The 56874-nt window shown below is 60.7% G+C and carries 56 protein-coding genes (2 of these 56 only partly in view); 35 read left to right on the top strand and 21 right to left on the bottom strand.

Annotated features, from left to right (window positions below; genetic code table 11):
• On the bottom strand, positions 1–316 hold the 5' portion of the coding sequence (locus MD273_RS01015; protein ID WP_239035918.1) for a beta-N-acetylglucosaminidase domain-containing protein. It extends 752 nt beyond the left edge of the window; only the first 316 of its 1068 coding nucleotides appear in the window; it begins with the start codon at positions 314–316; the stop codon falls past the left edge of the window.
• Positions 317–470: 154 nt separating this feature from the next.
• Here MD273_RS01015 and MD273_RS01010 point away from each other — a divergent pair, with 154 nt between their 5' ends.
• The 7 genes from MD273_RS01010 to MD273_RS00980 all read left to right on the top strand — a co-directional run bounded on the left by MD273_RS01010 (position 471) and on the right by MD273_RS00980 (position 7813).
• Positions 471–1553, top strand: coding sequence for an acyltransferase family protein (locus tag MD273_RS01010; protein ID WP_239035917.1), 1083 nt, complete (start codon positions 471–473; stop codon positions 1551–1553).
• A 57-nt stretch (positions 1554–1610) separates the two neighbouring features.
• Positions 1611–2069, top strand: a complete 459-nt coding sequence (locus tag MD273_RS01005; protein WP_239035916.1) for an ATPase — start codon at positions 1611–1613, stop codon at positions 2067–2069.
• 143 nt (positions 2070–2212) lie between these two features.
• Positions 2213–3289 carry a TRAP transporter substrate-binding protein gene (locus MD273_RS01000; protein WP_239035915.1) on the top strand — a complete coding sequence of 359 codons (1077 nt, stop codon included), beginning with the start codon at positions 2213–2215 and terminating at the stop codon, positions 3287–3289.
• Between the two features lie 104 nt (positions 3290–3393).
• Positions 3394–3939 carry a TRAP transporter small permease subunit gene (locus MD273_RS00995; protein WP_239035914.1) on the top strand — a complete coding sequence of 182 codons (546 nt, stop codon included), beginning with the start codon at positions 3394–3396 and terminating at the stop codon, positions 3937–3939.
• Positions 3936–5231 (top strand): TRAP transporter large permease, encoded by a 1296-nt coding sequence (locus tag MD273_RS00990; RefSeq protein ID WP_239035913.1) that lies wholly within the window; start codon positions 3936–3938, stop codon positions 5229–5231. The genes MD273_RS00995 and MD273_RS00990 overlap by 4 nt, the downstream gene beginning before the upstream one ends.
• Positions 5232–5372: 141 nt before the next feature.
• Positions 5373–6686: an SAM-dependent methyltransferase gene (locus MD273_RS00985; protein WP_239035912.1), complete on the top strand. Its 1314-nt coding sequence runs from the start codon at positions 5373–5375 to the stop codon at positions 6684–6686.
• On the top strand, positions 6686–7813 hold the full coding sequence (locus tag MD273_RS00980; RefSeq protein WP_239035911.1) for an NAD(P)/FAD-dependent oxidoreductase: 1128 nt from the start codon (positions 6686–6688) through the stop codon (positions 7811–7813). The genes MD273_RS00985 and MD273_RS00980 overlap by 1 nt, the downstream gene beginning before the upstream one ends.
• A gap of 49 nt (positions 7814–7862) precedes the next feature.
• On the opposite strand, the gene MD273_RS00975 is transcribed toward MD273_RS00980, so the two are convergent.
• The gene (locus tag MD273_RS00975; protein WP_239035910.1) at positions 7863–8336 is read right to left on the bottom strand and encodes a Dps family protein; all 474 of its coding nucleotides are present in this window, start codon (positions 8334–8336) and stop codon (positions 7863–7865) included.
• A gap of 221 nt (positions 8337–8557) precedes the next feature.
• Here MD273_RS00975 and MD273_RS00970 point away from each other — a divergent pair, with 221 nt between their 5' ends.
• Positions 8558–8833: a DUF2061 domain-containing protein gene (locus tag MD273_RS00970; RefSeq protein ID WP_239035909.1), complete on the top strand. Its 276-nt coding sequence runs from the start codon at positions 8558–8560 to the stop codon at positions 8831–8833.
• Between the two features lie 17 nt (positions 8834–8850).
• Here the strand turns inward: MD273_RS00970 and MD273_RS00965 are convergent, their stop codons facing one another.
• A complete protein-coding gene (locus MD273_RS00965) occupies positions 8851–10293 on the bottom strand; it encodes a dihydrolipoyl dehydrogenase (RefSeq protein ID WP_239035908.1) in 1443 nt (480 codons plus the stop codon).
• Positions 10294–10479: 186 nt separating this feature from the next.
• Here MD273_RS00965 and MD273_RS00960 point away from each other — a divergent pair, with 186 nt between their 5' ends.
• Complete coding sequence (locus MD273_RS00960) at positions 10480–11151, top strand: LysE family translocator (RefSeq protein WP_239035907.1); 672 nt, start codon at positions 10480–10482, stop codon at positions 11149–11151.
• On the opposite strand, the gene MD273_RS00955 is transcribed toward MD273_RS00960, so the two are convergent.
• Complete coding sequence (locus MD273_RS00955; RefSeq protein WP_239035906.1) at positions 11096–12148, bottom strand: 3-deoxy-7-phosphoheptulonate synthase; 1053 nt, start codon at positions 12146–12148, stop codon at positions 11096–11098. The two genes, MD273_RS00960 and MD273_RS00955, sit on opposite strands and share 56 nt — an antisense overlap.
• Before the next feature lie 353 nt (positions 12149–12501).
• Between MD273_RS00955 and MD273_RS00950 the strand changes: the two genes are divergently transcribed.
• Complete coding sequence (locus MD273_RS00950) at positions 12502–13299, top strand: secretin N-terminal domain-containing protein (protein ID WP_239035905.1); 798 nt, start codon at positions 12502–12504, stop codon at positions 13297–13299.
• A gap of 1 nt (position 13300) precedes the next feature.
• Here the strand turns inward: MD273_RS00950 and MD273_RS00945 are convergent, their stop codons facing one another.
• Positions 13301–13804, bottom strand: a complete 504-nt coding sequence (locus MD273_RS00945) for a DnaJ domain-containing protein (RefSeq protein ID WP_239035904.1) — start codon at positions 13802–13804, stop codon at positions 13301–13303.
• Positions 13805–14076: 272 nt separating this feature from the next.
• Between MD273_RS00945 and MD273_RS00940 the strand changes: the two genes are divergently transcribed.
• Complete coding sequence (locus tag MD273_RS00940; protein WP_239035903.1) at positions 14077–15180, top strand: efflux RND transporter periplasmic adaptor subunit; 1104 nt, start codon at positions 14077–14079, stop codon at positions 15178–15180.
• On the top strand, positions 15180–18266 hold the full coding sequence (locus MD273_RS00935; RefSeq protein ID WP_239035902.1) for an efflux RND transporter permease subunit: 3087 nt from the start codon (positions 15180–15182) through the stop codon (positions 18264–18266). The genes MD273_RS00940 and MD273_RS00935 overlap by 1 nt, the downstream gene beginning before the upstream one ends.
• Positions 18267–18339: 73 nt before the next feature.
• Here MD273_RS00935 and MD273_RS00930 read toward each other — a convergent pair whose 3' ends face one another.
• Complete coding sequence (locus MD273_RS00930; protein WP_239035901.1) at positions 18340–19290, bottom strand: AraC family transcriptional regulator; 951 nt, start codon at positions 19288–19290, stop codon at positions 18340–18342.
• A gap of 81 nt (positions 19291–19371) precedes the next feature.
• Positions 19372–21075, bottom strand: a complete 1704-nt coding sequence (locus tag MD273_RS00925; RefSeq protein WP_239035900.1) for a putative bifunctional diguanylate cyclase/phosphodiesterase — start codon at positions 21073–21075, stop codon at positions 19372–19374.
• 220 nt (positions 21076–21295) lie between these two features.
• Here MD273_RS00925 and MD273_RS00920 point away from each other — a divergent pair, with 220 nt between their 5' ends.
• The 4 genes from MD273_RS00920 to MD273_RS00905 all read left to right on the top strand — a co-directional run bounded on the left by MD273_RS00920 (position 21296) and on the right by MD273_RS00905 (position 25323).
• On the top strand, positions 21296–21607 hold the full coding sequence (locus MD273_RS00920) for a DUF3301 domain-containing protein (RefSeq protein WP_239035899.1): 312 nt from the start codon (positions 21296–21298) through the stop codon (positions 21605–21607).
• Between the two features lie 111 nt (positions 21608–21718).
• The gene (locus tag MD273_RS00915; RefSeq protein WP_239035898.1) at positions 21719–23029 is read left to right on the top strand and encodes a substrate-binding domain-containing protein; all 1311 of its coding nucleotides are present in this window, start codon (positions 21719–21721) and stop codon (positions 23027–23029) included.
• Between the two features lie 122 nt (positions 23030–23151).
• Positions 23152–24447 (top strand): pyridoxal phosphate-dependent aminotransferase, encoded by a 1296-nt coding sequence (locus tag MD273_RS00910; RefSeq protein ID WP_239035897.1) that lies wholly within the window; start codon positions 23152–23154, stop codon positions 24445–24447.
• A gap of 51 nt (positions 24448–24498) precedes the next feature.
• Entirely contained in the window at positions 24499–25323 is an 825-nt protein-coding gene (locus tag MD273_RS00905; RefSeq protein WP_239035896.1) for an inositol monophosphatase family protein, read from the top strand.
• A gap of 400 nt (positions 25324–25723) precedes the next feature.
• Here the strand turns inward: MD273_RS00905 and slmA are convergent, their stop codons facing one another.
• From slmA to MD273_RS00860, 9 genes are all read right to left on the bottom strand, one after another.
• A complete protein-coding gene (slmA, locus tag MD273_RS00900; RefSeq protein WP_239035895.1) occupies positions 25724–26311 on the bottom strand; it encodes a nucleoid occlusion factor SlmA in 588 nt (195 codons plus the stop codon).
• 259 nt (positions 26312–26570) lie between these two features.
• A complete protein-coding gene (locus tag MD273_RS00895) occupies positions 26571–27380 on the bottom strand; it encodes a thiazole synthase (RefSeq protein WP_239035894.1) in 810 nt (269 codons plus the stop codon).
• A 73-nt stretch (positions 27381–27453) separates the two neighbouring features.
• Complete coding sequence (gene thiS, locus MD273_RS00890) at positions 27454–27654, bottom strand: sulfur carrier protein ThiS (protein WP_239035893.1); 201 nt, start codon at positions 27652–27654, stop codon at positions 27454–27456.
• Between the two features lie 24 nt (positions 27655–27678).
• Positions 27679–28053 carry a DUF423 domain-containing protein gene (locus MD273_RS00885; protein ID WP_239037582.1) on the bottom strand — a complete coding sequence of 125 codons (375 nt, stop codon included), beginning with the start codon at positions 28051–28053 and terminating at the stop codon, positions 27679–27681.
• A gap of 25 nt (positions 28054–28078) precedes the next feature.
• Positions 28079–28879 carry a symmetrical bis(5'-nucleosyl)-tetraphosphatase gene (locus MD273_RS00880; protein WP_239035892.1) on the bottom strand — a complete coding sequence of 267 codons (801 nt, stop codon included), beginning with the start codon at positions 28877–28879 and terminating at the stop codon, positions 28079–28081.
• Positions 28872–29696 (bottom strand): 16S rRNA (adenine(1518)-N(6)/adenine(1519)-N(6))-dimethyltransferase RsmA, encoded by an 825-nt coding sequence (gene rsmA / locus MD273_RS00875; RefSeq protein ID WP_239035891.1) that lies wholly within the window; start codon positions 29694–29696, stop codon positions 28872–28874. Before rsmA ends, MD273_RS00880 begins: the two co-directional genes overlap by 8 nt.
• Positions 29693–30703, bottom strand: a complete 1011-nt coding sequence (pdxA, locus tag MD273_RS00870; protein WP_239035890.1) for a 4-hydroxythreonine-4-phosphate dehydrogenase PdxA — start codon at positions 30701–30703, stop codon at positions 29693–29695. Before pdxA ends, rsmA begins: the two co-directional genes overlap by 4 nt.
• The gene (locus tag MD273_RS00865) at positions 30700–32046 is read right to left on the bottom strand and encodes a peptidylprolyl isomerase (RefSeq protein ID WP_239035889.1); all 1347 of its coding nucleotides are present in this window, start codon (positions 32044–32046) and stop codon (positions 30700–30702) included. Before MD273_RS00865 ends, pdxA begins: the two co-directional genes overlap by 4 nt.
• Positions 32047–32106: 60 nt before the next feature.
• Positions 32107–34407, bottom strand: a complete 2301-nt coding sequence (locus MD273_RS00860) for an LPS-assembly protein LptD (RefSeq protein WP_239037581.1) — start codon at positions 34405–34407, stop codon at positions 32107–32109.
• A 285-nt stretch (positions 34408–34692) separates the two neighbouring features.
• Here MD273_RS00860 and MD273_RS00855 point away from each other — a divergent pair, with 285 nt between their 5' ends.
• From MD273_RS00855 to trpC, 9 genes are all read left to right on the top strand, one after another.
• Positions 34693–35739, top strand: a complete 1047-nt coding sequence (locus MD273_RS00855; RefSeq protein ID WP_239035888.1) for an aminoglycoside phosphotransferase family protein — start codon at positions 34693–34695, stop codon at positions 35737–35739.
• Positions 35736–36416, top strand: coding sequence for an N-acetylmuramate alpha-1-phosphate uridylyltransferase MurU (gene murU / locus MD273_RS00850; protein WP_239035887.1), 681 nt, complete (start codon positions 35736–35738; stop codon positions 36414–36416). The genes MD273_RS00855 and murU overlap by 4 nt, the downstream gene beginning before the upstream one ends.
• A 4-nt stretch (positions 36417–36420) precedes the next feature.
• Entirely contained in the window at positions 36421–37179 is a 759-nt protein-coding gene (locus tag MD273_RS00845; RefSeq protein WP_239035886.1) for a DnaJ domain-containing protein, read from the top strand.
• 173 nt (positions 37180–37352) lie between these two features.
• Complete coding sequence (gene rpe, locus MD273_RS00840; protein WP_239035885.1) at positions 37353–38039, top strand: ribulose-phosphate 3-epimerase; 687 nt, start codon at positions 37353–37355, stop codon at positions 38037–38039.
• Complete coding sequence (locus MD273_RS00835) at positions 38036–38725, top strand: phosphoglycolate phosphatase (protein WP_239035884.1); 690 nt, start codon at positions 38036–38038, stop codon at positions 38723–38725. Before rpe ends, MD273_RS00835 begins: the two co-directional genes overlap by 4 nt.
• 236 nt (positions 38726–38961) lie before the next feature.
• Complete coding sequence (trpE, locus tag MD273_RS00830; RefSeq protein ID WP_239035883.1) at positions 38962–40449, top strand: anthranilate synthase component I; 1488 nt, start codon at positions 38962–38964, stop codon at positions 40447–40449.
• A gap of 16 nt (positions 40450–40465) precedes the next feature.
• Complete coding sequence (locus MD273_RS00825) at positions 40466–41050, top strand: anthranilate synthase component II (RefSeq protein WP_239035882.1); 585 nt, start codon at positions 40466–40468, stop codon at positions 41048–41050.
• A gap of 14 nt (positions 41051–41064) precedes the next feature.
• A complete protein-coding gene (gene trpD, locus MD273_RS00820; protein ID WP_239035881.1) occupies positions 41065–42093 on the top strand; it encodes an anthranilate phosphoribosyltransferase in 1029 nt (342 codons plus the stop codon).
• Positions 42094–42105: 12 nt separating this feature from the next.
• Positions 42106–42927: an indole-3-glycerol phosphate synthase TrpC gene (trpC, locus tag MD273_RS00815; protein ID WP_239035880.1), complete on the top strand. Its 822-nt coding sequence runs from the start codon at positions 42106–42108 to the stop codon at positions 42925–42927.
• Positions 42928–42977: 50 nt separating this feature from the next.
• Here the strand turns inward: trpC and MD273_RS00810 are convergent, their stop codons facing one another.
• Complete coding sequence (locus MD273_RS00810; RefSeq protein WP_239035879.1) at positions 42978–43592, bottom strand: DUF4202 domain-containing protein; 615 nt, start codon at positions 43590–43592, stop codon at positions 42978–42980.
• A gap of 141 nt (positions 43593–43733) precedes the next feature.
• Between MD273_RS00810 and MD273_RS19120 the strand changes: the two genes are divergently transcribed.
• Entirely contained in the window at positions 43734–44894 is a 1161-nt protein-coding gene (locus tag MD273_RS19120; RefSeq protein WP_239035878.1) for a GGDEF domain-containing protein, read from the top strand.
• Here the strand turns inward: MD273_RS19120 and MD273_RS00800 are convergent.
• The 3 genes from MD273_RS00800 to MD273_RS00790 all read right to left on the bottom strand — a co-directional run bounded on the left by MD273_RS00800 (position 44880) and on the right by MD273_RS00790 (position 47428).
• A complete protein-coding gene (locus MD273_RS00800; protein WP_239035877.1) occupies positions 44880–45497 on the bottom strand; it encodes a glutathione S-transferase family protein in 618 nt (205 codons plus the stop codon). The two genes, MD273_RS19120 and MD273_RS00800, sit on opposite strands and share 15 nt — an antisense overlap.
• Positions 45498–45588: 91 nt before the next feature.
• Positions 45589–46326 carry an alpha/beta fold hydrolase gene (locus tag MD273_RS00795; protein ID WP_239035876.1) on the bottom strand — a complete coding sequence of 246 codons (738 nt, stop codon included), beginning with the start codon at positions 46324–46326 and terminating at the stop codon, positions 45589–45591.
• Position 46327: 1 nt separating this feature from the next.
• A complete protein-coding gene (locus MD273_RS00790) occupies positions 46328–47428 on the bottom strand; it encodes a M14 family zinc carboxypeptidase (RefSeq protein WP_239035875.1) in 1101 nt (366 codons plus the stop codon).
• A gap of 280 nt (positions 47429–47708) precedes the next feature.
• On the opposite strand from MD273_RS00790, the gene MD273_RS00785 reads away from it, so the two are divergent.
• The 4 genes from MD273_RS00785 to MD273_RS00770 all read left to right on the top strand — a co-directional run bounded on the left by MD273_RS00785 (position 47709) and on the right by MD273_RS00770 (position 51804).
• The gene (locus tag MD273_RS00785; protein WP_239035874.1) at positions 47709–48680 is read left to right on the top strand and encodes an ABC transporter substrate-binding protein; all 972 of its coding nucleotides are present in this window, start codon (positions 47709–47711) and stop codon (positions 48678–48680) included.
• Between the two features lie 101 nt (positions 48681–48781).
• Positions 48782–49819, top strand: a complete 1038-nt coding sequence (locus tag MD273_RS00780; RefSeq protein WP_239035873.1) for an ABC transporter permease — start codon at positions 48782–48784, stop codon at positions 49817–49819.
• Between the two features lie 10 nt (positions 49820–49829).
• Entirely contained in the window at positions 49830–50885 is a 1056-nt protein-coding gene (locus MD273_RS00775) for a quaternary amine ABC transporter ATP-binding protein (protein ID WP_239035872.1), read from the top strand.
• A gap of 82 nt (positions 50886–50967) precedes the next feature.
• Positions 50968–51804, top strand: coding sequence for a substrate-binding periplasmic protein (locus tag MD273_RS00770; protein WP_239035871.1), 837 nt, complete (start codon positions 50968–50970; stop codon positions 51802–51804).
• On the opposite strand, the gene MD273_RS00765 is transcribed toward MD273_RS00770, so the two are convergent.
• Positions 51780–52760: an META domain-containing protein gene (locus tag MD273_RS00765; RefSeq protein ID WP_239035870.1), complete on the bottom strand. Its 981-nt coding sequence runs from the start codon at positions 52758–52760 to the stop codon at positions 51780–51782. The two genes, MD273_RS00770 and MD273_RS00765, sit on opposite strands and share 25 nt — an antisense overlap.
• Before the next feature lie 136 nt (positions 52761–52896).
• Here MD273_RS00765 and MD273_RS00760 point away from each other — a divergent pair, with 136 nt between their 5' ends.
• From MD273_RS00760 to modC, 5 genes are all read left to right on the top strand, one after another.
• Positions 52897–53640: a glutathione S-transferase family protein gene (locus MD273_RS00760; protein ID WP_239035869.1), complete on the top strand. Its 744-nt coding sequence runs from the start codon at positions 52897–52899 to the stop codon at positions 53638–53640.
• 109 nt (positions 53641–53749) lie between these two features.
• Positions 53750–54700: a sterol desaturase family protein gene (locus tag MD273_RS00755; RefSeq protein ID WP_239035868.1), complete on the top strand. Its 951-nt coding sequence runs from the start codon at positions 53750–53752 to the stop codon at positions 54698–54700.
• A gap of 121 nt (positions 54701–54821) precedes the next feature.
• Positions 54822–55631 carry a molybdate ABC transporter substrate-binding protein gene (gene modA, locus MD273_RS00750; RefSeq protein WP_239035867.1) on the top strand — a complete coding sequence of 270 codons (810 nt, stop codon included), beginning with the start codon at positions 54822–54824 and terminating at the stop codon, positions 55629–55631.
• A gap of 29 nt (positions 55632–55660) precedes the next feature.
• Positions 55661–56338 carry a molybdate ABC transporter permease subunit gene (gene modB / locus MD273_RS00745; protein ID WP_239035866.1) on the top strand — a complete coding sequence of 226 codons (678 nt, stop codon included), beginning with the start codon at positions 55661–55663 and terminating at the stop codon, positions 56336–56338.
• Positions 56335–56874, top strand: partial view of a molybdenum ABC transporter ATP-binding protein gene (gene modC / locus MD273_RS00740; protein ID WP_239035865.1) — the 5' end (the start) only. The gene runs 543 nt beyond the window's last position; only the first 540 of its 1083 coding nucleotides appear in the window; its start codon is at positions 56335–56337; the stop codon falls past the right edge of the window. Before modB ends, modC begins: the two co-directional genes overlap by 4 nt.

The raw sequence follows: 56874 nt of genomic DNA, 5'->3' as shown, positions 1-56874 counted from the left end.
TTTCCAGCCCCGCCAACTTCCGCTCCAGCGCCGTGCGGGCAGCATCATCGAAACGATTGAATATTTCATAGGGACTGAGGCCAACTCCGAAGCGTACCCCGTGCTCCCGGCAGAACTTCCCGAACGAGGCCAGCTCAGCGGCTTCTGCCGGTGGGTGTGGTTCCTGCCACCGACGGCGGAGGAAGGGATCGGCCTTGGGGGCGTACAGATAGAATTCGTAACCGTGCGGCACCAGTGACTTCAGAAGACTTCGACGCTCCGCCCAGGTCCACAGGGGACCGTAGAACCCTTCGATAATGCCCAGTGGTGTCGTCATGGTAATCCCTCTCCTGATCAAAAGCCGGATCTGCCGGAATGGCCCGGCATTACGACATGGTATACCCCGGGCAAGCAAATGGTATACGAGTACCGTAGGAGCTGTTCGGTAACGGCGCTATGATGCCCCACACACTTCCCGGGAGCAGGCCGCGATGCCAACCGACCACTCCACACGCCTTCAGAGTCTTGATGCCCTGCGTGGTCTGGCTGCGCTCGGCGTCGTACTGTTTCACTACCTGCCCTATTACAACCAGCTCTACACTCACCAGTTCAGCCTGCCGGCAGGTCTGGAGAGCGCGTTGCAGTTCGGGCGGTATGGCGTGCATCTTTTCTTCATACTGAGCGGCTTCGTGATTTTCATGACTCTCGAGCGCACTCGCAGCGCGGGCTGGTTTGCCCTTGCCCGTGCGTTCCGGCTATTACCCGCCCTGTGGGCCGGCATCATTCTGACCTCCATCAGCGTGCATGCCCTCGGCCCTCAGGATCGCGCAGTCAGCCTTTCCGATGCCCTGCTGAATACGGTGCTCCTGCACGAGTATCTGGGCCTGCCCCATGTCGATGGAGCCTACTGGAGCCTGGTCGTGGAAGTGACGTTCTACGCCTGGATTGCGTCCCTGTTCTTCGGACTGAACCGCTGGCGCAATCTGAGGGCTGCACTCTGGCTCTGGCTGACGATCAGCTACGCAGGTGTTATCTGGTGGAAATCCCTGCCGGGATACCTGGAATTCGCCGTCAAGGACCTGCTGTTCGTCAAATACGCCCCGCTGTTCATCAGCGGCATGATCATGTACCGCTGGCACCGCCATGGAAAGCCGCCGGCGGAGGAGCGGCTCCTGCTCTTACTGGCCATCTCCCACACGCTCCTCGCCTACAAAGCGCCCTACAGCATCTTCGTTCTGGGCTGTTACGGAACCTTTGCCCTCGCGGTCACCGGGCGCCTGAGGTTTCTGGCCTGTCGCCCCCTGCTCTGGCTCGGCAGCCTGTCCTATGCCCTTTACCTGGTCCACCAGAACATCGGTTACGGGATCATCGAGCTGGCCTATACCAACGGTTTACACGGAGCCATCGGCGTGGGCCTGGCACTGGCGACGGCACTTACACTGGCAGCGCTCATCCACTATGGAGTCGAAAAACCCTGCCTCGCCTGGTTCCGGGATTACCGGCTCAGTGCGACAAAACTCCCGGACGCCCCGCCTCCTGACCTGAGTCAAGCGTCGCCGGAACGCGAACGGTGAGAATCTTTACTAGACTCATGCGCATATAAAGAGATTCTGAATACATAGGAGCACCCCATGGAAATCAAAACCTTTGCCGACCTGATTGACTGGACCCGCCAGCTGCACGCTCACCTGGCCCGTTGCCTGAAAGAATCCGCGGGACAACACCCGGACGAGCGGGCCAGTGCGCTGCTGGACTACATAAGCACCCACGAGAGTCTGCTCGAGAAAGCGGTGGGCGAATACGAAAAGCAGGCCGATCCCAAAGCCATGAACACAAGGCTCTATGATTACGGGGTGCACAAGCCGATCGAGTCCAACCGCACCTGTGACCTCCATTACAGGGAGCTGGACTTTGCCGCCATCGAAAAGGAAATCTTCGATTTCCACGATCAGGTCATGGATCTCTACGACGCCCTGATCGGCAAGGCCGAAATCCCCGAAGCCAAAGCTCTGCTGGAAGACCTGAAAGCCCTTGAGGAACACGAGGCCATGCGCATGGCCAGCCAGATCGGTCGCATGGATGACGTCTGACCAGGTTAGACCTAAGTATTAGATTCTGACGATTATCATTTCGTTCAGGTGGAATCGTTGTTAGTTTTACTTAATAAAAGGAGCTACTGTATCCCAACAGGGAAAAAAGTTACTCATAAAAACGACAAGAGGATAGAAGAGCAATGAAGATCCGTTCTGTTCTTTCCGCGGCTGTGTTGGCTGTGGCAACTACCTTTGCCGCCACACAGGCGCACGCACAAGAAAAATTCACCTTGAGGCTGGCAGAAACCTGGGGGCCGAATTTCCCGATTTTCGGTGATACCACCAAGCGCTTTGCCGAGTTGGCCGAGGAAATGTCTGACGGCCGCCTGCGCATCCGGATCGATTCCTCCAACAAGCACAAGGCTCCGTTCGGCGTCTTTGACATGGTCAAGGCTGGCCAGTACGACCTCGGCCACTCCGCTTCCTACTACTGGAAAGGCAAGGTTCCCGAAACGCTGTTTTTCACCAGTATGCCTTTCGGCATGACCGCGATTGAACAGTATGCCTGGTTCTATCACGGGGAAGGCATGGAGCTGATGCAGGAAGTGTATGGGCCCCACAACCTGCTGTCCTTCCCGGGTGGCAATACCGGCGTCCAGATGGGCGGCTGGTTCCGGAAGGAAATCAACTCTCTCGAAGACCTGCAGGGTCTGAAGATGCGTATCCCGGGCTTTGCCGGGGAAGTCTTCGCCGAAGTGGGCGTCAGCCCCACCAACATTCCGCCGGGTGAGCTGTATACCGCTCTGGAGCGCAACACCATTGATGCGGTTGAATGGGTAGGTCCGGCTCTGGACCTGCGTCTGGGCTTCCAGCAAATCGCCGACTACTACTACACCGGTTGGCACGAGCCGGCGACCGAGCTGCAATTCCTGGTCAACAAGAAGACCTGGGAAGAACTGCCCAAGGATCTCCAGGCAATCCTGAAGACCGCGATGCGCGTTTCCGCCTACGACATGCTGGTACAGTCACAGCATGCCAACGCAGAAGCCTGGGCCAACATCAAGCAAGAGCATCCGAACGTCCAGATCAAGCAATTCCCGAAGGACGTTTTCCAGGCCATGGTCGCAGCTAACGAGAAGCTGCTGAAAGAAGCGGCCGCGGAAAATGAGCTTGCGGCTCGTATTGTCGAGTCCCAGGAAGAGTACCTCGAGAAGACCCGGGCCTACACCGACATTTCCACACGGGCCTATCTCAACACCATGGCCGAAGTCGAGTAAGATATCGGCCATTACGGAGCCGGGATCGCTCTCTGAGTGGTCCCGGTTTTCTCGTTTATAGCAACTGAAAACTCGCCAGCCCGCTTGGCGGAGGAACATCACTGATGCGGTGGATTATCAAACTGGATGAGGGCCTGGCCTGGCTCTCCAAGTTCTGCGGATGGATCGCCTGCGTGGCCATGATCCTGATGGCAGCAAACGTTTTCTACGACGTAGTGGCACGCTACGCCTTCAACTCTGTGTCTATCGGTATGCAGGAAATGGAATGGCACCTCTACTCGGTGGTTTTCCTGCTGGGCATTCCCTACGCGCTGCGCACGGATGGCCACGTCCGCGTGGATGTGTTCTACACCAACTGGAGCAACAAGGCCAAGGCCTGGGTCAACCTGGTCGGCGCCACCATTTTCGTTATTCCCTTCGCCTACCTCATCGGCACCTACGGCTACGACTTTGCCCTTGATTCCTACACCATGGGCGAGGGCAGCGGCGATCCCGGCGGCCTTCCCCACCGCTGGATCATCAAGTCGGTGATCCCGGTCACCGCTTTCTTCATAGCGACGGCCGGCCTCAACATGGTCACCTTTGCCATACGGGTACTCTCCGGCGAGAAGCAGTATGAAGTGGAGCACAGCGGGGAGGGTCTCGCATGATCGGTATGATTATGTTCGGTGTCGCCCTCCTCATGCTGATGTTGGGCTTCCCGGTGGCGTTCACTTTCGGCGGCGTCGCCCTGTTCTTCGGCATCTACGCCGAGGGTATGGACCTGTTCGCCTTCATGCCGTTCCGCATCATGAGCGTGATGCAGAACACGGTATTGATGGCGGTGCCCCTGTTCATCTTCATGGGCGTGGTATTGCAGCGCACCCGCCTGGCGGAGCAATTGCTCACCTCCATGGGACGCCTGTTCGGTGGCCTGCCCGGGGGGCTTGCCATATCGACCATCCTGGTGGGCGCCCTGCTGGCGGCCTCTACCGGTGTGGTTGGCGCCAGTGTCGTCGCGATGGGCCTGATCTCCCTGCCGGTGATGCTGGCCCACAAGTACGACAAGCGCCTGAGCACCGGCACCATCTGTGCTTCCGGCACCCTGGGCCAGATTGTCCCGCCCTCCATCATCCTGATCATTCTCGGTGATGTCCTGGGCCTGCCGGTGGGTGACCTGTTCAAGGCCGCTGTCTGGCCCGGCGTGGTCCTGATCGGCCTCTACATCATCTATATCCTGATCCTGACCCGCCTGAAGCCGGAAACGGCGCCGGCGATGCCGGAGGATCCAACCCGCTCCCGCAAGCAGGAAATCGTCTCTGCGCTGATCGCCATCATTCCGCCTCTGGCCCTCATCGTGGTGGTTCTCGGTTCCATCTTCACCGGCATCGCCACCCCGACCGAGTCTTCGGCACTCGGTGGCGTCGGCGCAGTCGTACTGGCCATCATCTATCGCCAGTTCTCGTTCAAGATGGTTTGGGACAGTGCCGCAGATACCGTCAAGGTGACCGCGATGGTCTTTGCCATCCTGATCGGTGCAACAGCCTTTTCGATGGTATTCAGTTACACCGGCGGTGATTACCTGCTTGAAGACTGGCTGCACATGCTGCCGGGCGAGCAGTGGGGCTTCATCATTCTGGCCATGGCGGTCATTCTGGTACTTGGCTTCTTCATCGACTTCGTGGAGATTTCCTTCATCATCGTGCCGATACTGGCACCGGTGGCGGAAGCCATGGGTATCAACATGCTCTGGTTCGCCATCCTGATCGCCATGAACCTGCAGACCAGCTTCCTGACCCCGCCGTTCGGGTTCTCGCTGTTCTACCTCAAGGGGGTGGCACCTCCGGAAGTAAAGACCACGGATATCTACAAGGGCATCATTCCGTTCATTGCCATTCAGATATTCGTGCTCGCCTTGATCGTCATCTTCCCGGAATGGTTCGGGATGAGTTCGACCTACTGAACTGGCGATTCGTTGACAAACCGGGCCCTCGGCCCGGTTTTTTTGTGCCTGATCGGAGCGCAACCTGACATTTTGTGATCATTTTCTATACTGAACGGAAGTCACTCATTTCAGACAGGTAACCGAGGGAAGGGGAACCCCATGACTGAGAGTACTGCCCGGAAAAACGAACGAACGGAAAAAGAGCAAAAAGCACACGTTCTGACCCTGCCACTGGCAGACACCCGGATTGACCGCGAGCCACACAACTACGAACGGTGGCTGGTCACCAAACTGATGCGGATGGCAGGTTCACCCCCGGTGCAATTCCGGCTCTGGAACGGTGACGTAATCGAGCCCGAACAACAGAAAGCCAGCTTCGTCCTTCACCTGAAAGATCCCAAGGCCCTGTATTCACTGGTCGCCAACCCAAACCTCGCCTTTGGCGACCTGTACGCCGCCGGTCGGCTCGATGTGGAAGGCGACCTGCCCGATCTGATGGAAACCCTCTACCGGGCGGTCCATGCGGCGCGCGAGAAGTGGCCCCGATGGCTTGATGCGCTATGGAAAAACCACAACCCCCGATCCACCGGCATTGCCGAAGCCAAGGAGAACATCCATCACCATTACGATCTTGGCAACGAGTTCTACCAGCTCTGGCTGGATCAGGCCCAGATGCAATACACCTGCGCCTACTATGAGGAGCCGGACCTGAGCCTGGAGCAGGCCCAGCTCGCCAAGCTGGAACATGTCTGCCGCAAGCTCCGGCTCAAACCCGGCATGACCGTGGTGGAAGCCGGCTGCGGTTGGGGCGGTCTTGCCCGGTACATGGCCCGTAACTATGGGGTGAAGGTGCACTCCTACAACATTTCCAGGGAACAGCTGGCGTACGCCCGGCAGGAGTCCGAACGGCAGGGGCTGGATGGGCTGATCACCTATGTGGAGGATGACTACCGCAACATCAAGGGGCAGTACGATGCTTTCGTGTCCATCGGCATGCTTGAACATGTGGGCAAGGAGAATTATCCGGCGCTGTCCGAGCTGATCAAGCGCAGCCTCAAGCCGGATGGCATTGCCCTGCTCCACAGCATCGGCCGCAACCGGCCCATGCTGATGAACGCCTGGATCGAAAAGCGGATCTTCCCGGGCGCCTATCCGCCCAGCATCGGCGAGTTCATGGAGATCTGCGAACACAGCGATTTCTCGGTCCTGGACGTCGAAAACCTCCGCTTACACTACGCCCAGACCCTGAGCCACTGGCTTGAGCGCTTCGACGCCAGTGAGAACAAGGTCTCCAACATGTACGACGAGCACTTCACCCGCGCCTGGCGGCTTTACCTGGCCGGCTCCATTGCGGCCTTCCGGGCCGGATCGCTGCAACTGTTCCAGGTGGTGTTTACCCATGGCGGCAATAATCAGCTACCCAGGAACCGCCGTCACCTCTACACCTTCCCGGCTGCGCCTGAGGAGGCCTGATGGACTACTATGACCTGATCATCGTCGGCGCCGGCCCTGCCGGCTCGACCCTGGCCAAGGCCCTGGAAAACACGGAAAAAAGAATCCTGATCCTCGACAAGCAGGACTTTCCCCGGGACAAGACCTGTGCGGGCTGGGTCACACCCGCAGTCATGAAAGAACTGGACATCGACCTGGACGCCTACGGTAACGGCAGGACTCTTCAGCCCATCCGCCGGTTCCGTATCGGGATGATGGGCCAACCACCGGTAGAGAACGATCACGGCGAGGTCGTCAGCTACGGTATCCGGCGATGCGAGTTCGATGCCTACCTGCTGGACCGGGTCACAACGGCGACCAGACAGCTGGCCACCCCGGTAAAATCCATAGAACGCCGGGGCGGCAACTGGGTTGTCAACGAGACCTGGGAGGCACCGCTGATCGTCGGTGCCGGAGGCCATTTCTGCCCGGTCGCCCGCCTGTTGGGTGAAGGTCCCGGCAGCCACGAAACGGTGGTGGCCGCCAAGGAAGTGGAGTTTGAAATGACCGACGCTCAGGCCAGCCTCTGCCAGGCCCGGGGTGACACACCCGAGCTCTGGTTTTGCAGGGACCTCAAGGGGTATGCCTGGGTATTCCGAAAAGGCAACTACCTCAACATCGGCCTCGGCCGGGAAGACAACCATAAGCTCACCGAGCACCTTCAGGCGTTTGTCGAGGAGATGAAAGCCGCGGGCCGGATTCCCACCGACCTGCCCGGGCGCTTCAAGGGCCATGCCTATCTGCTTTACGCCCACGCCGAGCGTCCATTGGTCGATGACGGCGTGATCCTGATTGGCGATTCCGCCGGGCTGGCCTACACCCAGAGCGGCGAGGGTATTCGACCGGCTGTGGAATCCGCCCTGCTTGCCGCCGAGGTGATACGCAAGGCCACCGACTACTCAGCCTCGTCCCTTCAGGTGTATGGCGATGCCATCGCCGAACGCTTTGGTAACCGGGCGGCGGAGTCAGAACAGGGCTGGCAGGTACCGGCCTGGCTCAAGACCCCCTTGGCCAGCACCCTGATGCGTTCCCACTGGTTTACCCGCAAGGTGGTGACCGAGAAGTGGTTCCTGCACCGGGAGGTTCCGCCGCTGGAAGTTGCAGTATGAGGCAAAAAAATGGCGGCCCGGAGGCCGCCATTTTCAGTGCATTTTACGCTTACTTCCCGAGATAACTCCGGTACATCCACACCGTCTTTTCCTGCTGGGAGATGTAGTCGCTCATCAGCGCAACGGTGCCTTCATCCTCGGCGTCGCCCGCCAGACTCAGCAGGTTGCGCTGCTTGCCGATGAGCTTGCCGAAGCTTTCCACAATGTTCTCGACTGCCTCACGCCCGTCGGAAACATCCTTCCGCTCCGGGATTTCCGAGCGTTCCATGTAGGTACTGTACGCATGCGCCGGACGGTGGCCCAGGGTGAGCACCCGCTCGGCGATCTCGTCAATCTTCAGGAGCAGGTCGTCGTACAGTTCTTCGAACTTGGCATGCAGCTCGAAGAAGTTCTCGCCTTTGATGTTCCAGTGGTAGCCGCGAACATTCATGTAAAAGATCTGGTAATTGGACAACAGATCGTTGAGGGCGTCCGACAGTTCGACGGTTTTTCCGTTATCAAGACCAATGAAGTTCTTACTCATTACGTGCCTCCTTGACGCTGATTCAAGTGTGATGTCGCCCACTTTAAGTGGGACGACAGAATTCGTGAAGTTGTATCAGGCAATCTCTTCCATAGCTAAGACTTATGCACCTTCTAGAAAGCCCATAGCCAGGCACTATTGATTTGCTTCGGACGTTCTATTTAACAATCAGCCTCAATCGCTCTTTAATGGATTTCACAACCACGTTGGCGGACCTGATCATGAGTGCCTTGAAATTGTTCATACACGACCATGGCTCAAAGGGCGACCAGTCCTTGCTAAAGACAATCACCTTTGCCATCACCCACTTTACTGTTGCCTTCACGGTAGCTTACCTGCTGACCGGAGACATCATTGTGGGCTGCCTGATTGCCATGGTCGAACCGGCAATCAACACCGTGGCCTACTTCTTCCATGAGAAGATGTGGGCTCGTCACCTTGGCAATGCAAGGGGGGCGCGCAACAGCCTGCCCGACAACCACCCGAGCACCTGCTGACCGGGATCAAGGGCCGGTCACACTCCCGGCCCGCACTCCAGACACTCATCGGCCAGCTCCGGGCCAATCTGGAGGTTCCGGTTCAAGTCCTTGAGCGCGGAACGCAGGCCCTCCTCGATCACCGGATGGTAATAGGGCATCGACAGCATCTCGCTGACGGTCATCCGTTTCTGGGCACACCAGGCCAGCAGGTGGGCAATGTGTTCCGCCGCCGGCCCGAACATTTCCGCCCCCATGAACAGGCCACTGCCATGTTCGCCATACACCCGGAGAACCCCCCGGTTCTTGCCAATGACCCGGCTGCGCCCCTGGTCTGCAAAGGAAACCTCGCCCACCGCGAAACAGCCATGGCACTGTTTTTCGACCTGATCAATGGTCAGCCCCACGGCGGCAATCTGGGGGTCGGTAAACACCACTCCCAGGGGAACATGGCGCAGACCGGTACGCACATCCGGCCAGGCTGCAGCGTTGTCTCCCGCGATACGTCCCTCATCCGCAGCCTCGTGCAGCAGGGGACGGTCATTGTTGGCGTCCCCGGCGATGAAGATATGACTGTCGCCACAGCGCAGGGTGTACTCATCGAACACCGGTGAACCCCGGTCATCCAGTTCGATATCGGCATTCTGGATATCCAGGTTGTCCACGTTCGGGCGACGGCCGGTGGCTGCCAGCAGATAATCGAAGGTTTCGGTCACCGGTTCGCCCGAGCCGTTTTTGAAGGTCACGGCCACCCCTTCATCGGTCCGTTCGACATGGGTAACATCGGCATCCGGATCCAGCGGAAACTCCTGGTTGAAGATCTCGAGGGCACAGGCGCGGATGGCATCGTCCTGGATCGAGCCGATCGCACCGCCCACGCCAAACATCCGAACCCGCACACCGAGACGGCTCAGGGCCTGCCCCAGTTCGAGGCCGATCACCCCCGGCCCGAAGACTGCTACCGAATCTGGCAGGTCATCCCAGTCGAAAAGGTCATCGTTGACGATGAGGCGATCCTTCGCTTCCTTCAGAAAGCCCGGAATGTTTGGCCGGGACCCGGTGGCGATGATGATGCGTTCGGCCTGAACCTCCACGTCATCTCCCACAATCAGGCGATTGGGGCCGGCAAACCGGGCATGGCCCATCAACCTGTGGGGGTCGGGGAAACCCTGGACGGAATCCACCACCGACGAGACAAAACGATCACGCTCCTGGCGCACCCGCTCCATGACCCGGCGACCGTCAATTGCGACCTCTCCCAGCGAGATACCGAATTCCTCCGCCTCCACCATGGCATGGGCATGTTCTGCAGCTGCAATCAGCAACTTGCTGGGCATGCAGCCAACGCGGGCGCAGGTCGTGCCATACTGCTCCCCCTCGATCAGGACGACGCTGTCTGTTGCCTTGCGCACTCGTTGATAGGCCACCATGCCTGCGGTCCCTGCCCCGATGACTGCCACATCCACTTCGCGTTTTTTCACAACATGCCTCCTCAGCCGGCGCAGATCAGGCCGGGTCCTGTGAGTTCTCGGGTGGTCTGTCTGTGTTTTCAGTATAGAAGCCGACGGGATGCTGGCGTAAAGCAAGATGGGCATCCCGCAGGACACCTGCCTTAAAATGACCTACCCTTGGCGTTTCCTACCAACAGGTTCGACGGGAGATACCGGATGGTTCAGTACTGGCCAGAGTTTCTGACCATTGTTGTGGCTCATCTGCTGGCCGTGGTCAGCCCCGGGCCGGATTTTGCGGTGATGCTCAGGCAGGCCCTGTGCCAGAGCCGAAGAAATGCCCTGCTGAGTGCCGCCGGCGTGGGCGTCGGTATTCTGGTGCATGTAACCTATTCCCTGCTGGGTATCGGCCTGCTGATCAAGCAGTCAGTCATGCTGTTCAGCGTGCTGAAAGTGATCGGAGCCCTGTATCTGGCATGGATTGCCCTGCAGTGCCTCAGATCCAGGGCCGGTAGCATTCATGTGGAGACCGGATCTGCGCCTGCACAATCTGCCCTGGCCGCCTTTCGACTCGGTTTTCTCACCAATGCCCTGAATCCAAAGGCAACGCTGTTCTTCGTGGCCCTGTTTTCGGTCGTGATCAGCCCCGGCACGCCACTTGTGGTACAGGCGGGATACGGCATCTATATGGCGGCGGCCACCGGTGTCTGGTTTGCCCTGGTGGCAGTATTTTTCACCCTGCCCCGGGTCCGCCGGGCCTTCAGCCGTTTCGGCCACTGGCTGGACCGCGTCATGGGCGGGGTGCTGCTGGCCCTCGCGGCGCAACTGCTGCTGTCTACAGTGACCGGATCAGAGCCTCCGTCTGCTCCCAGCCCAGGCACGGATCAGTAATGGAACAACCGTAGACCAGCTCGTCGCCCTCGTCCTGGCGGCCCGGTTCGAGGAAGCTTTCCAGCATCAATCCACAGATATGGCTGTTACCGGCCCGTTTCTGAGCCATCACTTCCCGGGCAATGTCGACCTGTCGGTCGGCCTGTTTGCAGGCATTGTCGTGACTACAGTCCACCATAACGGCAGTGGCCAGACCCGCCCTGGCCAGCCCCTCCACGGCCGCGGCGATACTGTCGGCGTCGTAATTGGTCACGCCCCGGCCACCCCGGAGTACCAGGTGGGTATCCGGGTTACCCCGGGTCGAAATCATCACCGGCGCCCCGGTGACGGACACCCCCAGATGATGGTGTGGATGGGCGGCGGACTTCATGGCATTGGTGGCCACCGCAATCCCGCCGTCCGTGCCGTTCTTGAAGCCGACCGGCATGGGCAGGCCACTCACCATTTCCCGGTGGATCTGGGATTCCGTGGTGCGGGCCCCGATAGCACTCCAGCTGACCAGGTCTCCCAGATAATCCATGGCGAAAGGACTCAGGGCCTCGGTCGCCAGGGGCAAACCGAGCCCGGCCAGATCAAGCAGAAGCCGGCGGGAACGTACCAGTCCCTTGTGCAGATCTCCCTGCCCGTTGCGCTCCGGATCGTACAGCAGGCCTTTCCAGCCCACGGTCGTCCTCGGCTTCTCGAGGTAGGCTCGCATCACGATCAGGAACCGGTCACTGACTTCGTCGGCAAGTGCCTTGAGCCGGCGGCCATAATCCAGTGCTGCCTGCTCATCATGGATGGAGCACGGCCCCATCACGATCAGGGTACGGTCATCCTTGCCCTGCAGGATATCCCGGATTGCCTGACGATACCCCTGCACCTGCGCCAACAGATCCGGCCCCGCCGGAAACTCCTTGCGCAGCTGGCCCGGTGATGGCAGAGCGGTTTCCTGACGATGGCTGTCTCCTGCGGCAACGGCACAGTTCAGCGTATCGGCGTTCAGTGGCATGTTCATATCGGTGTTCCCGTTTCCCTTGGTCAGAATCAAAAAAGCCCCGGCTGGGCTACCAGTCGGGGCTTTTCGAGTCCGGTGGCAGCCTGGGTCACTGCCGGGCTGCCTTCCTCGTAATTCGTCGGATCAAAATCCTATGGGCGGCCCGGGTTCTGGCTAAAATAAAAGCCATAACCAAACCACCAAAAGAACACAGCAGCGACCGCAGCCATCGGTTTCTTCCCGAAAGCTTGCAGAACATTCAATTGACAGGTCGCGTTTGTGGTCTTCATGCTTTTCAATATATACCTCCGGTTTCCGCCTTGGCAACCCGGAGGCCGAAGTTTTTCCGTTTGTCGTCCATTTGCGGAGTGCCAATGCGCCCATTCCACGTTGCCCCCTGCCGCTTGCTGGCCCTGGTGGTCATGATCCTGCCCTTCTGGCTGACCACCCTGGCCGCCCACGCCCAGACCGAGACCCGCAGTTACCAGCTGCATGCCCGCCCGGCAGAAGATGTGGCCACCCAGATACGGGATCTGTATGCCGGCGCTCCGGTCACGGTGACTGCCCGCGGGCAACAACTGATGGTGCGGGGCGAGCCCCGCCTGCTCGATGAAATCGGCACCCTGGTGGAATCACTGGACGTGGCCCCCGCCCAACTTCGGATCACGGTGAGGACCCGGGAGGAGATCAGTGGGGATCGCTCAGGTGGCGGCGTTTCGGCGCGGGACGGAAACGTCGGCGTCACCGTGGAGCGCAAGACCATCAGCACCGGCAACAACCAGCAACGGACCCTGATGGTCCAGGATGGCCAGACCGCTCACATCAGTTCCGGTCAGGTACGCACCCTGCCCTTTGCCATTCGTGGCGGCAGGAACCCGGCGGCGATTCTGCAGCAGGTGGAGACCCGCAGTGGCTTCCTGGTCAGCCCACAGGTCATTTCCAGCCAGGCCGTGGAACTGAACATCGTCTCTTTCGAGGAGGACCCGGCTCAGATCCAGGGCTATGAGACCGAAGCGCTGCTGACGATCCGACGGGTGGAGCCCGGGCAGTGGGTTTCCCTTGGCAGCATTGCCAGGAGCAGCAGGCATAGTGGCAGCGGCATCGCCTACCAGATGGAGAGCAACCGCTCGGGCATTCGCAGCGTGGAGGTCAAAGTGGAGATCATTCCCTGACTCAGGCCCGGGCGTTCTTCAGCAGCACCTGCTTGGCTTCGTTGATCTTGGCGGCGAGGTAATCGTTACCGCCGCGGTCCGGGTGCAGTTTCTGGATCAACCGGCGGTGGGCGGCGATAACATCCTCTTTCGGACAGCCAGGCTCCACTCCAAGAACCTCACACGCCTCTCGCTCCGACATCTCACTGCCTGAGGGCGGAGTCCGGGCCGACTGCTGCCCGGAATACTCCCGGGGGTCGGGAATCTCCCTGCCCATCATCCGCGCCAGCGCCGGGGCATACTTCAGCAGGGACGGCACCTTGCGCAGCAAAGGGATGACTGCCGCAATGGCCGCGGTAATGACGTGGACCCTCCCGGTCAGTACCATGAACAGCAAAAGGGCGCCACCGACCACCAGGACGGTTTTCCAGGCGGCGTCTTTCTTTTTTTCCGGAGTCAGCGCGCCCCAGCGTTTCAGAATGATGAAAACGGCCGCGGCCAGCGCCAGACCGAGAATCCACTGCATCGGCTAATCCCCTTTTGGCATGCGGTCGTAATTGTGTCACCTGCGATATGGAAAATACCAGTGTCGGACAAACGGGGGACCGGTTCCCGTTCCGGCCCCACAGCTTTTCTCTCTTTCTCTGAAATCAGCCTTAAAGGCTGTCAAAACGGTGACAAGCCCTTCCGTTTTTTTATAGGATGCTATGTTTTACGGAAAAAACCACTGCCTCCAATATCACCTGTGTTGATCAGAGGCATCAACACTCAATGGACACAGATTCCAGGGTCTGAACTATGCGCACTGCTTCCCGCTTCATCATTGTCATTATTTTTCTTGGCGTCGTCCTCGGTGGCATCTTCGGCTACAAGTTCTACCAGTTCGGGCAAATGCAGGAGCAGATGTCCCAGCCGCAACCACCGGCCAGGATATCCGCCACCGAGGCCCGCGTCGAACAATGGACACCGCAGATCAAGGCCGTCGGCAGCATCGAGGCTGTTAACGGTATCGAGATCGCCAACGAGGTGCCCGGGGTCATTGAAAGCATCGAGTTCGAATCCGGCGATACCGTCCAACAGGGCGATATCCTGATCCGCCTGAACGCGGAAATCGACGAGGCGGCACTGCGAACGCGTCGGGCGGAAGCCCAGCTGGCGGAACAGGAATTCAAGCGGGTCTCCGATCTCCTGCCCAAGCGCGCAGTGTCACAGTCCCAGTACGACCAGGCCAAGGCCAACTACGATGCTGCCCGGGCAAGGGTGAACGAGGCAGAAGCACAGCTCAACAAGAAGATCATCCGGGCACCGTTCGACGGTACCGTCGGCATCCGGATGGTCGATCAGGGTGAGTACATTGCCACCGGCACCCCGATTGTCGAGATCAACATGCTCAACCCCATCTACGTTGACTACACCCTGTCCGAGAAGAACCTGGCGGACATTGCTCCGGGCTACCCGGTGGTTGCCAGCGTGGCAGCGGTCCCCGACGCCCGGTTCGAGGGCGAGATCAGCGCCATCAACACCTCCGTGAATCCGGAGACCCGGACCGTTCGGGTTCGTGGCACCCTGAAAAACGAGGATCAGCTGCTGCGCCCGGGCATGTTTGCCACGGTAATGACCCTGCAGCCAAGGGACGATGAAGTGGTGACAGTGCCCAGAACCGCGATTTCCTACAACACCTACGGTGATTTTGTCTTCGTGGTCGAAGAAAACGACGCGGGTGAGCTGGTGGTGAATCGGCGCACGGTAACCACTGGCCAGACCCGGGAAGGTCGGGTGGCCATCCTGTCCGGTCTGGACGCCGGGGAAACCGTGGTTTCCAAGGCCCTGCTGAGACTGCGGGCCGGCCAGCGAGTCGAGGTTCAGGACGGCTCCGGGCAAACGCAGGAGGCGTCTGAATAATGCGATTCACCGACATTTTCATCCACCGTCCGGTTCTGGCGACGGTGGTCAGTCTGCTGATCCTGCTGATCGGTGCCCGAGCTGCCATGGAGATGGAAATCCGGCAGTATCCGGAACTCGAGAGCACCACGGTAACCGTTACCACCGCTTACCCGGGCGCCAGTTCCGATCTGATCAAGGGTTTTATCACCACGCCTTTGCAGCAGGCTATTGCCGAGGCGAGTGGCATCGACTACCTGACCTCTACCAGCTCACAGGGCGTGTCCACCATCGAAGCCAAGATGGAGCTGAACTACGACGCCAACGCCGCCCTGGCCGAGATCCAGGCCAAGGTGGCCAGTCAGCGTAACGTCCTGCCCGCCGAGGCCCAGGATCCGGTCATCACCTCCACCACCGGTGACTCCACCGCACTGATGTACATCGCCTTCTACAGCACCGAACTGGCGGTACCCCAGATTACCGATTACCTGACCCGGGTGGTTCAGCCCAAGTTGCAAGCGCTTGCCGGCGTCGGAAAAGCTCAGCTGCTGGGCAGAAAGTTCGCACTTCGGGTCTGGCTGGACCCCGAACGCCTGGCTGCGGTCGACATGACGCCGCCGGAGGTGGTCGCCAAACTCCGGGCCAACAACTACCAGGCTGCGGTGGGCAACACCAAGGGCCAGTACGTTGAAATCGCCATGACCAGCGATACCGATGTGGCGGATCCGGACCAGTTCCGCAACTTGGTGGTGAAAACCCACGACGGTACCCAGATCCGACTCCAGGACATCGCCCGCGTGGAACTGGGTTCAGAGACCTACGACGAGCTGGCGCTGTACAAGGGGCAGCCGGCCACCTACGTCGCCATCGAACTGGCGCCCGGCGCCAACCCCCTGACCGTGGCGGGCCTGGTCAAGGGTGCGCTTCCGGATATCGAGAGCCAGCTGCCCTCCGGTCTGGAAGTCCGGCTTGCCTATGACGCATCGGACTTTATCGAGGACTCCATCAACGAGGTCATCAAGACCTTGCTGGAAGCACTGGTCATTGTTTTGGTGGTGGTATTCCTGTGCCTCGGCTCGATCCGTGCGTCGGTGGTGCCGTCGGTCGCCGTACCGCTGTCGCTGATTGGCGGTGCCTTCATCATGCTGATGTTCGGCTTTTCCCTGAACCTGCTGACGTTGCTGTCCATGGTGCTGGCCATCGGTCTGGTGGTGGACGACGCCATCATCATGGTGGAAAACGTGCACCGGCACATTGAACAGGGTGAGTCCCGATTCGATGCCGCCATCAACGGCGCCCGTGAAATGGCCGTGCCCATTATCGCCATGACCACCACCCTGGTGGCGGTCTACGCGCCGATCGGTTTCATGGGTGGACTGGTCGGCTCGCTGTTTACCGAGTTCGCCTTCACCCTCGCCGGCACCGTGGTGATCTCCGGCATTGTGGCACTGACACTGTCCCCCATGCTGTCGGGCAAGGTCCTGAAGCCGCACGGCAACCCCGGCCGATTCGAAGAGCTGGTGGAAAAGACCTTCAATGGCCTGTCGAATGTGTACAAGTCCACCCTGGCGTCACTCATGCAGACCAAGTCGGTGGTGGTTTTCTTTGCCGTGGTCGTTCTGGGTTCCATCTACTTCATGGTGATGATGAGCCAGAACGAACTGGCCCCGACGGAAGATCAAGGCATTCTTTTCTATCAGGGCCTCGGCCCCCAGACCGCCACCCTGGACTACCTGCAAGAGCATGGTGACGAGATTCAGAACCGGATGTCCGGGGTGCCCGGTTACAACGAGGATTTCATGATCATCGGTATCACTGGCCCGAACGCGGTTTTCGGTGGTTTCAAGATGAAACCCTGGAGCGAACGGGAGGTCAGCCAGTTTGAAGTCCAGCCGATGCTCGATGCCGAACTGAAAAACGTGACCGGGTTGCAGACAGCAGTCTTCCCCCGCCCCTCCCTGCCGGGCTCTGGCGGGGGCCTGCCGTTCCAGTTCGTGATCACGACCGGCAGCAGCTACGAGCAGCTGGACCAGGTGGCCGACGAGCTGCTGGGCAAGGCCATGGGCAGCGGCAACTTCATGTTCCTGCAGAAATCGATCAACTTTGACCGGCCGATCACCCGCATCAACGTTGATCGTGACCGGGTCGCCGATCTGGGCCTATCGATGCAGGACATTGGCCAGTCGCTGTCGAGCATGCTGGGGGGCGGCTACATCAACCGCTTCAGCATGGAGGGCCGCTCCTATCAGGTCATTCCCCAGGTCGACCAGCAATTCCGGCTCGACGAGCAGGCCCTCAACGACTACTACATCCGGACCGACACCGGCGAACTGGTCCCGCTGGCCAGTGTGGTGAGTTTCAGCCACGACGTCGAACCGTCCAACCGGACCCAGTTCAACCAGCTGAACTCCCTGACCCTTCAGGGCGTGGTGATGCCCGGCGTCGCGGCCGGCACCGCCATGGACTACATGGAAGCGACGGCAGAGGAGGTATTCCCACAGGGCTTCAGCTTCGACTACACCGGTCAGAGTCGTCAGCTGGCGACCCAGGGCAGCGCGCTGATGGTGACCTTTTTCCTGTCATTGCTGGTGATCTATCTGGTGCTCGCGGCACAGTTCGAGAGTTGGCGTGACCCGTTCATCATCCTGGTGTCGGTGCCGATGTCCGTGGCAGGTGCCATGGCGTTCATCGTCCTCGGCTTCGCGTCCATGAACATCTACACCCAGGTGGGCCTGATCACCCTGATCGGCGTGGTGTCCAAGAACGGCATCCTCATCGTGGAATTTGCCAATCAACTGCAGAAAGAACGCGGCCTCGACAAGGTGCAGGCGGTGATCGAAGCTGCAGCCATACGACTGAGGCCGATCATCATGACGTCTCTGGCCCTTATCTTCGCCATGGTGCCACTGCTGATTGCCATTGGCCCGGGTGCCGAGAGCCGCTTCGCCATCGGCCTGACCATCAGCGCCGGCCTTGGCATAGGCACGCTGTTCACGATCTTCGTGCTGCCGGCCTTCTATATCCTGCTGGCACGCGATCACCACGGTTCAGCAGCCGATGAATACGGTGACGAGGCCGAGCCCGACAAGCCGGTAACAAGTCACTGATAACCGCAACAGAAAAGAGCCCGGTCACCAAACGGTCACCGGGCTCTTTCGCGTCGGTGGTCCAGCCTCCGTCTCAACCGGCCCGTTTGCCGGTCGCCTTGTCCAGGAGCATCCGCCGCCACTGAACAGTCTCGCTCGGCAACTCGCCGAAATGCTCCCGGTACAGCGCCGCAAAGCGTCCCAGATGACTGAAGCCCTCGTCCGCCGCATAGTGGGAGATGTGAGGCACCTCACACTGGCAGTCCACCAGCCGGCGCCGAACACGGACCAGTCTGCAGTGCTGGTAGAACCGATAAGGCGTTACGCCGGTCTCCCGCTTCATCAGGTAATAGAGGTTTCGTTCGCTGGCCCCCGCATGGCTTGCCAGTTCCGACAGATCAAACTGCCAATCCTGCTGACTGCAAATCAGTTCGATGGCGCGTTTTACCCGGCGATCGAGCGTGGGCCGCACCTGCCCGGGGAGAACCTGTCCCGTCGACTCCAGGTTGAGCAGGCGTGAGATCAGTTGTCTGGCGCCCGTCTCAGCTTGTCGGCTGTCCAGGAAAAACCTCGCCTGCAACAGGAACTGATCAATCAGGCAGCCGACCCTACTGGCGGAGACGGATCGGGGGGGAGGTTCCGGACGCATTGGCGTGGGTTCCGAGGGAATAATCATGATCAGCCGGGCGCCCTCGGCCAGGTGAAAGGTCAGGGAACCCGGCGCCGTGCGACATGCTCCGCCACGCACCTCTCGCGACCCGCAACACTGTTCAACCCGCACATGCCCCGCGAGAGTACGCAGCCACACGGGCACCCGGGAGTCCCACCCCCGGATCGATAACGCCCGTTCAACCGCCAGACAAACCACGCTGCCAAGGTCAGAGGGTACGACATAGAGGGCGCCCGCGGCCGCATCACTCGCGTCTGTTGGAAGGCACTGGAGGGACGGCGATGCTGCCAACAATCGCAGCGCCGCCTGAAACTCGGTCACGGCGGCACGGTTCAGCCGGAGGAACCCATCCAGTTCAAAGGAGTCGCAGGACATAAAACCACAATATTCAAAGGGACTTTGTCCTTTTTATTGGAAAACGTCCCGAATCCCTAGCCATATTTTGCAATCACCGGCTCAGGAAGCCGCATAATCCAACCGGAATTGATGTCCATCAACCAGAACGTCAACAAGCTGGTCCCAGCCATGGGGCTTTCCGAGCAGATAGCCCTGCCCCCTGTGGCAGCGCAACTGGCGTAATTTCTCCAGTTGCTCCCGACTCTCGATCCCCTCGGCCACCACCTCCAGCCCCAGGGCCTCGGCAATTCCGAGAATGGCCGAGACAATCCGGGCGTCCCGGGCATCGGTTCCCAACTGGCGGGTAAACTGGCGATCAATCTTCAGTACCTGCACCGGCAAGGTGTGCAGGTAGGCCAGGGAGGAATAGCCGGTTCCAAAATCGTCGATGGCCACCCCGACGCCCTGCTCGCCAAATCTTCGCAGCCGCTGGAGACAACGGGAGGAGAGGCTCATCAGGTGGGTTTCCGTAATTTCCAGTTCCGGGCGCCAGCCCAGGGCTGCAAGACGGTCGAAGAAGGGGCCCAGTACCTGATCCAGGCGCGAATCGGTAATTTGCCGGGCAGATATGTTGATGGCCAGTCGCAACCCTTCAGGTAAGTGCCTCTCCGGCACTCCATCAAGATCCGACTGGACACAGCGAAGCAGGTGTTCGGTCAGATCGTGGATGTGCCCCCGGTGTTCCGCGATGGGGACGAAATCTGCCGGCGATATTTCGCCAAATTCCGGGTGCTGCCAGCGGAACAGCGCTTCCACTCCGACGATACAACCGGTGGCCAGGTCGAACTGGGGCTGGTAAACCACCCGGAACTGCTCCGGCGCGGTCTTGAGAGAGGCAATCAGGGCCTCTGACAACCGTTGTTCCCGCCGCCCCTGTTCACTCTCCACCGCGCTGTAAAGACGAAAACAGGCTCGGCCGGCAACCTTGGCGGTGTACATGGCCCGGTCCGCATTCTGAAGCAGGTCGGCACTGGCTCGCCCGTGGTCAGGGAACATGGCGCCGCCCACGGAGGCCGACAGGAAGTACTCCCGACCGTCCACCCGGACCGGATCCTGAAAGGCCTGATTCAGGCGCTCGCCAATATTTTCCAGCTCCAGGTCGCTTTCAACTTCGACGATGGCGGCAAACTCATCCCCGGACAGGCGGGCCAGGACATTATTGCGACCGAGGGCACTCTGGACACAGCGGGCGGCCTCCCGGAGAACCCGATCACCACAGTCATGGCCATGAAGATCGTTGATCGACTTGAAGAAATCCAGGTCGATAAACAACACCCCGAAACATCCGGCAGCCGCCTGCCGCCGGCTGACCCGTGCACGCAGGAACTCCTGGAACAGCGAACGGTTCGGCAGTTCGGTCAACGGATCGTAGTACGCCAGCGATGCCAGTCGCTCGTCCCCCGCGGCCGGATCCCCCACGTCCATGAAAACCCCGGCATAAAACTTCCGGGAGCCCTGAACAACGGGGTAAATCGACAACCATTGCGGATAGGTCTCACCGTTTTTGCGTCGATTCCAGATCAGCCCCTCCCAGCGCCCGCTGTTGTGGATACTCTCCCACATAGCCCGATAGAACTCGGGAGAATGCAGGCCGGAACTGAGAACGGAGGGCGGCTCGCCAATCACATCCTCCTGCCGGTAACCGGTGACCGACTGGAAGCTGCGATTGACGTAGGCAATGCGTGGCTCGGTGGTGGACAACATGATCGCGCGGGGATGGTGCTCCACCAGCGCCCTGAAGTCCTGCTGTTCTACTGCTTGCATAGCGGGCTCTCTTTTTTGTTATACCCGGGAAAAGACCCCACTGGATGGGGATTCAAGCATATCGTTCCCGTGTCGCAATCCAAGCCAAATTTTGCAGAACACCCGGTATTTACGACCAAAGCCTAATGAGGACCGTCACCGGGCCGGCCGATTTCAACCGGAACCACAATCCTGTACCCTGAGGCTCCCACCGACCTGCTTTCAGGGAATATAACTGGCTGTGACTCTGGGAAATCTGTTCTGGCTTTTTCTGGCCGGTTTTGCGGCCTGGTATTGGTGGCGAGCGAAAGCCATCAAGGATTTCGTTCTTCAGGCGGCCCGCCGTTACTGCAAAACCATGGATGTCGAACTGCTCGACGACGCGGTCTATCTTCGTGGCCTCTGGTTCAAACGGGACAACCAAGGCAGGCTGAGAGTCTGGCGGCGTTTCCTGTTCGACTTCACCTCCACCGGTGAGGAACGTTATACCGGACGCGTGATCATGCTGGGGTCAAAGATACTTCACATGGAGCTGGAACCTCACCGGTTCTGAGACCTGGATCCCAGTCGGCAACAATTGGTTACCTGCCTGAAACCTGCCTGTCATATTTCTGCAGCATTCTGCCGGATGTTTCCGAACCTCCATTGCGACAAGGATCCACGAATGCGCAGACTGCACTCCTTCAAGATCGTGACACTGCTGGCCATGATGACCCATGGTATCCATACACTGGCCGCGGATCTGCAGATCCACGGCTCCAATACTGTCGGCGCCACCCTGGCTCCGATGCTCGTCTCCGGCTATCTCGAACAGCTCACCGGCACCGCCCCCGCGTTGAAACCCACCGGGCGGGAAAACGAGCAACTCATTACCGTCGCTGACAACGGCAAACAGGTGAAGGTTATGGTTGCCGCCCACGGCTCCAGCACCGGCTACAAGGCGCTGGTCGAGGGCAAGGCCGATATCTGGGCGTCGTCCCGGCCCGCAAAGCCCACGGAAGCCGAGCAGTTCCGCAATCGCGCCGACCTGACCACCCTCGACAGCGAACACGTGATTGCGATCGACGGCCTGGCCATCCTTGTCCACCCTGCCAACCCCGTCAGCCGGCTCACGATCGACACCCTGGGCAGGATCTACGCGGGTCAGATCCGCAACTGGTCCGAGGTCGGCGGCCCGGACCGGCCGATCAGGCTTTATGCCCGGGACGACCGTTCGGGCACCTGGGATACCTTCAAGTCACTGGTGCTGGGCAAGCAATATACGCTGGCCCCCTCAGCTGTCCGGTATGAATCCAACGATCAACTGTCCGATGATGTCAGCCGGGATCCTGCCGGTATCGGCTTTGCCGGTCTGGCGTCGGTGCGCAACAGCAAGGTGCTGGCGATCTCCGAGGGCGACGCGCCTGCACTCAAGCCGAACCAGCTGACGGTGGCCAGTGAGGACTATCCTCTGTCCCGTAGACTGTTCATGTATACCCCTGGCAAGCCGGACGGGAAACTGGCAGCCGGACTGATTGACTTCGCCCTGTCGAGCGAGGGCCAGAAACTGGTGGCCGAATCCGGGTTCATTTCCCAGAATCCGATTGCCGTCAAACCGGAGTTCGACAACTCCGTGCCCCAGTCCTTCCACCGCCTGACCGCCCAGTACCGGCGCCTGACCGTCAACTTCCGGTTTGCCGAGGGTCGCACCAAACTCGACAACAAGGCATTGCGGGACCTGCGCCGGGTCGGACACTACCTCGAGCAGACCGGAAAGACCGCGGACGACCTGATGCTGATCGGATTCGCCGACCAGCAGAGCAACGAACTGCGCGCCCAGATGATCTCCGAGTTGCGGGCACTGTCGGTCCGCAAGGCACTGGGGGCAGAGGGAATCCCCGATGTGGCCTACACCGGATACGGGCATTACATGCCGGTCGGCGGTCGGGGCAGTCAGCGCAACGGCCGGGTCGAGGTCTGGGTCTTGTCGCGCTAGGCGGGACAACATCGACCAAAGTAGGCCCCGGTTCTTCGGCAATCACCTATCCGCGTGGACATCACAGATATGTTTGCGTTTCCTATACTGTGACGGTCATTTCCAAACCACAGACCGGAACAATGGACATCAAAAACGACCACCGATACGCGATCAACCTGAACGTCCGGGGCATCCAGCCCTCTGCCACCCTCCGCATCAACGAACTGAGCAACCAACTCCGTTCCGAAGGAAAAGACATCATCAAGCTGGGTCTGGGCCAGTCCCCGTTCCCGGTACCTGATCGCGTAGTGGACGCGCTCAAGGAGCACGCCCACGAAAAGGACTATCTCCCGGTGAAAGGCCTCAGGGGCCTGCGCGAAGCCATTGCCGGCTATATCAACCGCAACGAACGCATGCGGTGCACCTGGGAGGACGTGCTGATCGGGCCGGGCTCCAAGGAGCTCTTGTTCATGCTTCAGCTGGCCTACTACGGTGACCTGCTGATCCCGCGCCCGAGCTGGGTGTCCTACGCGCCCCAGGCCCGCATCATTGGCCGCTCCGTCCACTGGCTGCCGACTCATGCCGAGAACAACTGGCAGCTGACCGCCGAGGAACTGGACATCATCTGCCGGGACGACCCGTCGCGGCCGCGCATCCTGATTTTGAACTATCCGTCCAACCCGACCGGCTGCACCTACACCGACGACCAGCTGCTGGCGATTGCCAACGTGGCGCGAAAGTACAAGCTGATCCTGCTTTCTGACGAGATTTACGGCGAGGTCCACTTCGAAGGCAAGCACAAGTCCATTGCCCGCTATTATCCGGAAGGCACCATCATCAGCACGGGCCTGTCCAAGTGGGCCGGCGCCGGTGGCTGGCGCCTGGGCACGTTCATCTTCCCCCCCGAGCTGCGTCCGCTGCTGGATGCCATGGCGATCATCGCCAGTGAGACCTACACCGCCACCAGTGCACCGATCCAGCACGCTGCCATTTCCGCCTTCCAGGGTGGCGACGATATCGACGAGTACCTGAAGCAATCCCGTCGTGTGCTGAAGGTCGTCGGTGAGTATATGCACCGCCGCCTGAGCGATATGGGCGCGGTGGTACAGAAGCCTGAGGGGGCGTTCTACCTGTTTCCGGACTTCTCCAACTTCCGGGAGCAGTTGGCGCGCAAGGATATCAAGACCTCCCAGGCCTTCTGCACGGCCCTGCTGGAGAATACCGGCGTGGCCATCCTGCCCTCCAGCGATTTCGGCTTCGTACCGGATCACCTGGGAGCACGCCTGGCCTTCGTCGACTTCGATGGTGCCGAGGCCCTGAAACTTGCCGGTGGTGATTATGCCGGGCAGGAGCTGGACGATGCCTTCGTCGACCAGGCCTGCCCGCGCCTGGTCCTGGCCATGGACAAGATGGAACGCTGGCTGCAAAGCCTGTAGGCCCATCGTGTTAGACTGGCGCCCTCACTCCATGCGATCAATGAGGGCGCCATGTCTGATCCTGTTTCCCTTCGCGACATCACCGATTTTGCCGAAACCCTGGCCCGCGAAGCCGGGGAACTGATCCGCCGCGAGCGCGAAGACAACACCCTCCGCACCGACTACAAGCATCAAACCGAACTGGTCACCCACGCCGATGTAATGGCCGACGAGTTCATCACCGGCGCGATTCGCAAACGGTTCCCCGACCACCGCATCCTGTCCGAAGAAACCATGCCGGACCTGTCCCAGGCGGAAGAACTGGACACGCCCCTGTGGATCGTGGACCCGATCGACGGCACGGTGAACTACGCCTACGGCCACCCCCAGGTGGCGGTCTCCATTGCCTATGCCGAAAAAGGCGAAGTCCAGGCCGGCGTGGTCCACGCGCCCTTTCCCGGCGAGACTTTCCGGGCCACCAAAGGCGAAGGCGCCACCCTCAACGGCAAACCGATCAAACACAGCGGCGTCACCGAGCCCCGCCAGTCGCTGTTCGCTACCGGTTTCCCCTACACCAAGGACAACCTTGAGCCCCTGGTCCGCCGCCTGGATGCCATGATCCACCAGTGCCGGGACCTGCGCCGCATCGGCTCGGCAGCCCTGGATATCTGCTGGGTGGCCTGTGGCCGGCTGGATATCTACTACGAGAACGTCAGTCCCTGGGACTTCGCGGCGGCCCGCCTGATTGCAAAGGAAGCCGGTGCCACGGCCGGTCACTTCGGCGAGGTACCGGTGGGTTATCCGGCCGATCTCTGGGGGCGTGACATCCTGATTTCGGCACCCGCGGTCTGGGAGCCGGTGCGCTCCATTCTCCGGTCTGCCTCGGGGTATGACTGAGTTTCTGATTCCACCTCTACCTGGTTCCCCAGCCTGCCGGTCTGGGTGTTCGGCCCGGCTGGGGCTTCCCTTCACAGAACCGCTACGAGCACGTCCATGTGCGCTTGTTTCAGGCCATCCTTGGCCTTCAACATTCTGTGAAGGGAAGCCCCACCCGGACCGGTCGTGCACCAGGAGGTATCGCAAGAAAAGATGAGCGGCTAGCTTTAATCGGTTAACGAAGTACCAATATCTCGGAAGTTCTGAGTGTGAAGGTGGGAAGGGCTTTCCCGGAATGTCGGAGGCCATGGATGGCCGGAGTCAAGCGCACAGGGACGTGCTTGTAGCGGTTCCGGGAAAGCCCTTCCCGCCTTCGCCCCCCACCGAAACAATCAGGCTAGGGGGCATGGATACACCAGGCTCAACCCCAGACGCCCTCGGAAACCAGCCCCCAGCTCTCTTCGAAATCGGTGGACGGCAACCGGGAGAACGAAGAGCGGACAAACCGCTGAATCCGGCCTTCCAGGAACACCATGACAAAGTCGGCGCCCCGGGAAGCACTGGTTCTCGGCCTGAGCCCCTGGCGGATTTCGCCTTCCTTCAGGGCCTGACGAACCTGGGTCTCCAGGCGCTCGAAGAACTGGGAGGCACGCTTGCGCAGCGACTCGTTCTCCCCCATCAGGGCGTCGCCCGTCAGTACACAGCACAGGCCCGGGTTGCGCTCGGCAAATACCAGCACCAGATGGGCCAACTGCTGCAGGCGGCCGCGCACATCATCCTGCTCCTGCAGGATCACCTGGCAGCGCGAGAACACCGCTTCCTCGGCAAACTCGATGAGGGCCTCGAACATTTTCCGCTTGCTGGGAAAGTGGCGATAGAGGGCGGCCTCGGTGACGCCCACCGTGCGGGCGAGGCCGGCGGTAGTGATACGGGCGCCCGGGTCGGTTTCCAGCAGTTCCACCAGGGCGTGGAGAATCGCCTCGCGGCGACTGGGTTTCTGATCGGTCATGACAGGACTACAGCGCTCTGAATTTTGGTTTTTATGATCGATGTTTTGATTGAACATGGGGTCAGATGACAGATTTCATCTGACCCCCTTTTTATTTATCTGACTTCGAGGATGGGGTCAGAAGAACGCTTTCTTCTGACCCCGTTTTAAACTGTCGGACTTCGGATGTGACACGAACCTGGGGCCAGATGAAAGCCTTCATCCGCCCCCTTTTTCACATTCTGGGCTAGGGGTCACATTCGCCCCCCACCTTTCACCCTCAGAAAAAGGTTCCATCAATCGGCGAGGACGCACTGGCATACATCTTCTTGGGCATCCGGCCCGCCAGATAGGCTTCGCGGCCGGCTTCGATGGCCAGGCGCATGGCGTTGGCCATCTTGATGGGGTCCCGCGCCTGGGCAATGGCGGTGTTCATGAGCACGCCGTCACAGCCCAGTTCCATGGCAATGGTCGCGTCCGAAGCGGTGCCGACTCCGGCATCCACCAGTACGGGTACGCTGGCGTTCTCGACAATGAGCCTGATGTTGTAGCGGTTCTGGATGCCCAGACCGGAGCCGATGGGCGCACCGAGAGGCATGATGGCCACGCAGCCCATTTCTTCCAGACGCTTGGCCAGCAGCGGATCGTCGGAGCAGTAGACCATAACCTTGAAGCCGTCCCTGATCAGCTCCTCGGCAGCCACCAGGGTTTCGGTCATGTTCGGATAAAGGGTCTTTTCTTCACCGAGCACCTCCAGCTTGACCAGGTCATGGCCATCCAGCAGCTCCCGGGCCAGCTTGCAGGTACGCACCGCATCTTTCGCGGTGTAACAGCCAGCGGTGTTGGGAAGAATGGTGTAGCTCTCCGGGGAGATGACATCCAGCAGGTTGGGCTCGTCCGGGTTCTGGCCCAGGTTGGTGCGGCGTACAGCGACGGTGACGATCTCGGCGCCGCTGGCCTCGATGGCGTGGCCGGTTTCCATCATGTCACGGTATTTGCCGGTGCCTACCAGCAGTCGGGACTGGTAGACACGGCCGGCAATTTCCAGGGGCTTGTCTTCGGGGAGCTGAACTTCGGGAGTATCGGTCATAGCCTTTCCGGGTAGTCTGAATATTTGATCTGGATACGGCGATTGCCGCCAATAATACTTGCGGGACGTCGGGTCAGCCGCCGCCGATGGCATGAACCACTTCAACGCGGTCGCCGGGGTTCAGGGTAAATTCCGGGTGCTGGCTGCGGGGCACGATATCCTCGTTGACTTCCACCGCCAGCCGCTTGCCGGTCAGAGCCAGGCATTCAATCAGGACCGAGACGGTGGCACCGTCCGGGAGCTCCATCGCATCGCCGTTTACTTCTACCTGCATGTTGCTGTCACACCTCGCATTGATTCAGCCTTCGCGCCGGAGGCCTGCAGTAACCAGCAGCCCCCAGCCAATCATGAAGCATACACCACCCAGCGGGGTCAGCGGACCCAGCCAGTGATAACCGGTGAATACCAGCAGATACAGGCTGCCGCTGAACAGCAGCACACCCGCCAGGTAAAACCCGGCCGCAATCCCGAGCAAACGCCGCGACATGCCGACACCCGCCAGCACGGCAACCAGTATCAGCGCCAGGGCATGGTACATCTGATAGGTAACCGCGGTCTGGAATACCTCGAGGGTCCGCTCACTCACCATCCGGCGCAAGCCGTGGGCGCCAAAAGCGCCGGCCATGACCGCCAGCAAGGCCAACAGGGCCCCGGCAACCAGCGGCCAGCGCATGACCGGTCCTGTCGATCGGGAGGCTTCAGCAGTCACAGTGGATCTTTTCTCCGGTATCCAGGTTCATCACGGTCAGCACACCGCCCCAGACACAACCGGTGTCCAGACCGATAAACCGGTCACTGCCGGTATTGCCCTCGAGCGCCGCCCAGTGACCAAAGATGACACGGACATCGTCCTGTCTCGGGAAGCGGAACCAGGGCGCATAGCCCTCGGGGGCATTGCCTGCGGATTCCTTGGTCGCCAGCTCCAGGGTGCCGTCTTCGGCGATAAAGCGCATCCGGGTGAAGTAGTTGGTGATCACCCGCCAGCGGTCCATCCCGGTCAGACCCGGCTCCCAGCGCTCGGGTTGATTGCCGTACATGTGGGTAAAGTAATACTCCGCCTGGTCGCTCCGGATCACTGCCTCGACCTCCCGGCCATAGCGGACGGCCTCTTCCACAGCCCAGATGTGGGGAAGTCCGGCATGGGCCATAACGAAGTTTCGCTTCCGGTCATAGACACAGAAGTTCTGCTGGCGCAGCCACTGAAGCAACCGGTCACAGTCCGGGGCATCCAGGATATCGTGGAGGGTGTCCTTGCGTTTCGGCGCGTGACCGCCCAGTGCCACCGCCAGCAGATGCAGGTCATGGTTACCCAGAACCACCACCGCGCTGTCACCCAGACTCTCGATATACCTGAGAGTCTGGAGAGAGGACGGTCCACGATTGATCAGGTCTCCGGCCACCCACAGGCGATCGCGGGAGGGGGAAAAATCCACCTTGGCCAGGACATCCCGCAGCCGCTCATAGCAGCCCTGGATATCGCCGATGGCGTAGTCAGTCATTACTTACCTCATCGCCGGTTCCGGATTTCTGGTCGAAAAGATAGTCGGCAATGTGTACGTAGTCCGCCAGGCTGAGGTTTTCCGGGCGCAGTCCGTCGTTGATGCCCAGGCCCTGCAGTTGCTCGGCGCTGATCATTCCACCCAGCGCCTTGCGCAGGGTCTTGCGCCGCGCGTTGAACGCGGTGCGGACCACCGCCTGCAGGGTCGCCAGGTCCCTGGCCGGATGCGGCAGCGTTTCGTGGGGCACCAGGCGGACAATGGCGGAATCGACTTTCGGGGCCGGCTTGAATGCTCCCGGGCCCACCTCGAACAACGGCTGCACCTTGCAGAAGTACTGGGCCATGATGCCCAATCGGCCGTAGTTGTTGTCTCCCGGAACCGCCGCCAGACGTTGCACCACTTCCTTCTGCAGCATGAAATGCATGTCCTGCACCACCCCGGCCTGGCCAAGCAGATGGAAGATCAGCGGAGTGGAAATATTGTACGGCAGGTTGCCAATGATTCGCAGCGGCCGGTCCTGCACCAGCTGACTGAAATCAAACTTCAGCGCGTCGGCCTCGTGGATACGGAATTCCGGATAATTGAAGAACTTGGTGCGCAACACGGGAATCAGATCCCGGTCCAGCTCCACCACCTGCAGCCTGGGATTGATCGCCAGGATTTCCTCCGTCAGGGCGCCCAGCCCGGGGCCGATCTCGACGATGGCATCCTCCGGCTTGGGATTGATGGCGCGCACAATGCGCTCGATCACGCCCGGATCATGCAGGAAATTCTGTCCAAAACGTTTTCTGGCCTGATGGCCGGATTTCTGACTCACGACTCGCTCTCTTGTTTGGCCGCCTTCCGACACCGCGCCATATGTTCACCGACACGGAGGGCCGTTTTCAGGCTGCCGGCATCGGCTTTTCCGCTTCCCGCCAGGTCCAGTGCGGTGCCATGGTCCACCGACGTGCGAACGATGGGCAGGCCCAGGGTAATGTTCACGGCCCGGCCGAAGCCCTGGAACTTGAGTACCGGCAAGCCCTGGTCATGGTACATGGCCAGCACGGCATCGGCGTCATCCAGCCAGTGCGGCGTGAACAGGGTATCCGCCGGCAAGGGTCCCGTCAGTTTGATGCCCTCGCCCCGCAATGTCTCGAGGGTGGGTTCAATCACCTCGATTTCCTCCCGGCCCAGGTGGCCACCTTCGCCGGCGTGGGGATTAAGCCCCGCCACCAGGATCCGGGGTTCGGCGATGCCGAAGAAGGTTTTGAGATCGGCGTTGAGGATTCGGGTTACCTGGGTCAGCCGTTCGGGGGTGATGGCATCGGCCACGTCCCGGAGCGGCAGGTGGGTGGTGACCAGCGCGACCCGCAACTCGTCGGTGGCAAGCATCATCACCACCCGCTCGGCGCCGCACAGTTCCTGCAGAAATTCGGTATGGCCACTGAAGGCGATGCCGGCTTCATTGATCACCCCCTTGTGCACCGGTGCGGTAACCATTCCGTCCACCTGTCCGGCCAAACAGGCGCGGGCAGCAACTTCCAGCGTGTTCAGGACATAGCGACTGTTGGCAGGATCGGTCTTGCCGGCGGCCAGGTTCTCGCAGCCTTCCACCGGCCACACCGACAGGTGACCGGGCTCCATCCGGGGCAGTGTACCCGGCTGCCAGGCGTGAAGTTTCACCTCAAGACCCAGCATCCGCGCACGTTCGGCCAACAGTGCCTTGCTCGCCACCACCACGACACCTGCCTGGCGGGGCTCCAGAGCCAGCTGAAGGCACAGCTCGGGACCGATGCCGGCAGGCTCGCCGGCGGTCAGCGCCAGGATCACCGGCTTGCTCATGACGATGCGCCCGCCTCCTCGTCACTCCCGTTTTCAGTGGCATAGGCGCCCTTGAACTCCACGAAAGCCTCGTCCCGGATTTCCCGTAGCCAGTTCTGCAATTCGGCTTCGAACTTGCGGCGATAGATCGCCTGACGGGCATCGGATTCCCGGGCTTCACCGGTCACGTCCTTCTCCCGGCGTTCCTGTACCTGCAGGATGTGCCAGCCGAAGCGGGAACGGAACGGGCCCTTGAGTTCTCCAGGGTCGGCCTCGAGCATGGCCTGTTCGAAAGCCGGCACCATCTGGCCGCGACTCACCCAGCCCAGATTACCGCCGTCGGAGCCGGATACCGGATCGTCCGAGTATTCTCGGGCCAGTTCGGCGAAATCGGCGCCGTCCTGAAGTTGCTGGTACAGATCTCGAACCCTGGCCTCCGCTTCGGCATCGGTACGAGCCTCGGACGGGCGCACAAGGATATGGCGGACTTTGTGCTGGCGAACCAGCTGTTTCTGATCGCCACCGCTCTTGTCCATGACCATGACCAGATGGAATCCGCTGTTGTTCTCCAGAACCGGGGACGGTTTGCCGGGCTCCAGCCCCGGCACCACAGGTGCCACCAGGGACGGCAGCTGGTTTTCGGTGCGCCACCCCATATCTCCGCCTTCCAGGGCATTGCTGGCGTCAGACTCGGCGACAGCCACCTCCCGGAAATCGCGGCCATCGAGGATTTGCTGGCGCAGGTTCTGTGCCTTGTCCCGCGCGGCTTCGACCGAAGCCTCACTGGCCGGGTCATCGACTTCGATGAAGATGTAGGCAAGACGATACTCGGCGGAGTTGCCGCCACGGGCCTCCAGGGCCTGCAGATAGTTCTCCACTTCGCGGTCGGTCACGCGTACCCGGTTACCCACTTGTCGCTGCTGAACCCGGCTGGTCAGCATCTCGTTGCGGATCTGCTCACGGGCCTGGCGGTAACTCACCCCCTCGGCGGCCAGCTGCTGCTCGAACTCTGCGCGGGTCAGGCCGTTCTGCCGGGCGATGTTATCCATGGTCTCGTTCAGCTCGTTGTCACTGATCCGCATCCCCATCTTCTCCGCCATTTGCAGCTGGATGGACTCGGTAATCAGCTGATCGAGCACCCGCTGTTCCAGTACATCCCTGGGCGGCAGCCCGGTGCCCTGGGCCTGCAGCCGTCCAATGATGGTATTGATCCGGGCTTCCAGCTCGGTCTGCAGGATCACATCGTCATCGACAATGGCGACGACCTGGTCCAGCAGCTTGCGCTCTGCCTGTGCCGAAACAGAGAGCGCCAGCATCAGTAACATCAGAAAGGTTGTAAACCCCTGGCGAAAGGTCGCCTTCATAATCACCTCGTATCAAAAATGGTGTCCACCGTTGGCCTGCGGTCTTGGTCCGGCCAAGGCTCAGGGAGTTCCGAAACGCCGGCGCTCCCTTTCATCAAACCCGTAAATGGCCTCGGAAATCCGGGCCGAGGCGCCGCCACTGCCCCCCAGCCCCTTGAGCTGAACCTGGAACAGGAGACGGGTATCCAGTTGCTGGTCGTCAGTCAGGTAGTTCTGATGCACCACCTGGACGCTCCAGCAACAGTTGTTGTATTCAAGCCCGGCGAGAGATCCCACCGTGCGATCCAGATCGGAATCGTAAACCCACCGGCCGATCAGGCTAACACGGTCTGAGACCGGAACAACCGCCGCAATATCCGACTGTTCCAGTTCATCCCTGCTGTAGGTGTGCCCGAGACTGGCCAGGTACCGGTAATCTTCCGAGTGAAAGGTCAGCTGGCTGCGACCCTCCTCGGTCTCCCCGGTGTCCGGATCCCACAAACCGGAGGAACGGATTTCCAGGGTATCCATCGGACTGAGCACCAACTCCCCTGCCAGCGGAGACCGGCTCCGGGTGCCGCCACCGGCACCGAACAGCGTCACGTCCCGGTCCTCGAAATACTGCACTTGGCCGATGCTGACGCGGGCCCTTTCTGCCCCGGTGACCAGGTCATTGAAACGGCTGGTCAACGCCACGGTCAACTGGTTGGTGTCGCCCACCCGGTCGCCGCCGCTGAAACGGTCGGGTTCAAACAATTGGTCGAACCGGAAGCTCTTGATCGCCGTATCAAAGTCCGGGATGTCGTTCTGATCAGCGTCGGCATCCACCCAGGCGTAGTAGAGCCGGGGTTCAAGACTCTGGTTGTAAGGCACGCCAAACAGCTCCGAGCGGCGGTCAAAATACAGACCATTATCCCATTCGACCACCGGGACAGTCCGGTCAATACTGCCATCGCCGAGGCTGTAATCCTCGAGCTCGTACCGGGTGTAGTCGACGCTCACAGAGGGGCGACTGAACCCCCAGAGTGACCGGAGGGGCACAGCCAGTTCGGGAATAGCCCGGAAGCGCTGCCCGTTGGCCCGGTCGAGACCGGTCAGGTTGTCGTTGTCCCGGTAGAACCGGGTGTACTGGCTCTCCAGCCCGGCCTCCAGCCAACCGGCTTCGGTGGTCCCGCCATACAGCACTTCCGGCAGCTGGGCATAGGGTTTGTCGGCATCCGCGATAAAGTCGCTGATGGTCTGGTAGTCGTTCAGATAGGTCTCGAAGTACTGGTTGGCACTGCGATAACGCACGCCGCCCCGGCGCCGGAGATGGGTCGCCTGGTTGATTTCCAGACTGCGGTTGAGATCCGTAAGGTAGTCATTGTCACTCACCACCGAATAATCCCCGTAGCCGGTCCAGCCCTGCCCAAACCTGGCCCGTGTCATGGCATCCAGTGCCCAGCGCTCACCGGTCTCACCGGGGTTCTCTTCCTCGAAGGCCGAGTCGTTGTCGATGTAACCCACCTGCAGCACGCTCTCGCCAAAACGGCTCAGATACCGACCCTCTGCCTCGTTGAAAAGGCCCCGGCCATGAATGTACTGGGGCGTCAGCGTGGCATCGTAGTGAGGTGCCAGGTTCAGGTAATAGGGCACGGCCAGGAAGGCACCACTGCCGGCGCTGGACGATCCGAACTGTGGATAGAGGAAACCGGTCTTGCGTCGGTCATCGATGGGAAAACTGGCCCAGGGCCAATAGAACACGGGGACATCCAGTACTTCCAGGCGGACATGCCTGGCAGTACCGAACCCCTCAGCCCGATCCAGCCTGATATCCGAGGCCACGATCGCCCAATCATTCTGCCGGGGGCCACAGGTGGTCAGCATGCCATCACGGATCTGCACCTGGTTTTCGGAGATTCGGGACAGGCTGCCGGCCCTGCCACGCATTTCCGGACCGTGCAGCAGGAAGGTGGCGGTGTTGATATCGAAACGACCACTGTCCAGATTGTAATCGGCGGACTGGCCGGTCAACAGAAAGCCGTTGCCCCGACTCACCAACGGGCCGACGACCGAAACAGCCCCCGCCTGCTGATCGTAGCGGGCCTCGGAACCAGTAACTTCGAAGCCTCCCTGGCGAATACGGACATCACCCTGCAGATAGAGCTCCCGGTCAATCTCGTAGCGAGCGTTCAGACCACTGGCTTCGAGCGGCTCGCCGGCGTCCGCGCCCACCCCCGCAAAGGCGGAACCCACGCTTTCCGTGCCCGAGGGCAGGTAACCGCCCTCACAGAATACCGGCAACCGGTCGCGAACCGCGGCAGGCAATTCGGCCCGCGGACGCCAGTCGATGTCCGCTGCCGACTGCGCTGCGCCGTCCTGAGCTGCGACCGGTGTCACCAGAAGGTATCCCGACAGGGTAGCCAGGGCTGCGCCGGAAATCCGACGGTTCCGGCCAGACAGCCGGCGGGCCGGTCGCTTCGGACAGCTGATGGCGGATTGCACGGTGGCAGGATTCCTGTTCCGGGTAGTGGATTTCGAGGTCTGGATTCGAGCCGCCTAGTTTACACGGGCCCTTGCAGCTTGTTAACGGAAACTCCGCTGTAAAACCGTTTTACCCCCTTTATACTCCTCTGCTAACTTTCGCAATCAATGCCAATAAATATTTCGGGACAGCCAACCAGCCCTATGGACACGCGCCTGCAGTCACTGACTCTCTGGGTCAGGCAGTTTTCCGGTTTCGAAGATGCCGAGGCGGAACCCGTCTCCGGAGATGCCAGTTTCCGACGCTATTTCCGTGTGTGGCGCCAGCCACAGAGCGGCCAGCCGATCCCTTTTATCGTCATGGATGCGCCGCCGGAGCATGAAGACTGCGGCCCGTTCCTCGCCATTGCCCGGCACTGGCACGATCACGGTGTCGCAGTGCCGGGCATTGAAGCCGAGGATCTGGAGCAGGGATTTCTGCTCCTGGAGGATTTCGGCGACCGCCTGATGTTATCGGACCTGACCGGGAACAACGCAGACACACTGTACCGGGAAGCCCTTGAGGAACTGGTGGCCATCCAGCAGCTGCCGTCACCACCGGACTATGCCCTGCCGCCATACGATGCCGCGCTCCTCGACCGGGAGATGTCCCTGTTCCCGGACTGGCTTCTGGAGCAGCACCTGGGCATGGAGCTGGACAATGGAACCCGATGCCTGCTGGATACGACGTTTGCCTTTCTGCGGGAAAGCGCCCTGGCCCAACCGGAAGTCACCGTGCACCGGGACTACCATTCCCGGAATCTGCTGATCCGGGCCGGCACCGGACGGCCGGGCGTGATCGACTTCCAGGATGCCGTCACCGGCCCGATCACCTACGATGCGGTCTCTCTGCTCAAGGACTGTTACATCGCCTGGCCGGAAGAGCGCCTGAGCCGGTGGCTGGAGTCCTTCCGGAAGGCCACCCTGGAGAAAGGCCTGCACCATGCTGATCCGGACACCTTCCGGCAATGGTTCGAGCTCATGGGTATGCAGCGACACCTGAAGGCGGCCGGCATATTTGCCCGGCTGGCCATCCGTGACGGCAAACCCGGCTACCTGGGCGATATCCCCCGCACCGTCAACTATCTGATCCGGGCCAGCTCCCGCCAGCCGGCCCTGCGTCATTTCCACGAATGGCTGGCGGGCACCGTCATGCCGCTTATTGAGGAGAAGATTGGCCCGGCACCGGCGTTGGAGGACACCCCGCTGTGAAAGCGATGATCCTGGCCGCCGGCAAGGGCGAGCGTATGCGCCCGCTGACGCTCACCACGCCCAAGCCACTGCTGAATGTGGGCGGCAAACCGCTGATCGTGCATCACCTTGAGCACCTGAAGCAGGCCGGATTCCGGGAAGTGGTGATCAACCATGCCTGGCTGGGCGACCAGATCGAGTACACGCTGGGGAATGGTGAGCGCTTCGGCCTGTCGCTGGAATACTCCCGGGAAGGCACGCCTCTGGAAACCGCCGGAGGCATCGTCCGCGCCTTGCCTCTGCTGACCGCCCGGGGTTCCGACTGGTTCCTGGTCATCAACGGCGATATCTGGACGGACTTTCCGCTGGCCGAACTTGTGCCGGCCCCCGATAAGGATGCGGTTCTGGTGCTCACAGACAACCCCCCTCACCACCCTGAAGGCGATTTTCAATTACTGGAGTCCGGCGAACTGGTCAGTGATGGCCCCGGAAAGCTGACGTTCACCGGCATCAGCCTGCTGCATCGCCGTCTGTTCGCCGGCCTGGATGACAGCGCCGGCAAACTGGGGCCGGTGCTGCGCCGCGCCATGGGCCAGGGCCGGGTTGCCGGACGCTACCACGGGGGTGGCTGGGTCGACGTAGGAACCCCGGAACGCCTCCGGGAACTGGACCGCCGACTGTCCGCGCAAGAGGCCTGATACCATGCCCCATAGCAGTGGCAGCCCGACTCTCCCCTCCCACCTTCAGGCCGAGTTCAGCAGCCTGCTCCGGGAACTGTCTGCCTGCGGGCACCAGGCTGTCACTTTTCTGGAACGGGTACGGCTTCCGGGGTGGTGCCGCCGCCCCCTGTTCTACTTCCTCGGTTACATCGCCCGGTCTGACGGCAGAGTCACCGAGGCTGACATTACTTACGCCGAAGGACTGATCCGGGCCCTGAACCTGTCCGGGCGCCAGCGGCAGCGGGCGATCCAGTGGTTCCAGAGTGGCAAGAAAGCCGAAGAGCTGCCGCCGCTCAAGGGGTTGTCGCTACGCCTGACCCGCAGGCTCTGGCCTGCCCCGTCACTGACGGTCGCCATCTGCCTTTGCCACGCGGCGCAAATCCAGGGTCCGCCTGGCAAACCCCGCCGATACCGGTGCGAAGACGCCATCGACCAGATGGGACTGCCCGTTAGTGTCAGCGACCACATCCTGGAAAGCTACGCCAGCAAGGTCTGGGTCCGGGCAGCAGACACCCCCTCCCGCCCGGAAACCTATGACCAGGCGTGCCAGTTGCTGGGCGTGACCCGCCGGGAATCCCTGGCCCAGATCAAACGCGCCTATCGCCGAAAGGTCTCCGAATGCCACCCGGACAAGCTCTCCCAGCAAACCCTGTCACCCAGGGAGCTGGCCATTGCCAAGGAACAGTTGCTGCGCTATCAGCAGGCCTGGGAGCTCATCAAACAGCGAAACCAAACGATCTGACGAGCCACCCCGACCAGGGGCCTTTCTGTCCGGCCGGGGCGAGCAATGGTGCGGATCCTTTTGCCGGCGAAAACCCCGGCTCAAACTGGTAAACTGACCGGCGCGGCCGGAAACGGACCTTCTGGGTTCCGTATTACCCTGAACTGCTACTGAACACCACTGAGAGAGACATCATGAATCCGTACCTGATTGCCCCATCCATCCTCTCCGCCGATTTTGCCCGCCTGGGCGAGGAAGTCGACAATGTCCTGGCCGCAGGCGCCGATGTCGTCCACTTCGATGTGATGGACAATCACTACGTGCCCAACCTCACTATCGGCCCCATGGTGTGCGAAGCACTGCGCAAGCATGGCGTCACCGCGCCTATCGATGTCCACCTGATGGTATCTCCGGTAGACGACCTGATTCGCATGTTCATCGATGCCGGCGCCAGCTACATCACGTTCCACCCGGAGGCGTCCAACCACATTGATCGCTCGCTGCAACTGATCCGGGACGGTGGCTGCAAGGCGGGCCTGGTGTTCAACCCCGCCACGCCACTGAGCCACATGGATTACGTAATGGACAAGCTGGACATGGTGCTGCTGATGTCCGTCAACCCGGGCTTCGGTGGCCAGAAGTTCATCCCGGGCACCCTCGACAAACTGCGGGAAGCCCGCAAGAAAATCGACGCCAGTAACTTCAACATCCGGCTGGAGATCGATGGTGGCGTGAAAACGGAGAATATCCGTGAAATCGCCGAGGCCGGGGCCGACACCTTCGTCGCCGGCTCCGCCATCTTCAACACCGACGACTACAAGGCCACCATCGACGCCATGCGGGCGGAACTGGAGCAGGCCCGCAAGGTGACCGGAGGATGAGCCTCAAAGGCCTGTTCAACACCCGCTGGCCGGGCGTAGCCCTGTTCGACCTCGACGGCACCCTGGTAGACAGTGCGCCGGATCTTGCCGCGGCGGTCGACCAGATGCTCGAGCATCTGGGCCGAACACCCGCGGGCATCGACAAGGTCCGGAACTGGGTGGGTAACGGTGCCGCAGTCCTGGTCCGCCGCGCGCTGGCCGGCAAGACCGACTGGGAACCGGCGTTACCGAAGGACGATGCCCTGTTCAAGGACGCCCTGGCGATCTTTTACCACCACTACGGCAGGCTCAACGGCCAGCATGCCCGGATCTACCCGGGCGTGGAAGCCTGCCTTGCCCACTTGAAAACCAATGGTTGCCGGCTGGCGGTGGTGACCAACAAACCGGAGCAGTTCGTGGCGCCGCTGCTCGAGCAGCTGGGTCTGGACCACTGGTTTGACCTGAGCATTGGCGGCGATACTCTGCCGGTCAGGAAACCGGATCCGGGCCCACTGCTGCATGCCATGGAGCAGCTGGGCGGCACACGCGGCACGACGGTCATGGTCGGAGACTCCGCCGCCGACGTGGACGCTGCCATTGCCGCCGGCATTCCCTGTGTGGCTGTCCGCTACGGCTACAACTTTGGCGGCTCGGTGGAAAGCCTCGGGGCCGACGCGATTGTTGATTCACTGGCTGAGCTTTTGTAATCTCACATGGATGTTTCAATGAACACTTGTTATCGGGAGATTCCTGCCGTGCAGGGACTGAATCTGACTGCAGCGCGAGGCGTCCTCACAACCCGCGCAACACGATGGTGGCGATGGCGCACTGGCTGAACAGGCCCGGCGGCTGATGGGCATGCGCCTGTCCGGACCGTACCACCCGGCGGAATGGCATCCGGCTGTTCCGTACCAATGCAGATCAGAATTCAGGAAACCGACACATGACACCCGAGCAATTCTCCGAGCTCGCCCAAGCCGGCTTTAACCGCATCCCTGTGTACCGAGAGGTGCTGGCCGACCTGGACACGCCTCTGAGCACCTACCTGAAGCTGGCCAGTGGCCCCTACTCCTACCTGTTTGAATCCGTTCAGGGTGGCGAAAAATGGGGCCGCTATTCCATCATTGGCCTGCCCAGCCGCGAAATCCTCAAGGTATTCGATCACCGCATCGAGGTGAGCCAGAACGGCAAGCTCGTCGAACAGGCCGAGGTGGAAGATCCGCTGGAGTTCGTTGACGAATACCAGAAACGCTTCAACGCCCCGGACCTGCCCGAACTGCCCAGGTTCAATGGCGGCCTGGTTGGCTACTTCGGCTACGATACCGTGCGCTACATCGAGAAGCGCCTGCGCAACTCCTGCCCGCCCGACAGGATCGGCACTCCCGACATCCTGCTGATGGTCTCGGATGAGATCGTGGTATTCGACAACCTGCGCGGCAAGCTGCACCTGATCGTACACGTCGACCCGGCCATCGAAGGCGCCTATGAGCAAGCCCAGACCCGGATCGACGAACTCGAAGCGCGCTTGCACCGGCAAACCGCCAACGCTCCCCGAACCCCCGAGCACCTGCGCGGCAAAGTGGTGGACGAAGGCGATTTCATTTCCGGCTTCACCCAGGACCGCTTTGAATCCGCGGTCGACCGGATCAAGGAATACGTGCTCGACGGCGACGTCATGCAGACGGTCATTTCCCAGCGCATGTCCATTCCGTTCGAGGCGCCTCCCCTGAACCTCTATCGGTCGCTGAGGGTTCTCAATCCGTCGCCGTACATGTACTTCCTGGATCTGGACGATTTCCACATCGTCGGCTCGTCCCCGGAGATCCTGGCCCGGGTCGAAGACGAGGAAGTCACGGTGCGGCCCATCGCCGGGACCCGCAAGCGCGGCGCCACCGATGCCGAGGACAAGGCTCTGGAAAGTGAACTGCTGGCCGATCCGAAGGAAATCGCCGAACACCTGATGCTGATCGACCTGGGCCGCAATGACGCCGGACGCGTGTCCGAAACCGGCACCGTCAAAGTCACCGACAAGATGATCGTGGAACGCTATTCCCACGTCATGCACATCGTTTCCAACGTGACCGGCCGCCTGAAGGAAGGCACCAGCTGCCTGGATGTTCTGCGGGCCACCCTGCCCGCGGGCACCCTCAGCGGCGCCCCCAAGATCCGGGCCATGGAGATCATCGACGAACTTGAGCCGGTCAAGCGCGGCGTCTACGGCGGCGCGGTGGGCTATCTCTCGTTCAACGGCAACATGGATACCGCCATCGCCATCCGTACCGCGGTGATCAAGGATAACACCCTGCACATCCAGGCTGGTGCCGGGGTGGTGGCGGATTCGGTTCCGCGCCTCGAGTGGAAGGAAACCATGAACAAGGGCCGCGCGATTTTCCGCGCCGTGGCCATGACCTACAACGATTACGACCACTGAGGCGGAGGAACGGATTATGTTGCTGATGATCGATAACTACGACTCCTTCACCTACAACGTGGTGCAGTACCTGGCGGAGCTGGGTGCCGATGTGCGGGTATATCGTAACGACGAAATCACCATCGAGCAGATCGAGGCGCTCAAGCCGGAGCGGCTGGTGATCTCCCCGGGCCCGTGTACGCCGAACGAAGCCGGCATTTCGATGGAAGCCATCCGGCACTTCGCCGGTAAACTGCCGATCCTCGGCATCTGCCTTGGCCACCAGGCCATCGGTCAGGTGTACGGCGCCGACATCGTTCGGGCCGGCCGGGTCATGCATGGCAAGGTCTCGCCCGTCTATCACAAGGACATCGGCGTGTTCCGGGGACTGAGCAATCCGCTACAGGCGACCCGCTACCACAGCCTGGTCATTGACCAGGCCACCTTGCCGGATTGCCTGGAAGTCACCGCCTGGACCCGGAATGACGACGGCTCCATCGAGGAAATCATGGGCGTGCGCCACACGACCCTGCCCATCGAAGGCGTGCAATTCCACCCGGAGTCGATCATGACCGAACAGGGTCACGAACTGCTGCGCAATTTCCTGAGAACAACTATTTAAGAGGCCAACTCTCCATGGACATGAAACAAGCTCTGAACCGGATCGCTTCCAACCTGGATCTCTCCCGGGAGGAAATGAAAGAGGTCATGCGCATCGTCATGAACGGAGAGGCCACCGATGCCCAGATCGGGGCGTTCCTGATGGGGCTGCGCCTCAAGAGTGAAACCATCGACGAGATCACCGGTGCCACCGAAGTCATGCGCGAGCTGGCTACCGGAGTCACCGTGAACGCCGAACCGCTGGTGGACATCGTCGGCACCGGCGGTGACGGCGCCAATCTCTTCAACGTATCCTCGGCTGCGTCCTTTGTCGTGGCAGCGGCCGGAGGCTATGTTGCCAAGCACGGCAATCGCGGCGTGTCCTCCAAGAGCGGCAGTGCCGATCTCATCGAGAAAGCCGGGATCAATCTGAACATGACCCCCGAGCAGGTAGCCCGTTGTGTGGAGCAGATCGGCGTGGGTTTCATGTTCGCCCCGGCCCACCACGGTGCCATGAAGCATGCCATCGGCCCACGCAAGGAGCTGGGCTGCCGGACCATCTTCAATATCCTTGGCCCGATGACCAACCCGGCCGGCGTCAAGCGACAGCTGTTGGGCGTGTTTACCCGGGAGCTGTGCCGCCCCATGGCGGAAGTGATGAAGCGGCTGGGTGCGGAGCACATCATGGTGGTGCATTCCAAGGACGGCCTGGACGAGATCAGTCTGGCCACCCTCACCCACGTGGCGGAGCTCAAGGATGGTGAGATCACCGAATATGACATCACTCCGGAAGATCTCGGCATCAAGAGTCAGTCGCTGGTGGGGCTGGATGTGGATTCCTCGGAGGAATCCCTGAAACTGATCCGGGCCGCGTTTGGCCGGGACCATGATGAGATCACGGAAAAGGCCCGGGACCTGATCGCCCTGAACGCCGGTGCCGCCATCTACATTGCCGGCCTGGCGGACACCCCGAAAGCCGGCGTCGAGATGGCGCTGGATGCCATGGGATCGGGACTGGCTGCGGGCAAGATGTCCGAGCTGGCTGATTTTTCCCAGTGTTTTTGATGCGGGCCTGACATGACTGACAGACATCTTGATAAGACTCCCACCATTCTTCGGAAGATCGTTGACCGGAAATGGCAGGAAATCGACGAGCGTAAACGCCGCGTCACGATTGACGACCTGAAGGCCATGGCGGGCGACCAGGCACCTGCCCGGGGGTTTGCCGACGCCATGCGAACCCGGATTGAACAGCAGACCCCTGCGGTGATTGCCGAAATCAAGAAGGCTTCCCCCAGCAAGGGCATCCTGCGCGATCCGTTCGTACCGGCCGAGATCGCCGAAAGTTATGAGAAGGGCGGCGCGGCCTGCCTGTCCGTGCTGACCGACCGTGACTTCTTCCAGGGCCACGAGGACTACCTGAAAGCCGCCCGTGCTGCCTGCAGCCTGCCGGTCATCCGGAAGGATTTCATGGTGGCGCCCTACCAGGTCTACGAAAGCCGTGCCATCGGTGCCGACTGCATCCTGCTGATTGCTGCCTGCCTGACCCGGAATCAGATGCAGGAACTGGAAGGAATTGCCCACGAAATCGGGCTGGATGTGCTGGTGGAGGTACACGATCCGGAAGAGATGGACGACGCCCTGACCCTGGAAACGCCCCTGGTCGGCATCAACAACCGCAACCTGCACACCTTCGAGGTGTCCCTGGACACCACGTTCGAGCTGCACGAGCGGATCGGCCAGGACCGGCTGACGGTGACCGAGAGCGGCATCATGACCCGGGACGATGTGGACGCCATGACCAGCCGGGGCATTTACGGCTTCCTGGTGGGTGAATCGTTTATGCGGGCGGAAGAGCCCGGTCAAAAACTCAAAGAGCTGTTTTTTCCGGAAGGCTAACTGAAAAGATAGATACAGGCCGGTGGGCAGGGCCGGCCTGTGCACCAGAGTCAGCCTTCAGCACCTTCTAGAGCTTCCTGCAAAAGCTCCAACAAATGTGCGGGCATCCCGCCGGCCAGCTTCAGCGCCGCCTCATGCCCCCGGGGCGACATCTTGCCCCAGGTCCGACGCACAATCCGGAGCCACTTTTCCCGGTCATACTCCGGCTTTTCCTCATAGAACGGCGCAAAATAGCGCTCCAGGAACACCATGCAGGCCACGTCCTCCAGCAGCTGCGTGTCCGGATCCTGGCGTAGCTCCCGCTTGGTGAGGATGGTCTCCACCCGCTGGCACTCTGCCTCGGGATAGCCGCATTCGGCCATGATTTCCGCTGCCCGGCGGCCGTGCATGCGACCACAGGCCTGGCGCCACAGGTAGTAATTCTTCCGACCCTCGCCGAACTCACTGCGGGGCATAGTCCAGCGCTCGATGTGTTGGGCCCTGCAGGCTATCTGCATGCGGTCGCTCGGTTCCGGTTCCAGCTCAAACAACCAGCGGGTCATGTGCTGGCTATAGGCAAACTCCCGAGGCAGAACCTCGCCGCCCACTTCCTCCCGGTTCGGGTCGGCCTGGTTGGCTTCATCAATTTTGCTCAGGGTACACCCGAGTTTCTCGGACACAGACATCTGGAACTCCGGACTGGATCAAACAAGCTCTTGTAGGTAAATCCACCAAGATGTGAACTACTTATCAAAACTTGATTTTGTTGTAGGGTATGGACAGAATTTAATATGCATTTTGAAACTTTCGGGGAGTGACTTCCAGCCGTGCGTCTTTCCGACCTCAATATTCCCCGTAAGTGGCAAACGGCTTACCTGTGTTATCAGGAACGCACGGAGCGAATTTTCGCTTTCTACAGCGCCTGGCTGATACTGACCACGCTTCTGGCCTATCTCTTCAGCCGCGAATTACGAGGCGCCCCCTCTCCGGAACTCTGGTCGATGGCCTCTCTCATCAGGGCGCCGGCCTATTTCAGCGTGATCATCACGTTGCTGGCGCATTATACCGGAGTACCCAACTGGCGTCCGAAGGTGTTCCTCAGGATGATGTCGCTGTCACTGATGTTCTCGATCCTGGGCCTGTTCCTGATTTACGCAAAGTATTGGCCCGAGGCTCTCAGCCAGGTCAGTGAAGGCCTGATGATCAGTTTTTTCGGGGTCACCCTGCTCGCCACCAGGGGAACCCGGGACTGGGTAATCCAGTTCCTCACTCCGCTGATACTCTTTGTTTTCGTAGCCGTTCTGGTTGAGGTTCCGCTGATCAGTCTCACCCCGTTCCTGTTCGGGCCCTCGGTCATGCTGCTCATCGGTTTGGTCGTCTCGGAAATCATGCGCCGACTCGGCAAGCATCAGTTCCTGAGCGAACAGGAAATGAAGGAGCTGGCGACCACCGATCAACTGACCGGCCTGCTCAACCGGCACGCCTTCCTGCCTATGGTCAGACATGCCATCAGCCGTGCCCGACGCGAAAAACGGGAACGCTTTTGCCTGATCATCGGCGATCTGGATCACTTCAAGACCGTCAACGACACCTATGGGCACGACTTCGGCGATCTCGTGCTGAGGGAGACGGCCGTGCGCCTTGGTGCCAGCTTGCGTCAGCAGGATGCGGTATGCCGTTGGGGGGGCGAGGAATTCCTGATACTGCTCCCTGCCACGGACTTGGATGGGGCCATGGAGGTGGCTCGCAAAATTCTCGCGGCCATGTCTGATACCCCGGTGCAATGCAAGGATGCCGAGCGGTGCCAGGAGATTTCAGTGCAGCAAACCATCAGCCTCGGACTGGCCTGTTTCACGGAAGAGGATTCCCCGGAAAGCCTCATTGCACGAGCGGATCAGGGGCTTTATGAGGCAAAAGCGGCTGGCCGGAACCGGGTAAGGTCGATTCCGGCCAGCCGGGGACTGGAGGCAGGATCAAGCCTGGGCTGACGGCCGGGCCTTGATCCGGTCATACCAGGCCTGAAGGTTGGTCTGCTCCGGCTTGATCCGGATATTCACCACCCGGGCAAAGGCCACCGTGGTGAAGGCGTTGATGTCGGCCGCGGTGAACCGGTCGCAACAGATGTACTCCTTGCCTTCGAGGTGTTTGTCCAGGAAGTGCATGAACTTTTCCACGCCCTGGCCACACTCCTCGCCCCATTCCTTGATGGGATTCATCCGGTCCTTGAAGTAGCCGGTCGTGTGCTGAAAGCACATGCCGGTGGGCAGGAAGAAATAGAAATCGATCCAGCGCAGCCATTGCTCCAGGTGAGCCTTCTCCAGAGGGTTTTCCCCGAGCAGCTTCGGCGCGTCCGGGTAGGCCTCCTCGAAATAGCGGCAGATGGCCATGGTCTCTGCGATACAGGTACCGTCATCCAGCTCCATCACCGGCACTTTCTTCATGGGATTACGGGCAACAAATTCCGGCGTCAGGTTCTCGCCTTTTTGCAGGTCAATCTCGACGAATTCGGCCTGATCAAGCAGGCCCTTCTCGGCCATGAACATGCGCACGCGGCGGGGATTCGGGGCAGTTTTTGTTTCGAATATTTTCATTTTGGTCAGCTCCGTTCCGGGTGTTGGATGGATAAACTTGGTTCCTGGATAGCAAGAGACTGACCGCAAAAAAGAGTTGCGTCAAGCAACCTCAGGCACGGGGCAACCAGGCCCGGATCTGCTCCAGAACCCATGCTGGCTCATCGAGGGGCAGATCGTGACCGGCATCCGGATGGAGTCTGAGAGTCCACTGCCAGCGGGACTCCAGGGCTTCGCTGCACTTGAAGTGCACAATACGATCACTCCGGCTGGCCAGCAGCAGGGCATCAGGGAGGGGGCGCTCGGGCGCAGGTGTGAAACTGGCCGCCGCTTTCAGCTGATTGAACGCTGTGGCGAGGCTGACCGGACGCTGACGCTGGATGCTGTACCAGCGCTTGGCCAAGGCCAGAGGCACCGGCCGATTGGAGGTCAGTTCCAGCAGGTCCCGTTCCCGATCAAACAGTTCCCGGCGCGACAGCAGTCGCAGAACCCGGGGCCAGGCCGCTGGCCGCATTCGCTGCCAGGGCGGACTGAAGCCGCAACTGGTATTGATCATCACCAGCTGCTGGATTTCGCCTATTTCGGCATGCTGGGCCCAGTCGAGCGCCACCATGCCGCCCATGGACAGGGCAATGATCCCGAAAGGACGTGGGATATGGCTTACCTGCTGGCAAACCCGCTGACGAATGCGTTCGATGGTGGCCGGACTGGCCTCCCTGAAATGGACACCGGTGCCGGGAAGGTCAACGGCGTGAAACCGGTGCCCGGGAAAGGCGGACTGAAGCGCAGCGGGGAACTCGCCCCAGTGGGCCTGCTCCCGAATCAGCCCCCGCAACAATATCCAGTGCATGTCAGATTGTATCCCGGTACCAGTGCGAAATCGCAGCTTCCCTCAGCATGGACTCCTGCTCGGCATCGGGCAACCAGTTCCGGTGGCTTGCCGCCGCATTGAGCAGAAAATCAATCCAGGTCAGATGGGTACGCAGCACCCGTTTGTGGCGGTGGGGAACCAGCGGATTGAACAGGCCGTCCAGCCGGAACAGCTGCCTTGGGCGCTTTCGGATCCATCGCCAGGACCCCATTTCAAGGGTCAGGGGCAGGAACACCCCGGCATTGTCCCGGTTGATCTGTTTGTAGAAGTAATCCCACAGGTCCCCGTGCGTCAGGTAATGGCGCGACTGGGGTTCGAATCGGTAGTCATGATTGGGATAGGTCTGTTCCCAGATCAGCTTGAGGGCCATCACCGCTGCGATCCGCCGCATGGGGCGCCGACGGTAGGCATACGGAAACCAGATCTGGTCCTGCCAGCCGAAGCCACTGTGGCAATCAAGCGCAACACTGAATGGCCGCCCTGGCAAGAGCTCCCGAATCACGGCTTCCAGCGCCCGGTTCTCCACTTCCATCCCCTGCCCGGGATCACCAGTGTACCAGGGCAACCTGCGGGACAGTCGCTGGCCGCCCAACAGGAAGGCGCTGCGATCCTGGGCGGTGATGGGGGCATTGCGCATAAGGTCGACCCCACCGGGATTACTGCGCTGGTTCAGATACATGCCACCGGGATTGAGTATTGGCAGCACGGTCAGATGAACCTTCTCAAGCAATGCTGTCAGCTGTTCATCCCAGGCCAGCCTTTTCAGCAAGGCACCCAGCCAGGCCATCACCACCTGCGTGCCGATCCGTTCCAGGCCATGCACGCCGCCAACCAGCAGTACGGCGGGGGCCTCCGGCTTTCCAGTGCCAATATCCACCCGATAGATCGGCAGCTTCAGATCGCCAAGCGCCACGCGATCGACGACACTGCTCGTGACCGCCACCGGTGCTTCCGCCAGCGTCCGCTCCAGCGTCACCATCTCCGGCAGGAATGTCCGCAACTGCCTCCGCTGCCGCCGACCGCGCCGCGATTGCTCATGGGAAATGACCGTATGCGGGGTCAGATCACGTAATTCAGTCATGCACACACCTCCAGCCATCAACCTTCCAAGCTAACATCCGGAAGCTACAGAACGTTGACAGCCAAAAGAAATACGCCCGGAAAGACGACACTTTTTTGGCCATTTTCTTGAATCTCGATTCAATTTCCTTATCCTAGAACACGAATTCTGTCGAGAAATCTTGTTTTGAAGAACGCAGTAGCAGTTCCAGAAACAACCCCTCCTTCCGATCTCTCACGATCGCGATCTGGTCATACCCATAAGCGCTCTACTGCGTCACCAATCCCAGAGGAGAAGTGACATGAAAAAGCTTACTTCTGCCGCACTCCTGTGTGCGGCGGCAATCCCCGGAATGGCACAGGCCAACCAGTGCGGTGAGGTATCCATCACCGAGATGAACTGGGCCTCCGCCTCGGTCGTCACCAACGTGGCCAAATTCATCATGGAACAGGGATACGGCTGCGAGGTCTCTGTCGTACCCTCTGACACCGTCCCGGCGGTCACCTCCGTCGCCGAAAACGGCGAGCCGGACATCGTCACCGAGCTGTGGCTGAACTCCACGGGTGAGGTTTACGAGCGCCTGGAAGAGGAAGGCAAGATCGAGCGCGCCGGCAAGGTCCTTGATCCGGGCGGTGTCGAAGGCTGGTGGATCCCGACTTACCTGGTCGAGGAACACCCGGAACTGAAAACCATTGAAGGCATCATGGCCAACCCGGAGCTGGTCGATGCCCGCTTCAACAACTGCCCGGATGGCTGGGGCTGCCGGGTGGTCAACGACAACCTGATCCGTGCCCTGGATCTGGAAGCGTCCGGCATTGAGGTATTCAACCATGGCTCCGGTGAGACCCTCGCGTCATCCATGGCGTCCGCTGTCCAGGATCAGGAGCCCTGGTTCGGTTATTACTGGGGCCCGACCGTACCCCTGGGCAAGTTCGACATGACCCGGGTAGACCTTGGCGAATACAACAAGGCCGCGCACGAGGCCAACCAGAACCCGGACACCCCGGATCCTCAGGTATCCGACTTCCCGGCGGCACCGGTGCTGACATCCGTCACCACCGACTTCAAGCAGCGTGCGCCTGAAGTTGCCGACATGCTCTCCAAGATGACCTTCAAGACCGACACCATGAGTGCGGTCCTGGCCTGGAAGAGCGAAAACAACGCCTCTGCTGAGGAAGCCGCTGTCTACTTCCTGAGCTCCTACCCCAAAGTGTGGTCCGGCTGGCTCAACGAGTCTGCCGAGAGCAAGCTCGCAGCTCTGCTCGAGAAGTAACACACCTGAACCGTGGCGGAGCCCCTGGCTTCGCCATGGTCTCCTACCCGAACCGTCTGTCGCTCCACCTGGCGGAAATTCGCACAGGAAACTGACAAGTCATGGCTACCTACGATTTTGTTTTTTCTTCCCTTGGACTGAATGACTGGTGTTCCGAGGGCGAAAGCAGTGCGCCTATGTCCATGGCCCAGCTGCTCTCAAAAACCAAGGGCGAAGAATCCTCGGACACCACCTCGCTGTGGGAGTTGCCCTTTCCCTCCATGGATGCACTGAACGAGGCGTGCCCGGCATTTCCACAGTCAAGGGAGCTGACCAAGGGACTGGAGGAGGGATTTCTCGACATCAAGGACAGCCTCAGCGTGGTGCTCGATCCCATTACCCAACCACTGAGCTGGTTTCTCGATGGCACCCTCTACGGAATGCTGAACACGCCCTGGTGGATCATCATTCCGGCACTGCTGGGCGTGGTGTTCCTGGTAAGCCGCTCCTGGAAACTGGTCTCGTTCGTGGCCGGTAGCATCTTCCTGCTCGCCTTCATCGACCATTACGAATACGCGATGCAGACACTCTCGATCATCTTCGTCTGCGCGTTTCTGTGCGTGTTACTGGGTGTGCCGATCGGTATTGCCATGTCCCGCAGCGATGTCATGCAGCGCATGACCATCCCGGTGCTCGACATGTTGCAGACGCTGCCACCCTTTGTTTATCTGATCCCGCTGATCTTCCTGTTCAGCGTGACCGAATCCAAGCTTTACGGCATCGCCATCATCCTCTACGCCATAGTTCCGGTCATCCGCCTGACCAACCTGGGGATCCGGCTGGTGGACAAGGATGTGATCGAGGCTGCCGATGCCTTCGGCATGACTCCCCGGCAAAAGCTGTACAAGGTCCAGATCCCGCTGGCACTGCCTAACATCATGGCCGGTGTGAACCAGACCATCATGATGAGCCTCGCGATGGTTGTTATCGCCTCCCTGGTGTCGGCACCCGGGCTTGGCGTACTGGTCCTGAGAGGTATCCGGAACCTGGAACTGGGTGTTGGCCTGGTGTCCGGCCTGGGCATCGTCATCCTGGCGGTGATTCTCGACCGGGTTACCAAAGCATCGCTCGCACGCATCAACGCATCCCAGAAGCAGTGAGGAAACTCTCGTGGCAAACGACATCAAGATTTCGATCAGAAACCTGTTCAAGATCTTCGGCCCGGTTCCCGATGTAGCCCTGGAGCATGTGCGTCGCGGCATGAACAAGGCTGATCTGCTGGAACAGCAGAGCCATGTTCTCGGTCTCCGGGATATCAACGTGGATATGCGCAATGGTGAGATCACTGTGATCATGGGCTTGTCCGGTTCCGGGAAATCGACCCTGATCCGTCACCTCAACCGTCTTATCGAGCCGACTGCCGGGGAGATCCGGATCGACGGCGAAGACGTGCTCAGCTACAGCGAGGAACAGCTGCGCAAGCTCAGACGGGAACGCATGTCGATGGTATTCCAGAAATTCGCCCTGCTCCCGCACAAGACCGTGCTGGAGAATGCCGGCATGGCCAAGGCCATCCGCGGGTATACCACCTCGGATTTCGAGGCCGACGCCCGCAAATGGCTGGCCCGGGTTGGCCTGGAAGGCAATGAAAACCAGTACCCCCACCAGTTGTCCGGCGGCATGCAGCAACGGGTCGGGATTGCCCGGGCACTGGTATCGGATGCCCCGATCATGCTGATGGACGAGGCGTTTTCAGCGCTGGACCCGCTGATCCGGTCGGACATGCAGGACCTTTTGCTGGAACTGCAGGAAGAGTTGCATAAAACCATCGTGTTCATCACCCATGATCTGGATGAGGCACTCAAGCTGGCCGATCATCTGGTCATTCTCAAGGACGGCGAAGTGGTGCAGCAGGGAGATCCCCAGGAGATCCTGCTGAATCCGGGCGACCCTTATATCGTCGACTTCATCTCGGACATCAACCGGGCCCGGGTACTGCGGGTACGCTCGGTCATGAAGCCGGGCTCCGAGGCCGAAGAGAACTATGCGGGAGACATCTCCGAACGGGACAACCTTGAAACGGTGCTGGAACGCTCCGGTGGCGATACCGAACTGGCATTCCGCGTTGTCCGCGATGGCCGACAGGTAGGCTCCCTGCACATGAAAGATCTGACCAGGGCCCTGGTACCTACCGCGGCCGCAACGGAGTCACGACAACGGGCCTAGAACCAGAGGAAGGTTACAAACCGCAGTCGAGGGGTTATGATGAAAAGGATCGCCGCTCGACTGCGGCACACTGGCCCCGAAGATGATGCCCAAGGCTTTCCTGCTATTACTGACACTGTTTCTGTCGGCCTGCTCGCCCGAAGAGCCGCCCCGTTCGCCCGCAGAGCAGATGCAGCCAGCAGCCTCGCCAGCCACCGATACCCCGACACCCCCCAAGCGGATTGTGATACTGGCCGCCGACCCATGGTGCCCCTATAACTGCGTCGCCGGGGCGAAGCCCGAAGGCTATATGGTGGACCTTGCCCGTGAAGCCCTCGAACGGGAAGGATTCGGAGTAAGCTACATAAACATGAGCTGGGCCCGGGCACTGGAACAGGCCGAGGCCGGCTACATTGACGGCATCGTCGGCGCGTTCACCTCAGACGCCCCCGGCTTCGTTTTCCCGGAAGAACACCTGGGCATTTCCCACATCGAGCTGTACACGCAACCCGGGCAGGACTGGCACTATCAGGGCGTCGATTCGTTGCGGGACCAGACACTGATCGCCCTGAACGGCTACTCCTATTCACCGGAGCTGGACGACTACATCCAGCGCAACCGTGACAACCAGAAACGGGTGTGGATTCTGTCCGGGCCGGCCCCCCTGAAGCGTGCCATCAAACTGATTCTGGAGGAGCGATCCGATGTTCTGCCTGAAGACCGCGATGTCATGGCATGGACGCTCCAGCACCAGCTTCCGAACATTCAGCTCCGCAGTGCCGGCGCCCTTTCCAGCAGTCCGGTCTACATCGCCTTTTCTCCCGCCAGCGCCCGTTCGCAAGAACTGGCCGATGCGCTCAGCCGCGGCATCCGGGAGTTGAGGGCATCCGGACGCCTGGCGGAGATTCTCGCCGCCTACGGGGTCTCGGCGGTCGACTGAAAAGCGGTCAGGGTGTCACCGGATGCAGTGGTCAACTCCAGCTGCCCATGGCGTCCGATCTCGAACCGGGAAACCTCACCAAGCACCTCCAGAAAGCGATCCTCCTGATTCATGAGGGCCGGGACACAGGCTCGTCTGGTTGACGCAATGGCGCCAAAACTGATGCCCTCGCCAGACAACTGGTAGCTGCCCGTATACCGGTTACACGACGCTCTGCCGGCAACCCGGTTGTCGGAAAGAAACCGGAGTGTTACCCGGGAACCGTCGATGATTCCGGCACCTGCGATGTCCTCAACCACCCATTCTGCTCCACGCAAAAGTCGTTGGCGATCACCTCCACAGCCCTTGAGGGCCGGCTCGCCATTCACCTGCAGTCGCACCTGGGCCGGATACTGGGCTCCGGACATGGTGTCCTGACACAGCTGGCGGGCGACGGTCAGACTGACATTGAGGCCCCCGGCCCGGGCGACCACCGTCCGGCCGTGGCGGTCACCGTCGACTGCCTCCACCAAAAGACGCTGCGCGCCGTCCGACTCGAAAGGGCGCTCAAGCAGAAGTTCATCACCTTCAACCACTGCTCGCCAGAACGGCTCGTTGCCACGGGCCTCGAACGGCACCTCCACCGCACCGGGGGCCAGGCATTCCGGGTAGGCCTCGCCCCGGATGGTCAACGCTGCCCGCTCGCCCTTGCTCCAGAACCGGGTCTGTTCGTCTCCCGGCGCCACGTACAAGGCTCCCGAAGCGCTTTCGGCGGGTTTGAGCAACAGCCGGCGATCCAGGTAGTCGATACCCAGCAGGTCGCCGCCGTCTCCGGGTGTGACGCTGATCTCCAACTGGCCGCAGTGATACACCGACCCCGGCTCCTGGGTGGTCAGAGCCCCTCCACTGGTGGCACAACCTGCCAACAGCCCCGCGACAACAAGTACAGACTGTTTCATGCAACGTCGTACAAACATGATCTCTCCATTGATCCTGATACCAAGCCGGGCATTGTATGCTGGCCGTCCCGGAACCACCATGCCGGCAGCCCCTGGCTCAATTCCGGATTCAGCGGTATGGTAAGACCCCAGATTCATCACTGAGGTTGCCATCATGGCCGTCCGGCTCTATCAGTTCGCCATTTCCCATTACAGCGAGAAAGCTCGCTGGGCCCTGGACCACAAGGGCATTCGGTATCAGCCGGTGACGCTTCTGCCCGGGCAGCACGTCAAGACCATCCGCGCCCTCACCGGCAAGACCTCCTCGGTGCCGGTGCTGGATCACAACGGCGAAATCATCCAGGGCTCGTCCGCGATCATTGATTACCTGGAGGAGGTATTCCCGGACCACCCGCTGACCCCTGCTGATCCGGCGGCCCGGGAACAGGCTCTGGCCTGGGAACGGCGCCTGGATGATGAAGCCGGTCCGGCGATTCGTTGCTGGGCCTATCATTACCTGTTACAGCGGCCCAAGCTGGTGGTGCCGATGCTGGCTGCAGGTACCCCATTCTATAACCGCATCCTGTTGAGTCTGGCCTTCAGTCGGGTCGACGAGGTCATGCGCGACTGGATGAAGATCAACCAGAAAACCGCAGATGCCTCGCAGCAGGTTCTGGAAACGCTGCTCAGCGAACTGGCGAACATCTATCAGCAGCAGCCATACCTGGTCGGCGACAGTTTCTCCCGCGCCGACCTGACGGCCGGCGCCCTGTTCGCGCCGCTGTTCCAGCCACCGCAATACCCCGTACCCTGGCCAAAGAAAGCAAGGTTGTTACCGGCAATGCGTGGCTGGCTGGAGCAATGGCAGGAACAGATACAGCCATTGGCAATGCTCTACGAACAACATCGCCGCGCCTGATCCAACCGTTGGCGGAAATCGCCAATGGGCATGACGCAAACCGACAATGCAATGACGCCTGCCTGTGCCACTATGAAAGCTGAACTTCTCCGCATCAGCAGGACAGGTTATGGCTCTGATGGACATGATGCAGGCCGTGCTCGAGGACAGCGGTCTGATGACACTCTGGCAACAGGCTGCGCCCTGGCTGGCCCTGGATGAGCGCCAGCTGATTTTCGTGTTTGCCACCCCGGTGTTCATCGCGGTAACCCTGTGGGAATACCTGAGGATCCGGCATGATCCCCGGCTGATGGATGCCCGGGAGGCGGTCCGCAACTTCGCACTGGGTGCGGGCTATCAGGTTACCGAACTGCTGTTTGCCGGTGTGATCGCTTTTCCGGTGTATGCCCTGTGTTACCACTACCGGTTGTTTGATCTCGAGTTAAACGGGTTCACCGGCCTTCTGACCTTTCTCGGCGTCGACTTCTGCTTCTACTGGATGCATCGGGCCAGTCACCGGATGCGTTGGTTCTGGGCCGCCCATGTGGTTCATCACTCATCAGAGCGCATGAACTTTTCCACAGCCATGCGCCAGAACGCCACCAACATCTTCAACGGTATGTGGATCTTCTACCTGCCGATGGCGCTGATCGGCTTCAATCCGGTCTGGATCGGCGTTGCCTATGCCTTCTCCCTGGTCTACCAGTTCTTCATCCACACCACGCTGGTGGGTCGGCTGCCCGGCTGGACCGAGCTGCTGTTCAATACCCCCAGTCACCACCGGGTACACCATGGCCGCAACCCCGGCTACATCGACCGCAATTACGGCGGCACCCTGATTGTCTGGGACCGGTTGTTCGGTACGTTCGTGGATGAGGACACCAGGGAGCCGCCCGAATATGGCATTACCCGCCCGGTGCCCTCGAACAACCTGCTGGTACTCTGGACCCACGAATATGTGGATCTGTTTCGCGACATGGCACGCCCCGGCGCCCCATGGTCCCGGCTCAGGCATCTCTGGCACCCGCCGGAGTGGGAACGACCGGCAACGACGAAGCAATCGCCCGGTTCCGGAGAGTGAGGCTCCCTGGCGCACAACTCGTTGCGGCCGCCTTTTGCCCGTTTGTAGAGAGTCGAATACAGGCCCGTCCTGTGGCATGATTCCAGGTTCCACACCCCCCAGGAACGAGCCCCGAAGACGCATGGCAAAAGCTGTTACTACGCAAACCTGTCGGAATCGCGCTCGACGCTCCCACCGCACGGGTCTGGTCGGCCTGCTGCTGGCAACGCTCTCCCTCTCCGCCAGCGCGGACATGGTGACCGCCGCTGTCGCAGCGAACTTTACCGGCACCATGCAAAAACTGATGCCGCTGTTCGAACAGCGCACCGGTCATCAAGTCCGCGCCAGCTATGGATCCACCGGTAAACTCTACGCCCAGATTCGCCAGGGCGCACCGTTTGATGTATTCCTCGCCGCCGATCGGGAACGGCCGGAGTTACTGGAACAGCAGGAACTCGGGGTGCCTGGTAGCCGTTTCACCTATGCCCGCGGTCGGCTGGCACTGTGGAGCCGCTCGCAGGAGGCCTTCAATGACCCCGAGGCCTATCTTTCGGCCAACGCAGGGGCCCGGTTGGCAATCGGCAACCCCCGTACCGCGCCCTACGGAGTTGCTGCCATGGAAGCGCTCGACACCCTCGGCCTGCAAGATACCATCGGACGGAGACTGGTCCGGGGCGACTCCATCGCGCAGACCTTCCAGTTTGTGGCCACCGGCAACGCCGAAGCAGGCTTTGTTGCGCTCGCACAACTGCGCGCCTGGAACGGTGAGAGCGGGGCCAGCTGGGTGGTACCTGCATCCCTGCACCGGCCCATCGAACAGCAGGCTATCCTGTTGACCCGGAGCGAAAATCCAGAAGCGGCCAGGGCCTGGCTGGACTTCCTCGCCAGCGAAGAAGCGCGGGCAATCATTGAAAAAGACGGCTACGATACCGGTGACGCGCCGGAGCCCTGAGGCCGGCGGACCAAGGCAACGGAGACTTCATGGGCCCCGAATGGCAGGCTGTCTGGCTGACACTGAAACTGGCAGGCATCACCACCGTACTTTTGCTCATCATCGGCACCCCACTGGCCTGGTGGCTGGCCCGAAGCCAGCACTGGTCACGGCAACCGGTGTCGGCGCTGATCGCCCTGCCCCTGGTCCTGCCGCCGACCGTCCTGGGGTTCTACCTGCTGATCCTGATGGGACCGGATGGCCTGGTAGGGCAACTGACCGAACAACTGGGCATCGGCCTGCTGCCGTTCACCTTCGAGGGCCTGGTGATTGCCTCGATCCTCTATTCCCTGCCCTTCACCGTTCAGCCACTGCAGAACAGCTTTGCCACCATAGACCAGCGTTTGCTTGAAGTTGCCGCAACGCTTCGGGCATCGCCGCGCGACCGTTTCTTCACCGTAGTGCTGCCTCTGGCGCGCCCGGGGTTCCTCAGCGCGGCGGTCCTGACGTTCGCCCACACCGTGGGCGAATTCGGCGTGGTCCTCATGATCGGTGGAAATATTCCCGGCGAAACCAAGGTCCTGTCGGTCGCCATCTATGATCATGTCGAGGCGCTGGACTACGGCTCGGCACACTGGTTGGCCGCCGGTATGCTGGCGTTCTCGTTCGTCGTCCTGCTGACGCTGTACAGCCTCAATGGCCGACTCCAGTCCGGAGTTGTCAAATGACCGACACCAGAGTAATCGAGGCACGCTTCCGGTGTGGCTTCGGGACCTTTCAGCTCGACGTTGACCTGGAACTGCCCGGGACGGGTGTCACGGCGCTTTTCGGCCATTCGGGCTGTGGTAAGACCACCCTGCTGCGCTGTATTGCGGGGCTCCAGCCTGCCGAAGGCACCCTGAGGGTTAGCGGTGACACCTGGCAGGATGGCTCCCGGAACCTGCCGGTGCACCGGAGACCACTGGCCTACGTCTTCCAGGAGACCAGTCTGTTCCCACATCTGACGGTGCGCAGGAACCTTCTCTACGGCTTCCGCCGGATTCCCGATTCCCGACGTCATGTCACCTTTGAGCAGGCTGTTGACTGGCTCGGCCTCGGGCATTTGCTTGACCGCATGCCCCAGCGCCTGTCCGGCGGTGAGCGCCAGCGTGTTGCCATTGCCCGGGCCCTGTTGACCAGCCCGGATCTGTTACTGATGGACGAGCCGCTGTCGGCGCTGGATGCCCGAAGCAAGCGGGAAATCATGCCTTACCTGGAAACCCTG

The organism is Marinobacter sp. C7, assembly GCF_022343555.1.
Classification (GTDB): domain Bacteria; phylum Pseudomonadota; class Gammaproteobacteria; order Pseudomonadales; family Oleiphilaceae; genus Marinobacter.
Note: the sequence above shows the minus strand (reverse complement) of the source record. Positions and strands in the feature narration are given on the sequence as shown.

Bases quoted from the DNA above. Each gene is read 5' to 3' on its own strand.
- MD273_RS00990 (WP_239035913.1), top strand. From the start codon at position 3,936: ATGATCGGTATGATTATGTTCGGTGTCGCCCTCCTCATGCTGATGTTG.
- thiS (WP_239035893.1), bottom strand. From the start codon at position 27,654: ATGCAGGTAGAAGTAAACGGCGATGCGATGGAGCTCCCGGACGGTGCC.
- MD273_RS00790 (WP_239035875.1), bottom strand. From the start codon at position 47,428: ATGACTGAATTACGTGATCTGACCCCGCATACGGTCATTTCCCATGAG.
- trpE (WP_239035883.1), top strand. From the start codon at position 38,962: ATGACACCCGAGCAATTCTCCGAGCTCGCCCAAGCCGGCTTTAACCGC.
- MD273_RS00885 (WP_239037582.1), bottom strand. From the start codon at position 28,053: ATGCGCTGGCCGCTGGTTGCCGGGGCCCTGTTGGCCTTGCTGGCGGTC.
- MD273_RS00935 (WP_239035902.1), top strand. From the start codon at position 15,180: ATGCGATTCACCGACATTTTCATCCACCGTCCGGTTCTGGCGACGGTG.
- MD273_RS00910 (WP_239035897.1), top strand. From the start codon at position 23,152: ATGGACATCAAAAACGACCACCGATACGCGATCAACCTGAACGTCCGG.
- MD273_RS00930 (WP_239035901.1), bottom strand. From the start codon at position 19,290: ATGTCCTGCGACTCCTTTGAACTGGATGGGTTCCTCCGGCTGAACCGT.
- MD273_RS00845 (WP_239035886.1), top strand. From the start codon at position 36,421: ATGCCCCATAGCAGTGGCAGCCCGACTCTCCCCTCCCACCTTCAGGCC.
- MD273_RS00810 (WP_239035879.1), bottom strand. From the start codon at position 43,592: ATGTCTGTGTCCGAGAAACTCGGGTGTACCCTGAGCAAAATTGATGAA.
- MD273_RS00925 (WP_239035900.1), bottom strand. From the start codon at position 21,075: ATGCAAGCAGTAGAACAGCAGGACTTCAGGGCGCTGGTGGAGCACCAT.
- MD273_RS00755 (WP_239035868.1), top strand. From the start codon at position 53,750: ATGGCTCTGATGGACATGATGCAGGCCGTGCTCGAGGACAGCGGTCTG.
- MD273_RS01000 (WP_239035915.1), top strand. From the start codon at position 2,213: ATGAAGATCCGTTCTGTTCTTTCCGCGGCTGTGTTGGCTGTGGCAACT.
- MD273_RS00970 (WP_239035909.1), top strand. From the start codon at position 8,558: ATGAGTGCCTTGAAATTGTTCATACACGACCATGGCTCAAAGGGCGAC.
- MD273_RS00985 (WP_239035912.1), top strand. From the start codon at position 5,373: ATGACTGAGAGTACTGCCCGGAAAAACGAACGAACGGAAAAAGAGCAA.
- rpe (WP_239035885.1), top strand. From the start codon at position 37,353: ATGAATCCGTACCTGATTGCCCCATCCATCCTCTCCGCCGATTTTGCC.
- MD273_RS00795 (WP_239035876.1), bottom strand. From the start codon at position 46,326: ATGCACTGGATATTGTTGCGGGGGCTGATTCGGGAGCAGGCCCACTGG.
- MD273_RS00865 (WP_239035889.1), bottom strand. From the start codon at position 32,046: ATGAAGGCGACCTTTCGCCAGGGGTTTACAACCTTTCTGATGTTACTG.
- MD273_RS00895 (WP_239035894.1), bottom strand. From the start codon at position 27,380: ATGACCGATACTCCCGAAGTTCAGCTCCCCGAAGACAAGCCCCTGGAA.
- modA (WP_239035867.1), top strand. From the start codon at position 54,822: ATGGCAAAAGCTGTTACTACGCAAACCTGTCGGAATCGCGCTCGACGC.
- MD273_RS00945 (WP_239035904.1), bottom strand. From the start codon at position 13,804: ATGCAGTGGATTCTCGGTCTGGCGCTGGCCGCGGCCGTTTTCATCATT.
- MD273_RS00770 (WP_239035871.1), top strand. From the start codon at position 50,968: ATGATGCCCAAGGCTTTCCTGCTATTACTGACACTGTTTCTGTCGGCC.
- MD273_RS00955 (WP_239035906.1), bottom strand. From the start codon at position 12,148: ATGAACATGCCACTGAACGCCGATACGCTGAACTGTGCCGTTGCCGCA.
- MD273_RS00980 (WP_239035911.1), top strand. From the start codon at position 6,686: ATGGACTACTATGACCTGATCATCGTCGGCGCCGGCCCTGCCGGCTCG.
- MD273_RS00765 (WP_239035870.1), bottom strand. From the start codon at position 52,760: ATGTTTGTACGACGTTGCATGAAACAGTCTGTACTTGTTGTCGCGGGG.
- trpD (WP_239035881.1), top strand. From the start codon at position 41,065: ATGGACATGAAACAAGCTCTGAACCGGATCGCTTCCAACCTGGATCTC.
- MD273_RS00880 (WP_239035892.1), bottom strand. From the start codon at position 28,879: ATGACTGACTACGCCATCGGCGATATCCAGGGCTGCTATGAGCGGCTG.
- MD273_RS00825 (WP_239035882.1), top strand. From the start codon at position 40,466: ATGTTGCTGATGATCGATAACTACGACTCCTTCACCTACAACGTGGTG.
- MD273_RS00950 (WP_239035905.1), top strand. From the start codon at position 12,502: ATGCGCCCATTCCACGTTGCCCCCTGCCGCTTGCTGGCCCTGGTGGTC.
- MD273_RS00905 (WP_239035896.1), top strand. From the start codon at position 24,499: ATGTCTGATCCTGTTTCCCTTCGCGACATCACCGATTTTGCCGAAACC.
- modB (WP_239035866.1), top strand. From the start codon at position 55,661: ATGGGCCCCGAATGGCAGGCTGTCTGGCTGACACTGAAACTGGCAGGC.
- slmA (WP_239035895.1), bottom strand. From the start codon at position 26,311: ATGACCGATCAGAAACCCAGTCGCCGCGAGGCGATTCTCCACGCCCTG.
- MD273_RS00760 (WP_239035869.1), top strand. From the start codon at position 52,897: ATGGCCGTCCGGCTCTATCAGTTCGCCATTTCCCATTACAGCGAGAAA.
- MD273_RS00995 (WP_239035914.1), top strand. From the start codon at position 3,394: ATGCGGTGGATTATCAAACTGGATGAGGGCCTGGCCTGGCTCTCCAAG.
- pdxA (WP_239035890.1), bottom strand. From the start codon at position 30,703: ATGAGCAAGCCGGTGATCCTGGCGCTGACCGCCGGCGAGCCTGCCGGC.
- MD273_RS00800 (WP_239035877.1), bottom strand. From the start codon at position 45,497: ATGAAAATATTCGAAACAAAAACTGCCCCGAATCCCCGCCGCGTGCGC.
- MD273_RS01010 (WP_239035917.1), top strand. From the start codon at position 471: ATGCCAACCGACCACTCCACACGCCTTCAGAGTCTTGATGCCCTGCGT.
- MD273_RS00975 (WP_239035910.1), bottom strand. From the start codon at position 8,336: ATGAGTAAGAACTTCATTGGTCTTGATAACGGAAAAACCGTCGAACTG.
- MD273_RS00940 (WP_239035903.1), top strand. From the start codon at position 14,077: ATGCGCACTGCTTCCCGCTTCATCATTGTCATTATTTTTCTTGGCGTC.
- MD273_RS00915 (WP_239035898.1), top strand. From the start codon at position 21,719: ATGCGCAGACTGCACTCCTTCAAGATCGTGACACTGCTGGCCATGATG.
- MD273_RS00785 (WP_239035874.1), top strand. From the start codon at position 47,709: ATGAAAAAGCTTACTTCTGCCGCACTCCTGTGTGCGGCGGCAATCCCC.
- MD273_RS00855 (WP_239035888.1), top strand. From the start codon at position 34,693: ATGGACACGCGCCTGCAGTCACTGACTCTCTGGGTCAGGCAGTTTTCC.
- trpC (WP_239035880.1), top strand. From the start codon at position 42,106: ATGACTGACAGACATCTTGATAAGACTCCCACCATTCTTCGGAAGATC.
- MD273_RS00835 (WP_239035884.1), top strand. From the start codon at position 38,036: ATGAGCCTCAAAGGCCTGTTCAACACCCGCTGGCCGGGCGTAGCCCTG.
- MD273_RS01005 (WP_239035916.1), top strand. From the start codon at position 1,611: ATGGAAATCAAAACCTTTGCCGACCTGATTGACTGGACCCGCCAGCTG.
- MD273_RS00960 (WP_239035907.1), top strand. From the start codon at position 10,480: ATGGTTCAGTACTGGCCAGAGTTTCTGACCATTGTTGTGGCTCATCTG.
- MD273_RS00780 (WP_239035873.1), top strand. From the start codon at position 48,782: ATGGCTACCTACGATTTTGTTTTTTCTTCCCTTGGACTGAATGACTGG.